General features: G+C 63.4%; 46 protein-coding genes and 1 pseudogene (1 of these 47 only partly in view). 30 read left to right on the top strand and 17 right to left on the bottom strand.

Annotated elements, in window-relative coordinates; translation table 11 throughout:
- The 5 genes from ACFHWW_RS29790 to ACFHWW_RS29810 form a co-directional block, all read left to right on the top strand.
- Positions 1-728 carry the 3' portion of an ABC transporter permease gene (locus ACFHWW_RS29790; RefSeq protein ID WP_102761533.1) on the top strand. It extends 259 nt beyond the left edge of the window, so 728 of the gene's 987 nt are visible here — the last part of the coding sequence; the start codon falls outside the window, past its left edge; the stop codon is at positions 726-728.
- Complete coding sequence (locus tag ACFHWW_RS29795; RefSeq protein WP_379942821.1) at positions 728-1,513, top strand: ATP-binding cassette domain-containing protein; 786 nt, start codon at positions 728-730, stop codon at positions 1,511-1,513. The genes ACFHWW_RS29790 and ACFHWW_RS29795 overlap by 1 nt, the downstream gene beginning before the upstream one ends.
- 29 nt (positions 1,514-1,542) lie before the next feature.
- Positions 1,543-2,574: a hypothetical protein gene (locus ACFHWW_RS29800; RefSeq protein ID WP_275599545.1), complete on the top strand. Its 1,032-nt coding sequence runs from the start codon at positions 1,543-1,545 to the stop codon at positions 2,572-2,574.
- A complete protein-coding gene (locus ACFHWW_RS29805) occupies positions 2,571-3,590 on the top strand; it encodes a carbohydrate kinase family protein (protein ID WP_379942823.1) in 1,020 nt (339 codons plus the stop codon). The genes ACFHWW_RS29800 and ACFHWW_RS29805 overlap by 4 nt, the downstream gene beginning before the upstream one ends.
- A 140-nt stretch (positions 3,591-3,730) precedes the next feature.
- Positions 3,731-6,274 (top strand): NAD-dependent epimerase/dehydratase family protein, encoded by a 2,544-nt coding sequence (locus ACFHWW_RS29810; RefSeq protein WP_379942825.1) that lies wholly within the window; start codon positions 3,731-3,733, stop codon positions 6,272-6,274.
- Positions 6,275-6,293: 19 nt separating this feature from the next.
- Here the strand turns inward: ACFHWW_RS29810 and ACFHWW_RS29815 are convergent, their stop codons facing one another.
- The 5 genes from ACFHWW_RS29815 to ACFHWW_RS29835 form a co-directional block, all read right to left on the bottom strand.
- The gene (locus ACFHWW_RS29815) at positions 6,294-7,073 is read right to left on the bottom strand and encodes a ZIP family metal transporter (RefSeq protein ID WP_379942827.1); all 780 of its coding nucleotides are present in this window, start codon (positions 7,071-7,073) and stop codon (positions 6,294-6,296) included.
- A gap of 21 nt (positions 7,074-7,094) precedes the next feature.
- Positions 7,095-8,174 (bottom strand): ATP-dependent DNA ligase, encoded by a 1,080-nt coding sequence (locus ACFHWW_RS29820; protein WP_324764439.1) that lies wholly within the window; start codon positions 8,172-8,174, stop codon positions 7,095-7,097.
- Between the two features lie 25 nt (positions 8,175-8,199).
- On the bottom strand, positions 8,200-10,317 hold the full coding sequence (locus tag ACFHWW_RS29825) for a catalase (protein WP_324764440.1): 2,118 nt from the start codon (positions 10,315-10,317) through the stop codon (positions 8,200-8,202).
- Positions 10,318-10,472: 155 nt separating this feature from the next.
- Entirely contained in the window at positions 10,473-11,429 is a 957-nt protein-coding gene (locus tag ACFHWW_RS29830; RefSeq protein WP_379942830.1) for a pyridoxamine 5'-phosphate oxidase family protein, read from the bottom strand.
- A 243-nt stretch (positions 11,430-11,672) separates the two neighbouring features.
- On the bottom strand, positions 11,673-12,284 hold the full coding sequence (locus tag ACFHWW_RS29835) for a glutathione S-transferase family protein (protein WP_379942832.1): 612 nt from the start codon (positions 12,282-12,284) through the stop codon (positions 11,673-11,675).
- Between the two features lie 114 nt (positions 12,285-12,398).
- On the opposite strand from ACFHWW_RS29835, the gene ACFHWW_RS29840 reads away from it, so the two are divergent.
- Positions 12,399-13,304 (top strand): LysR family transcriptional regulator, encoded by a 906-nt coding sequence (locus ACFHWW_RS29840; protein WP_379942834.1) that lies wholly within the window; start codon positions 12,399-12,401, stop codon positions 13,302-13,304.
- Positions 13,305-13,310: 6 nt separating this feature from the next.
- Here ACFHWW_RS29840 and ACFHWW_RS29845 read toward each other — a convergent pair whose 3' ends face one another.
- The 8 genes from ACFHWW_RS29845 to ACFHWW_RS29880 all read right to left on the bottom strand — a co-directional run bounded on the left by ACFHWW_RS29845 (position 13,311) and on the right by ACFHWW_RS29880 (position 22,900).
- A complete protein-coding gene (locus ACFHWW_RS29845) occupies positions 13,311-14,087 on the bottom strand; it encodes a pyrroline-5-carboxylate reductase (protein WP_379942836.1) in 777 nt (258 codons plus the stop codon).
- Between the two features lie 60 nt (positions 14,088-14,147).
- Positions 14,148-15,218: an ABC transporter ATP-binding protein gene (locus ACFHWW_RS29850; RefSeq protein ID WP_379942838.1), complete on the bottom strand. Its 1,071-nt coding sequence runs from the start codon at positions 15,216-15,218 to the stop codon at positions 14,148-14,150.
- Entirely contained in the window at positions 15,215-17,479 is a 2,265-nt protein-coding gene (locus ACFHWW_RS29855) for a glycoside hydrolase family 2 protein (protein ID WP_379942840.1), read from the bottom strand. Before ACFHWW_RS29855 ends, ACFHWW_RS29850 begins: the two co-directional genes overlap by 4 nt.
- A gap of 8 nt (positions 17,480-17,487) precedes the next feature.
- On the bottom strand, positions 17,488-18,306 hold the full coding sequence (locus ACFHWW_RS29860) for a carbohydrate ABC transporter permease (protein WP_018096058.1): 819 nt from the start codon (positions 18,304-18,306) through the stop codon (positions 17,488-17,490).
- Positions 18,303-19,199, bottom strand: coding sequence for a carbohydrate ABC transporter permease (locus tag ACFHWW_RS29865; RefSeq protein WP_018096059.1), 897 nt, complete (start codon positions 19,197-19,199; stop codon positions 18,303-18,305). The genes ACFHWW_RS29860 and ACFHWW_RS29865 overlap by 4 nt, the downstream gene beginning before the upstream one ends.
- A 94-nt stretch (positions 19,200-19,293) precedes the next feature.
- Positions 19,294-20,568, bottom strand: a complete 1,275-nt coding sequence (locus tag ACFHWW_RS29870) for an ABC transporter substrate-binding protein (protein ID WP_379942843.1) — start codon at positions 20,566-20,568, stop codon at positions 19,294-19,296.
- A gap of 261 nt (positions 20,569-20,829) precedes the next feature.
- The gene (locus ACFHWW_RS29875) at positions 20,830-21,888 is read right to left on the bottom strand and encodes a LacI family DNA-binding transcriptional regulator (RefSeq protein WP_379942845.1); all 1,059 of its coding nucleotides are present in this window, start codon (positions 21,886-21,888) and stop codon (positions 20,830-20,832) included.
- A 70-nt stretch (positions 21,889-21,958) separates the two neighbouring features.
- Positions 21,959-22,900, bottom strand: coding sequence for an AraC family ligand binding domain-containing protein (locus ACFHWW_RS29880; protein ID WP_379942847.1), 942 nt, complete (start codon positions 22,898-22,900; stop codon positions 21,959-21,961).
- A gap of 195 nt (positions 22,901-23,095) precedes the next feature.
- On the opposite strand from ACFHWW_RS29880, the gene ACFHWW_RS29885 reads away from it, so the two are divergent.
- The 15 genes from ACFHWW_RS29885 to ACFHWW_RS29955 all read left to right on the top strand — a co-directional run bounded on the left by ACFHWW_RS29885 (position 23,096) and on the right by ACFHWW_RS29955 (position 40,746).
- A complete protein-coding gene (locus tag ACFHWW_RS29885) occupies positions 23,096-24,568 on the top strand; it encodes an alpha-glucosidase/alpha-galactosidase (protein ID WP_379942849.1) in 1,473 nt (490 codons plus the stop codon).
- Positions 24,569-24,857: 289 nt separating this feature from the next.
- Positions 24,858-26,939, top strand: a complete 2,082-nt coding sequence (locus ACFHWW_RS29890; protein ID WP_100671077.1) for an ABC transporter substrate-binding protein — start codon at positions 24,858-24,860, stop codon at positions 26,937-26,939.
- 117 nt (positions 26,940-27,056) lie between these two features.
- Positions 27,057-28,070 (top strand): ABC transporter permease, encoded by a 1,014-nt coding sequence (locus tag ACFHWW_RS29895; RefSeq protein ID WP_379942851.1) that lies wholly within the window; start codon positions 27,057-27,059, stop codon positions 28,068-28,070.
- The gene (locus ACFHWW_RS29900; RefSeq protein ID WP_379942853.1) at positions 28,067-29,194 is read left to right on the top strand and encodes an ABC transporter permease; all 1,128 of its coding nucleotides are present in this window, start codon (positions 28,067-28,069) and stop codon (positions 29,192-29,194) included. The genes ACFHWW_RS29895 and ACFHWW_RS29900 overlap by 4 nt, the downstream gene beginning before the upstream one ends.
- Positions 29,195-29,205: 11 nt before the next feature.
- Positions 29,206-30,876, top strand: coding sequence for an ABC transporter ATP-binding protein (locus tag ACFHWW_RS29905; RefSeq protein ID WP_379942855.1), 1,671 nt, complete (start codon positions 29,206-29,208; stop codon positions 30,874-30,876).
- Between the two features lie 19 nt (positions 30,877-30,895).
- Positions 30,896-32,269 (top strand): alpha-glucosidase/alpha-galactosidase, encoded by a 1,374-nt coding sequence (locus tag ACFHWW_RS29910; RefSeq protein WP_018096068.1) that lies wholly within the window; start codon positions 30,896-30,898, stop codon positions 32,267-32,269.
- Between the two features lie 201 nt (positions 32,270-32,470).
- The gene (locus ACFHWW_RS29915) at positions 32,471-33,091 is read left to right on the top strand and encodes a DUF992 domain-containing protein (RefSeq protein WP_379942857.1); all 621 of its coding nucleotides are present in this window, start codon (positions 32,471-32,473) and stop codon (positions 33,089-33,091) included.
- Positions 33,092-33,282: 191 nt separating this feature from the next.
- Positions 33,283-34,203 carry a phenylacetic acid degradation operon negative regulatory protein PaaX gene (gene paaX / locus ACFHWW_RS29920; protein WP_379942859.1) on the top strand — a complete coding sequence of 307 codons (921 nt, stop codon included), beginning with the start codon at positions 33,283-33,285 and terminating at the stop codon, positions 34,201-34,203.
- A gap of 203 nt (positions 34,204-34,406) precedes the next feature.
- Entirely contained in the window at positions 34,407-35,405 is a 999-nt protein-coding gene (gene paaA, locus ACFHWW_RS29925) for a 1,2-phenylacetyl-CoA epoxidase subunit PaaA (RefSeq protein ID WP_379942861.1), read from the top strand.
- 19 nt (positions 35,406-35,424) lie between these two features.
- Positions 35,425-35,709 carry a 1,2-phenylacetyl-CoA epoxidase subunit PaaB gene (gene paaB, locus ACFHWW_RS29930; protein ID WP_379942863.1) on the top strand — a complete coding sequence of 95 codons (285 nt, stop codon included), beginning with the start codon at positions 35,425-35,427 and terminating at the stop codon, positions 35,707-35,709.
- A complete protein-coding gene (gene paaC / locus ACFHWW_RS29935; RefSeq protein WP_379942865.1) occupies positions 35,709-36,494 on the top strand; it encodes a 1,2-phenylacetyl-CoA epoxidase subunit PaaC in 786 nt (261 codons plus the stop codon). Before paaB ends, paaC begins: the two co-directional genes overlap by 1 nt.
- 9 nt (positions 36,495-36,503) lie before the next feature.
- Entirely contained in the window at positions 36,504-37,028 is a 525-nt protein-coding gene (paaD, locus tag ACFHWW_RS29940; RefSeq protein WP_379942867.1) for a 1,2-phenylacetyl-CoA epoxidase subunit PaaD, read from the top strand.
- A 24-nt stretch (positions 37,029-37,052) separates the two neighbouring features.
- Entirely contained in the window at positions 37,053-38,129 is a 1,077-nt protein-coding gene (gene paaE / locus ACFHWW_RS29945) for a 1,2-phenylacetyl-CoA epoxidase subunit PaaE (RefSeq protein ID WP_100671091.1), read from the top strand.
- A 50-nt stretch (positions 38,130-38,179) separates the two neighbouring features.
- Positions 38,180-40,246: a phenylacetic acid degradation bifunctional protein PaaZ gene (paaZ, locus tag ACFHWW_RS29950; RefSeq protein ID WP_379942870.1), complete on the top strand. Its 2,067-nt coding sequence runs from the start codon at positions 38,180-38,182 to the stop codon at positions 40,244-40,246.
- Positions 40,246-40,746: an acyl-CoA thioesterase gene (locus ACFHWW_RS29955; RefSeq protein ID WP_018096076.1), complete on the top strand. Its 501-nt coding sequence runs from the start codon at positions 40,246-40,248 to the stop codon at positions 40,744-40,746. The genes paaZ and ACFHWW_RS29955 overlap by 1 nt, the downstream gene beginning before the upstream one ends.
- An 89-nt stretch (positions 40,747-40,835) precedes the next feature.
- Here the strand turns inward: ACFHWW_RS29955 and paaG are convergent, their stop codons facing one another.
- The gene (gene paaG, locus ACFHWW_RS29960) at positions 40,836-41,627 is read right to left on the bottom strand and encodes a 2-(1,2-epoxy-1,2-dihydrophenyl)acetyl-CoA isomerase PaaG (RefSeq protein ID WP_102763743.1); all 792 of its coding nucleotides are present in this window, start codon (positions 41,625-41,627) and stop codon (positions 40,836-40,838) included.
- Positions 41,628-41,717: 90 nt separating this feature from the next.
- On the opposite strand from paaG, the gene ACFHWW_RS29965 reads away from it, so the two are divergent.
- From ACFHWW_RS29965 to ACFHWW_RS29975, 3 genes are all read left to right on the top strand, one after another.
- On the top strand, positions 41,718-43,034 hold the full coding sequence (locus ACFHWW_RS29965; RefSeq protein ID WP_379942873.1) for a 3-hydroxyacyl-CoA dehydrogenase family protein: 1,317 nt from the start codon (positions 41,718-41,720) through the stop codon (positions 43,032-43,034).
- 121 nt (positions 43,035-43,155) lie between these two features.
- Entirely contained in the window at positions 43,156-44,253 is a 1,098-nt protein-coding gene (gene nspC / locus ACFHWW_RS29970) for a carboxynorspermidine decarboxylase (RefSeq protein WP_379942875.1), read from the top strand.
- A gap of 43 nt (positions 44,254-44,296) precedes the next feature.
- Complete coding sequence (locus ACFHWW_RS29975; RefSeq protein ID WP_379942877.1) at positions 44,297-45,538, top strand: saccharopine dehydrogenase family protein; 1,242 nt, start codon at positions 44,297-44,299, stop codon at positions 45,536-45,538.
- Positions 45,539-45,619: 81 nt separating this feature from the next.
- Here ACFHWW_RS29975 and ACFHWW_RS29980 read toward each other — a convergent pair whose 3' ends face one another.
- Both ACFHWW_RS29980 and ACFHWW_RS29985 read right to left on the bottom strand, forming a co-directional pair.
- Positions 45,620-46,447 (bottom strand): alpha/beta fold hydrolase, encoded by an 828-nt coding sequence (locus ACFHWW_RS29980; protein WP_379942879.1) that lies wholly within the window; start codon positions 46,445-46,447, stop codon positions 45,620-45,622.
- Between the two features lie 81 nt (positions 46,448-46,528).
- Positions 46,529-47,620: a helix-turn-helix transcriptional regulator gene (locus ACFHWW_RS29985; protein WP_379942881.1), complete on the bottom strand. Its 1,092-nt coding sequence runs from the start codon at positions 47,618-47,620 to the stop codon at positions 46,529-46,531.
- Between the two features lie 393 nt (positions 47,621-48,013).
- Here ACFHWW_RS29985 and ACFHWW_RS29990 point away from each other — a divergent pair, with 393 nt between their 5' ends.
- The 6 genes from ACFHWW_RS29990 to ACFHWW_RS30015 all read left to right on the top strand — a co-directional run bounded on the left by ACFHWW_RS29990 (position 48,014) and on the right by ACFHWW_RS30015 (position 55,168).
- Complete coding sequence (locus tag ACFHWW_RS29990) at positions 48,014-48,973, top strand: LacI family DNA-binding transcriptional regulator (protein ID WP_379942883.1); 960 nt, start codon at positions 48,014-48,016, stop codon at positions 48,971-48,973.
- Positions 48,974-49,024: 51 nt separating this feature from the next.
- Complete coding sequence (locus ACFHWW_RS29995; RefSeq protein WP_379942885.1) at positions 49,025-50,260, top strand: ABC transporter substrate-binding protein; 1,236 nt, start codon at positions 49,025-49,027, stop codon at positions 50,258-50,260.
- A 90-nt stretch (positions 50,261-50,350) separates the two neighbouring features.
- The gene (locus tag ACFHWW_RS30000) at positions 50,351-51,268 is read left to right on the top strand and encodes a carbohydrate ABC transporter permease (protein ID WP_379942887.1); all 918 of its coding nucleotides are present in this window, start codon (positions 50,351-50,353) and stop codon (positions 51,266-51,268) included.
- A complete protein-coding gene (locus ACFHWW_RS30005; protein ID WP_379942889.1) occupies positions 51,265-52,128 on the top strand; it encodes a carbohydrate ABC transporter permease in 864 nt (287 codons plus the stop codon). Before ACFHWW_RS30000 ends, ACFHWW_RS30005 begins: the two co-directional genes overlap by 4 nt.
- 19 nt (positions 52,129-52,147) lie before the next feature.
- Entirely contained in the window at positions 52,148-54,070 is a 1,923-nt protein-coding gene (locus tag ACFHWW_RS30010; RefSeq protein WP_379942891.1) for a glycoside hydrolase family 127 protein, read from the top strand.
- Between the two features lie 12 nt (positions 54,071-54,082).
- On the top strand, positions 54,083-55,168 hold the full coding sequence (locus ACFHWW_RS30015; protein ID WP_379942893.1) for an ABC transporter ATP-binding protein: 1,086 nt from the start codon (positions 54,083-54,085) through the stop codon (positions 55,166-55,168).
- Positions 55,169-55,436: 268 nt separating this feature from the next.
- On the opposite strand, the pseudogene ACFHWW_RS30020 reads toward ACFHWW_RS30015, so the two are convergent.
- A pseudogene (locus tag ACFHWW_RS30020) lies at positions 55,437-55,832 on the bottom strand (DUF1062 domain-containing protein); the annotation flags it as partial.
- Positions 55,833-55,967: the final 135 nt, after the last annotated feature.

The raw sequence follows: 55,967 nt of genomic DNA on the forward strand, positions 1-55,967 counted from the left end.
TGGGAACGATCGTCGCGGGAAAGCTTGCCAATCTTGGCTATGATCCGGTTCTCTCCATGGGCATTGCCGTGCTCATATGCACGGCCGCCGGCCTTGCCGCAGGGGGCCTCGTCAGCGGCCTCAGGCTCCCGCCCTTCATCGTCACACTTGGCATTCTCGGCATCCTGACCGCGGCGCTGCGACTCATTTCCGAGGGTGGCGCCTTCCCGGTACGCGATCCCTTCCTGGCCTGGACGGGCAATACGATGAAGATAGGCGGCTTCGTGCTCACCTATGGCGTGCTGATCATGTTCATGCTCTATGCGAGCGTCTGGTATTTGTTGAACCAGACGAAATGGGGCCGGCACGTCTATGCGATCGGCAACAATGCCGAGGCCGCCCGGCTGGTCGGCATCCCAGTACGGCGCCACCTGCTCTCGGTTTATGTGTTGGCCGGCCTCATCTACGGCATTGCCGCCTGGCTCGCGCTGGGGCGTATCCCAAACGCGGACCCGAATGCCATGCAGAGCGCCAATCTCGATTCGATCACCGCGGTGGTGATCGGTGGCACGAGTCTTTTCGGCGGCCGAGGCGGGCTCGTAGGGACATTGATCGGCGCGCTCATCGTCGGCGTTCTGCGCAACGGCCTGACGCTCGCCGGCATCGACCCGCTCTGGCAGGACCTCATAACGGGCATCCTCGTCATCATCGCCGTCGCGCTCGACCAGCTCTCCCGGAGGAAGCGTTGATGCCAGCCGGTTCCCCCATCGAAGAGCCTTCCGCGCGCCTGGTTCTCGAAGCGCGCAACGTGGTGAAGACCTACGGCCACGTCACTGCGCTCGACGGCGTCGACTTCGAACTCAGGGCCGGCGAGATCCTTGCCGTCGTCGGCGACAACGGCGCCGGCAAGTCGACGCTCATCAAGACCCTGACCGGCGCCGTGCGCCCGACCAGCGGTGAAATTCTGCTCGACGGAGTGCCGATCCACTTCAAGGGACCTCTCGATGCGCGCCATGCCGGAATCGAGACGGTCTATCAGGACCTCGCCGTGGCGCCTGCGCTCGATATCGCCGCCAATCTCTTTCTCGGCCGGGAGCTGCGCGTACCAGGCCTTCTCGGAAGCCTATTTCGCCGCCTCGACAAAAAAGGCATGCGCGAGGAAGCCCGCCGGGCCATGGGAGAACTCAAATTTCGCCTGCCGGCGATCGACAATCCGGTGGAATCGCTCTCGGGGGGCCAGAGGCAGGGCGTGGCCGTGGCCCGTGCCGCGCTTTTCGCCCGCAGACTGGTGATCATGGACGAGCCGACGGCGGCACTCGGGGTGCGTGAAACCGGGCAGGTGTTGCAACTCATCCGCTCGATACGGGATCGCGGCCTGCCCGTCGTTCTGATCAGCCACAACATGCCGAACGTCTTCGACATCGCCGACCGCATCCACATCATGCGCCTCGGCCGGCGCGCCGCCGTGGTTACCCCGAAGACCCATTCCATGAACGACGTCGTTGCCATTATGACCGGCGCAGCGACTGCCTGAACCTCTTGTCCCGAAATAGGAGTGAGACCATGTATCGCCTCGACCGGAAGCTCGCGCGCATCCGCGCTGGCCAATATACCCGCAGCGACTTCATCATCGCCGACGCCAAGGACGGCGACATGGGTCCCTCGATAACCTCGTGCGGTCCCAAGCGGGAGAAGGACGGCAGCTGGTCACGCCACTATACCCGCCCCGAATTTCTCGAAAATATCCGCGCCGTCGTGGAGCAGGATATCGTAGACATCATGCTCACCTCCGCCTCCAATATGGAGGCGCTGACCGAGATGGGCGTCTATCGCGACAGTGCCGTCAAGCCGGCAATCCGCGCCAACGATACGACGGACATCTGGGTCGGCCGCGGTGCGACCTATGTGAAAGCAGCCTCGCGCCCCTTCCGCACCGCCTCCCTCTCGCGCGTTACGACCGGGTCCGTCGATCCCGCGCCTGGCGCGCCGATCACCGGCACCGATCTTGGTCTCTATTCCATCACCTTCAACAACGATCTGGACCGCGACTATGAGGCGCTCGAAGCCTTCCGCGCCTTCCGCGAGGATGCGGCGCGCAACAGGTTCAAGTATTTCCTTGAAGTCTTCAATCCCAATGTCGCCTGCGGCATCGACCCTGAGGTACTGCCCCACTATGTCAACGACGTGATGATGCGCTGCCTTGCCGGCGTCACCCGGGAAGACCGGCCGCAGTTTCTGAAGATCCAGTTCAATGGAGCCAAGGCGATGGAGGAGCTAGCCTCCTACGATCCGAGCATCATCGTCGGCGTGCTCGGTGGCGGCGCCGGCACGACGCGCGATTGCTTCGAGCTGCTCCACCAGGCTGAACGTTTCGGCGCGCGAGTAGCGCTGTTCGGGCGCAAGATCAACCTTGCCGAGGACCCGCTGTCGATGGTGCGATTGCTGCGCGAAGTTGCCTCCGGTACGGTCTCGCCCTCAGAGGCAGTGAAAGCCTATCATGCGGGTCTTGCCACGGAAGGCATCACGCCGCTGCGCGATCTCGCCGCCGACAACGTCGTCACCGAAGCGGTGCTCAAACAGGAAGAGAGCAGATGAGCGGTGGCCGGCGGGGGATCGTCACGGGCGGAACGTGGTGCGCAGACTACAACCGCACCGTCAGCCACTGGCCGGGCGAGGACGGCCTTGCCGAACTTCTCGAGGAAGAACGCCACGGCGGGGGCTCGGGCTGCAACCTTGCGCTCGACATCAAGCATCTGGACCCCTCCGTCCCCGTCGAGACGATAGGTCTCGTCGGCGACGACGACGACGGCCGCTACCTGAGGGAGACGGCGGCTGCCGCCGGCATCGACATCAGTCAGATGATGGTGACTGAGGCGGCCGCCACCCAGTTCTGCGATGCTTATGTCTCGCTGCGTTCCCACCGGCGCACGCACATCTTTCACGCCGGAAGCGGAGCGCTGCTGACGCCGGATCATTTCGAATTCTCTTCAACGCGCATGCGCTATCTGCATCTCGGCCTGCCGGGCGTGCATCGCATTCTCGATGCTCCCTGGCAAAACGAGCCGAATGGCTGGGTGGCGGTGCTCAAGAAGGCGCGCGCTGCGGGCCTCGAAACCAACCTGGAGCTGGCGAGCATCGACCGCGCTTTGATGGCGCGGCTTGTCGGGCCCTGCCTGCCCCATCTCGATTTCCTCATCGTCAACGACCTGGAAATCGGGGCAATCGCCAGCGTTGAAACAATTCTGGGCGACGGACCCGACCAGGCGGCGTGCATGCGCGCAGCGCGTGCCGTGCTGGAGCGCGGCGCGCTGAAACTTGTCGCCGTGCATTGCCCCGCCTTTGCCATCGCCGTCACCCGCGAGGGGGAAGGCGTGGTGCTGCCGTCCGTCGCCATCCCCGAGGAGGAGATCAAGGGCGCGAACGGGGCCGGCGATGCCTTCGCTGCCGGGATGCTCTACGGCATCCATGAAGGCTGGAGCGTGAAGCAGGCTCTCCGGCTGGCGCATGCAACAGCGGCCGCGTCCTTGCGCAGCATCTCGACTACCGGCGCGGTCTTGCCTTGGAAGGATTGCCTGGCACTCGCGGACAAATGGGGCCCCCGAGACCACTGATGGGTGCGCCGAGCCGGCTTGGTGGTGTCTGCGGGCGCGACTGCGCAATGGATCCGAAACTCTGCCCCTGAACTCGACGAAGTGCTGACCTATGACGCCGCGACCGGGAACCTTCCTGCCGGAGCGCGGTTTGCTTCGGCATGCCGAAAGATGCAAATCAGCCGACCGTTCTCATTACCGGCTCGAGCGGCTTCCTGGGCCAGGCGATCGCGCATCGCCTGAGGGACCGGTATCGCGTCATCGGGCTCGATCTGTCCCCTCCGAAAGGCAAGTCCGAGACCGAAGAGACGATCAAATTCGACATCACCTCCGACGCAAGCGTGAGAGAGGCGATCGAGACGGCGGGTAAGCGCAGCGGCGGGCGCCTTGCTTCCGTGATTCATCTCGCCGCCTATTACGACACCTCCGGCAAGGACAATCCCAAATACGATGCCGTCAATGTCGAGGGCACGCGCCGGCTATTGGAGGCGCTGCAGGGGCTTCCCACCGAACAGTTCATCTATGCAAGCACGCTGCTGGTGCAGGCGCCCAGTCCGGCCAGGGGTGCGCGGATCAACGAGGATGATCCGCTGGACCCTGCCTGGGCCTATCCCAAATCGAAGGCCGAGACCGAGGCGGTGATCGCCAGACATCGCGGCGCGATCAGGACCGTGACCCTCCGTCTCGCCGGCGTCTATGACGAGGACTGCAGAGCCGCTTTCATCGCCCAGCAGATCGCCCGCATCTTCGAGCGGCTCCCGACCGCCTATCTGTTCAGCGGCGATCTGGACGCAGGCCAGCCCTATCTGCACAAGGACGATCTGGTCGAGGCTTTCGCGCGCACGGTCGACCGTCGCAACGACTTGCCCGATGATTGCGCGTTGCTGATCGGCGAGGAGGAAACCCTCTCCTATGGCGACTTGCAGAAGCGCATCGGCCGGCTGATCCACGGCGAGGACTGGCGCACGCTCGCTCTGCCCAAGAGCCTTGCAAAGCCGGGGGCTTGGATGCAGACCGAGGTGCTCGACCAGGACTCGGAGATCAAGCCGTGGATGATCGAGAACTCGGACGATCATTACGAGATCGACATCTCCCGTGCCCGCAACAAACTCGGCTGGGAGCCGAGGCACAGTCTAGCTGCCACATTGCCGGAAATGATCCGGCGGCTCAAGCAAGACCCGACCGACTGGTACGCGAAGAACAAGCTGGAGCCCTCTGTGGTCGCCGCCTCGGATCCCGAGATCGAGCAGGCGGAGAAAAGGCTGGCGGAGCCGCTGGAACGCAGTGACGCCGAAGTCGAAGCTGCCGTGGAAGCGCACCGGTTGCGCACGCTATGGGCGCCGCTGGCAAATGTCGCTCTCGGCCTGTGGCTCGTCTCCTCGCCGGCGACGCTCGGCCTTTTCGACCCCGTCAGCGTGCCGCTGCCGCCGGCGCTCGGCCACGAGATCGACGAACCCGCCATACGCAATGCCCGTCTCGGGACAAGCGAGATCCTGTCCGGACTGCTCGTTGCCGCATTCGCGCTTTTCGGCATGTACCGGCGCTGGTCTCATGCGCAATGGATCACGGCCGCGCTCGGCGTCTGGATCATGCTGGCCCCGCTTGTCTTCTGGACGACGAGTGCCGCGGCCTACGCCATCGATACGCTTGCCGGCATGCTGATCGTGGCCTTTGCGGTGATGATTCCGCCGACGCCCGGAATAAGGCTGCGGGCGCTCGCGGCCGACGACGACCGGCCCCTCGGCTGGAGCTATTCGCCGTCCTCCTTCACGCAGCGCATGCCGATCGTCGCGCTCGCCTTTGTCGGCCTCTTCGTCTCGCGCTATCTCGCCGCCTATCAGATGGGCCATGTCGACGGGCTGTGGGACCCGTTCTTCGGGCCGGGCGAGGCACCCGTCCGCAACGGCAGCGAGGCGGTCGTGACGTCCTGGGTGTCCAAGGGCTTTCCGATCGCCGATGCCGGCCTCGGCGCCTTCGCCTATTCGCTGGACATTCTGGCCGGCGCGATCGGAGACAGCCGGCGCTGGCGCACCATGCCCTGGATGGTGCTCCTCTTCGGCCTGCTGATCGTGCCCCTCGGCGTCGTCAGCGTCTCCTTCATCATCATCCAGCCGCCGCTTATCGGGGCGCTCTGTACGCTCTGCATCATCCAGGCGGGCGTCACCGTCGTGCTCATCCCCTATTCGATAGACGAGGTGCTCGCCACCATCCAGTACCTCTGGCGCGTAAGGAAGGCGGGCGAGCCGTTCTGGCGGACGTTCTGGATGGGCGGCCCGGCCATTTCGGAGGACCAGACGCCGGCGCCCGACCTCAACCGTCCGGCGACCGAGCTGTTGAAGGAATTCATCGTCGGCGGCGTCAACTTTCCCTGGACGCTGGTCGCCAGCGCATTGCTCGGCGCGGTCCTGATGACGACGCCCTTGATTTTCGGCAGCCTCCCGCCGCTCTATCACAGCGACCACGTTCTCGGCTGCCTCGTGATCCTGGTTGCCGTCACCGCCATGGCGGAGGTCGTCCGGCCGGTGCGCTTCCTGAATGTGCTGCTCGGCGCCTGGGTGGCGGCCTCGCCCTTCCTGTTTGCCGGCGGCAGCACGGTCGCGACCCTTGCCGACGTCGCGATCGGCTTGGCACTGATCGCGCTCAGCCTTCCGCGCGGGAGGCGCAGCGAAGAACATTATGGCGGCTGGGACCGGGCGATCGTCTGACGGACGCGCCTCAAGACAGTCAGCTCATCTGCGCAAGCACCATGACGAGCAGGAAGCCGGCGGCGTTGGCGATCGCCGAAGACTGCTGAAATTGATGCGACTCCGCTTCCGGCACGAGGTCGGTAATCGTCAGGTAGAACATCCCGCCCGCTCCCGTCGCGAAGAGAAAACCGGTGACCGGCTGGACCAGGCCTTTCAGCAGGAACCACCCTGCAACGGCGGACACGAAAAGGGAGAGGCCGATGAGGGAGGTCCATCCGAGTATCCGGCGCTTCGCGTTCTTCCGCTCCTCGTCGAGCGTCAATTCGCCGATGCTCATTCCTTCGCTGAAATTATCGATGCAGATCGCGAGACCCACGATAAGCGCCACTTTCGGCTCGAAGGTGGCGCCGACGCCGATCGTCATGCCTTCGATCAGCTCTTCCGCACTCGTGCCGCCGGCGAGCACCGCGACATTGCTCCCGCGCGGCTTGCGCCTTCGGTGCAACCGATCGACCTCGGCCCTTTGATCCGCCTCCGGCCCGGCCATTTTCCAGCGGTTGACGTAGAGGTCGAGAATATAGACGAGTCCTAGGCCGAGCAGAAATCCGGCAACGGCAAGCGGAAGACCTGCAAGTTCCATGGAGGTGGGCATCATCTCGAAAGCGAAGGTGCCCATGAGGACGCCGGCCGCGAAGCCGACCGCGATCGAGAGCACGAGGCTCGACGGCCTGAGCGAGATCGCCGCCAGGCCGCCCAGGGGCGATGCGACGGCCGCCGCTGCCGCGATTCCCAGGATGATCAGGAGATCATTGCTCATCGCTGCCCGGATCCTCGGTTTTCAAGGCGAGCCTTCAGGACGTACGATCTGCTCATAGGTACATTGGCGCGGGTCCTTGTCCGGCCGCCAGCGCATGAGTTTCGTACCGTGGCGGAAGCGCCGGTTGCTGACATGGTCGAACCGGACTTCGACGACCAGTTCCGGCCGAACCGGCTGCCATTCGCCGCTGCGTTCGCTGCTCCAGCGGCTGGGCCCGCCCGGGGCCTTGCCGGTGAAGCCCGGCGGCTCCTGCAAAGCTTCGAGCTGGCGCGTCAGGGCAGGCCGCTCCTTGTCCGAGATCGTCGCGGTAAAGCCCACATGGTTCAGCAGTCCCTCGGTGTCGTAAAGGCCGAGCAGAAGCGAGCCGACCAAAGAGCTGTCGCTCTCGTAGCGGAAGCCGCCGACGACGCAGTCGGCCGTCTTCAGCCGCTTGACCTTCACCATTGCCCTTTCGCCGCATTCATACGCGCCGTCGCGCCGCTTTGCGACGACCCCGTCGGTGGCACCCGCCTGCCATGAGGTGAGCCACCTCTCGGCCTCCTTAACGTCGAGCGTGAAGGGCGAAAGCTCGAGCATCTCCGCAACCGCGTTCTCTTTGGCGAATGTTTCGAGCCGGGCGCGCCGTGCTGTCAGGGACTGGTCGGTCAGGACCGTTCCGTCGGTGCCGGCCAGCATGTCGAACAGGATGAGTTTGGCCGGCGTCTCCTGCGAGAGCTTCTGTACGCGGCTTGCCGCCGGATGCAGGCGCATCTGAAGGGCGTCGAAGGAAAGGCGCCCGTCGACCTCGATCACCAGTTCGCCGTCGAGGACGAACATGTCCGGCTCCAGTCGGCGCAGCAGGGCGAGGATCTCGGGGAAGAAGCGCCCGAGCGGCTTGCCGGATTTCGCCCTTATGTCGACGTCCTCGCCGGACTTGAACGCAAGGCAGCGAAAGCCGTCCCACTTCGGCTCGTACTGCCATGCGTCGCCGCCCGGAAGCCCGGTCGCGGAACGGGCTTCCATCGGCGCCGTGCTGACGGGCAGGGGAAAGCTCCCCGCCTTCTTCGCCGCGCTTGACGGAGCGGCCTTCTTCGTCGGCTTTCCATGTGCGGGCGACGCCATCGTCCACTCCGTCTAAACCGTCGGCCTATTTCAGCTTGACCGAGGGCTCTCTTCCCCAGACGCGCAGCTTGCCGAGCTCCTTGAGGAAGGCGGCCGCACTCGCAGCGTCGGTGAGTTCGATCGTTCCCTCATCGAGCAGCTCCGCAATGCCGGCCCTCTCGAGAAGGGGAACGGCGGCGCCGGCATAGCCTATATATTTGCAATGGGCGAAGGCGTCGGCCACGAAATCGCGCGCGGTGGCGACGTCGATCAGATCCGCGACGGCCTCTGCGGAAGGAAGCAGGACCACCGCGTCGTAGAGTACCGACGGGCCGCCGTCGAGCATCTGGTGAGCGGCGATGCGTTTTCCGTCGGAGGCGGTAAAGCCGCCGACCTTCGGCGCGATCAGCTCGAAGACCGCCTTCTCCTTCTCGACAGCCGCTATCAGGGCGTCGAGAAGCGCGGCGTCCGCGCCGTCCGTCGCCAATATTCCGAGCTTGCGGCCCTCGAAACGCTTCGGCCCACGCTGGATGATGCTGAGGGCCGGCGAGGGGTCGAGGTCCTGGCGGGTGGCAACGGCCGCATCCGCCGGTTTCGGCATCGTCTCCAGGCCGAGGGCGTGGCCGACCTTTTTCCCCAACGTTTCATCGATATTGAGAAGATGCGCGACCATCCGTTCGCGGATCACCTGCGTCTCCACCTTGCTCAATTCGAAGGTCAGGGCATCGGCGATGTGGCGCTGCTCGGGCGGCGTCTGGCTGATGAAGAACTGACGGGCCTGGCTGTAATGGTCGGCAAAGCTCTCGGCGCGGATGCGCAGCTTCGGGCCCTGCTCCTCGGAAGGAAAATGGCGGAAGCCTTTCATGGGCGACTCGCGCGGACCCTCGCCCCAGGAATTGGGCTGGTAGTTCACGCGTCCGACCGGGTTGCGCATGGCCATGTGGCCGTCCTGCTGAAAGTGCTGGAAGGGACATTTCGGCGCGTTGATCGGAAGATGGGTGAAGTTCGGGCTGCCGAGCCGCTTCAGCTGCGTGTCGAGATAGGAGAAGTTGCGCCCCTGCAGCAACGGATCGTCGCTGAAGTCGATGCCGGGCGGCACGTTCTGCGTCATGAAGGCGACCTGCTCGGTTTCGGCGAAGAAATTCTCCGGCATGCGATCGAGTACCAGCCGGCCGACAGGCTTCGTCGGCAGCACTTCCTCCGGGATGATCTTGGTCGGATCGAGAATGTCGAAATCGAACTTGTCGGCGAAGTCCTGATCGAAAAGCTGCACATGCAGTTCCCATTCCGGGAAGTTGCCGGACTGGATGGCTTGCCACATATCGCGCCGGTGGAAATCAGGATCGGCTCCATTGATCTTCACGGCCTCGTTCCAGACGACCGACTGGAGCCCGAGCTTGGGCTTCCAATGGAATTTGACAAAGGTGGACTCGTCCTTGGCATTGACGAAACGGAAGGTGTGGACGCCGAAGCCTTCCATGAACCGGAAGGAGCGCGGGATCGCCCGGTCCGACATGACCCACATGACCATGTGCATGCTTTCCGGCGTCAGGCTGATGAAGTCCCAGAAATTGTCATGCGCGGACTGCGCCTGGGGAAACTCCCGGTCCGGTTCGGGCTTTACCGAGTGTATGACGTCGGGGAACTTGATCGCGTCCTGGATGAAGAACACCGGGATGTTGTTGCCGACGAGGTCCCAATTGCCCTCGTTTGTGTAGATTTTGACCGCGAAACCGCGAACGTCGCGGGCGAGGTCGAACGAGCCCTTGCTTCCGGCCACCGTCGAGAACCGCACGAAGGCAGGGGTTCGTTCGCCCGGTCGCTGGAACAGATCCGCCCGGGTGTAGGCTGCAAGCGACTCGTAGGTTTCGAAGAAGCCGTGCACGCCGTAGCCGCGGGCATGCACGACGCGCTCGGGAATGCGTTCGTGATCGAAGTGGAAGATCTTCTCGCGGAAGTGGAAATCCTCGATGAGCGTCGGGCCGCGTTCGCCGGCGCGCAGACTGTTCTGGTCGTCGGCGACGGGGCCGCCCTGAGCCGTCGTCAGGACGGGCGTGTCGCCTTCGGCGATCTGGTGAAGTTCTCCACCGTTGCCGCGTGTCGCTTTCTGGTCATGAATGGTGGCCGGTTTCGTATTGTTCGGCGCAGAGGGTTTCTTGGCCATGGCAGCACTCCTTGGTCGGGGGCGGATGGGCACGAAACCTTGGCGAGGGAGGTTGGTTCCCCTGCACGCAAAAATTACCCGGACATCCGGCCTGCTGCTGCCGCCGATTCCAAGAGGTGGAGCGGGATGCGATCGGAAAACCGCACGCACTTTCCTCATCCCGCTCCGGCAAGGTCGTAGCGAACAGGTATTGCGTCGGCCCGCCATACGCTGCGGCGCGGACGGAAACGCCAGTAGCGCTCGGCGCCGTCGAGAGGCACGCCGTCCGGAGCTTCGGACAGGAGCTCGGCCTCGCCGGTCATCTGCAGGAGGCCGCCCGTGGAGAAGTCCGGGAAAGTGAGCCCGGCGCGCGGATTGAGCGCGATGTTGCCGAGCGTGTTGAAGAAGCGGTTGCCGACGAAATCCGGGATCACCAGCCAGCCGTCTTCGCCGACATGCACGAATCCGGCGTGGCCGCCGCGATGGGAGACGTCGATCTGCCGGCCGCCGGCGAGATCGGCATAGGTTGCGACGAAGAACGTGTCCGCCTGCGCCACCAGAGCACGCGCGGCGGCGTTGAGCCCGAAGCTGGAAACGGGCGGTACGGAAGGCGGCACGGAAGGGTCGCGCACGAAACGGACCTGGCGGAGCTGGATGTATTTCGGACAGTTGCCGAAGCTCTGGTCGACGCCGAGATCGAAACCGCGGGCATGCCGCTTAAGCGTGCCGTTCAGCCGGTTGCGCCGGCGGGTGCCGAGGTCGATTCCGAGCAGGGCGAGGGGAGCGCCGTCCTCCATGCCCGCCTCGGCGGGGTCCGTCGGCTCCCGCGGGAGCTCGACGGTAAGCCTTTTTTCGTCCGGCGCGTGGAGGAAGCCGGGCTCACCCGCCCTGAGCGTCGCCCAGGCGTCGCCGTCGCGATCGACCGAGCCCAGCACGACCATCGGCAGAAGGGGATAAAATTCCCGGTGCTGGTCGATCAGGTGGTCGCGCATGACGCGGCGTCCGATCTCGTCCATGCGCGTTTCCACACCCAGCCTCTTCTGCAGGGCGATTTCGCCCTCATGCCAGGGCGAATGTGCGAGGATGGGAGCCTCCATGACGATTGTTTCCTTGGTTGCGTGAATGTTGGGCATCTGTGGGCTTGTTCGCGGCGATAACATCCGCCCCTTGCCCAAGCTCCCTCATTCCTGTGCTCGTCACAGGAATCCAGCCAGGCCTAGTCATTGGGCCTGAAGGACTCCTCGCACCGCAGACGCGGCGCTGCTCTCATCCCTGTGACAAGCACAGGGAAGAGGGTGGTTGCAGTCCTTCGATACGCTTAAAAGCACGTGCCGTGCGAGATGGCTTCCCGCAAGCGGACGTCGTCATAACGCTCGCTAAGCCGCCAACCCCACCGGCGTCTTTGCGAACTCGACGAAGCCCGGCAATGCCTCGATGCGGGCGAGCCAGGCGCGGATCTCCGGATAGGGCTGGAGATCGACGTCGCCTTCGGGGGCGCGCGCCACGTAGCTGTAGAGCGCGACATCGGCGATCGTCGGCCGGTCGGCGGCAATCCAGACTCTGCCTTTGAGCTCCTGCTCGATCAGCGCCAGGATCGCATGCGAACGGGGGATTACCTCTTCCGGCCGGTAGGGCGCCTTGAACACGTTGATGAGCCGCGCCTGGGCCGGGCCATGGGCGATCTGGCCGGCAGCCACCGAAAGCCAGCGCTGAACGGCAGCCGCCCCGGCGGCGTCTTCCGGCAGCCAGTCCGTGCGGCCGGTCTTCTTTGCCAGATAGACGAGAATGGCGCTTGAGTCCGAGACGATCGTGCCGCCGTCGTCGAGCACCGGGACCTGACCGAAGGAATTGAGCTTCAGGAAATCCGCTTGCTTGTGCTCTCCCCTGGCGAAATCGACGACCACCAGCTCATGCTCGATATCGAGCAGCGAGAGGAACAAGCGGGCGCGGTGCGCGTGGCCGGAGAGGGGATGATGATAGAGTTTCATGTCGGCCTCGTTGAATGATGGAACGACACCAAGATGATTGTTATCCGCGGAGTTGATAAGCTCCGATAGGCGCACTAAACAGTTTCACTTGATGAAATAATCGAGGAGCATTCGATGGATCGCTGGCAGGCGATGCGGATCTTCGTGCAGGTGGTGGAAAGCGGCGGCTTCGCGGCGGCCGCCAAGGTGCTGCATATGAGCCCGCCATCGGTCACCCGGGCGGTGGCGAAGCTGGAGGACCTGATCGGGACACGGCTTCTGGTGCGCACCACGCGCTCGCTGAAACTGACTGCGGCGGGCGAAGGTTACGTGGCCGATTGCCGGCGTATCCTCGGGGAGATCGCAGAGGCGGAAGCCAATGCGGCGGGCAGCTTCACCGCCCCTGCGGGGTTGCTCACGGTAACGGCGCCCGCGCTCTTCGGGCGCATCCACGTGCTCCCCGTCATCCTCGACTTTCTCGATCACTATCCGGCAATGCAGGTCAAGACCGTCTTCGTCGACCGCGTGACCAATCTGGTCGACGAGGGCCTGGATGTGGCGATCCGCATTGCCTCGCTCCCGCCCTCCGGGCTCGTTGCGCGCCGGATCGGCTCGGTCCGGCAGGTGCTTTGCGGCTCGCCGGATTATTTCGCCCGCTTCGGCGAGCCGGGCAGCCCGCAGGAGCTTGCCCGTCATCGCATCATCGGGCGAGAGGGCCTTTTCGGCCACTCGGAATGGCTCTTCGGACGCGACAACGGCATCCGCGTTCCGATCAGCCCTCGTCTCATCTGCAACACCAATGACGCGGTCCTTGCCGCGGCTGTGGCGGGCTGGGGATTGTCGCGGTTTCAGTCCTACCAAGTGGCACCCGACGTGAGAGCCGGCAGGCTCAAGGTCGTCCTTGCCGACCAGGAGCGCGAGCCGGTGCCGATCCACATCGTGCATGCGGAAGGCCGCATGGTTTCGGCAAGGGTGCGCGCCTTCGTGGACTTCGCCGCCGGGCGTTTTCGTCGCCACGCGGGTCTTGGCACCGAGCTTTGAAGACCTCTACCGGTCGTCGCCGCGCACCCGCAGCAGCACGTGTTCGAGCGCATCCCTCAGCGCCCGGTGGCCGCCGCCGCGGTCGAAGTCCGTCAAAACCTGCTCGTTCAATCCGCCGGCGGTCGAAAATTCGCGGGCGAGTTCTTCGAGCGGCGTCCCCTCGTCCCTGACCGCCCTCTGGGAGAGACTGGCGAAGAGCGGGGCGATATAGGCGCGTGCCTTATCGCGGTCGAGACCCTTTTCGGCGAACCAGCCGGTCGTCCGGTCGAGAATGCCGAGATAGGTCGCCATCAGAGCGCTTCCGACGGCAAGCAGGTCATATTCCTCCTTGGTTTTGCATTCGACCGCCGTTCCGAGTGCCGCAAAGATCGCGGCAACGGCGCGGTTCGGTGGATAGATCGCCGTCACGCCCTCGCGCTCGGCGACGAAGGGCAGGGGGATTGCCTGGGTGAGCTCCACCTCCTCGCTGATCCAGCCGAGAAGCGTGGAACGATCGGTAGCGGCAATGACGCTAACGACCTTCTGACCCTTGCGGAATTTGAGCTTGGGGATCACGTCCTCGGCGATTTGAGGACGAACGGCGAGGAACAGCACGTCGGCCGCGTCCACCGCTTCCTGATTGTCCTTGGCGATCCGCACGAGCGGGAAGCGGCCGGCAAGCCGGGCAGCAATCTCCCGGTTGCGCGGGGAGACGAGGATCCCGGCGACGTCCAGCCCGGAACCGACGATGCCCGCCACCATCGCTTCGGTGATGGCGCCCGTGCCGATGAAGCCAATACGCATCGCTGTTCACTCCCTTGATTCGTACCGGCGACATTAGAACAATTCCGGGAAACTGCGTCACTAACGCAGCCGTTTTCCCTCTCCGTCGAACACCAGAACCGAAACCGGATCGAAGCGGGCCGTCAGGCGGTCACCGGCCTTGAGTCCGCGGCCGTTCTTCGTTTCGACCACGATGAGCTCGCCGTTGCCGTGGCGGGCATAGGCGAAGGTCTCTCCGCCGAGATGTTCCAGCATGTCGATCGTCAGGGCTAGCCCTGCAGGACCGTCTTCATTGAAATGCTCGGGCCGGATGCCGATCGTCACCGCAGTTCCCGCCGCCGCCTGCAGGGTGACGGGGATCTTCGCGTCTCCATGATCCGGCAGGCGCGCATAGGCCCGGTCCTGGTCGATTTCGATCACGCCCTTCAGGAAATTCATCTTCGGCGACCCGATGAAGCCGGCGACGAAGAGGTTGGCCGGGTCGTCATAGAGGTCGAGAGGCGAGCCCACCTGTTCGACCACGCCGGCGCGCATGACGACGATCTTGTCGGCGAGCGTCATGGCCTCGACCTGATCATGCGTCACGTAAACGATGGTGGTGGCGAGCTGCTTGTGCAGCCGTGCGATCTCGATGCGCATATGCACGCGCAGCTCCGCATCGAGGTTGGAAAGCGGCTCGTCGAAGAGGAAGATCTTCGGATGGCGGACGATCGCCCGGCCGATCGCCACGCGCTGGCGCTGGCCGCCCGAAAGCTGCTTCGGTTTGCGGTCGAGCAGCGCGCCGAGTTCCAGGATATGGGCGGCCTCGTTCACCCTCTTCTCGATCTCGGCCCTGGGGATACCCGCGAAGCGGAGCGCAAAGCCCATATTCTCGCGCACCGTCATATGCGGATAGAGCGCATAGGACTGGAACACCATGGCGATCCCGCGCTTGGACGGATCGACATCGTTCATTCGGCTATCGTCGATCGTCAGGTCGCCGGAGGTGATCTCCTCAAGCCCGGCGATCATCCGGAGCAGCGTGGACTTGCCGCAGCCGGAAGGACCGACGAAAACGACGAACTCTCCGGATTTTATGTCGAGATCGACGCCCTTGATGACCTCGAGGCCACCATAGGATTTACGAACATCGCTGAGTTGGAGTTGGCTCATGCGCTCGCCGCTCCTTCCGCCAGGGCGACGAGCTCGAGCTTCGCCGCGCCGAGCCGCGTCGAAGCGACCGAGATGACGACGGCGCCGGCGGGGCCCGTGGACTCCAGCCAGAAACCGGCGGAACCGCCCTGAAGGACGAGGCGGGCCGGTCCGACCAGCCGCGCCGGACCATGAACCTCGACGTCGACTGCATCGTTCAGGAAGGGCAGCACGTTGCCGGCCTGGTCGAGCGCGCGCAGGATGACGCGAATGCTGTCGCGGCCTTCCGCACGCAGCGTCTTGCTATCCGCCTCGACGTGAAGCGTCGTAGGCACGGGATCGGCGGCCATGCGGAGATCGGCGACCGGCTTGCCGGCGACGAAGCCGGTAAATTCCGCGCTTTCCCACTTCATGCCCCAGACTCCGAGCTCGTCCTTGGTGAAGTGGCGGTGGTCGATGACGACCGGCGGATGCGGCAGGTGCGGGAAATTCTCGCGATCCGGACCGACGCGCTTGGAAAGCGAGCCGTATTTCAATTCGACCTCGTCGCAATTCGTCAGCACGATCAAGGGCAGCACGCCGCCGATATTGCGCTCGCCGCGCGCCCAGAAGGTCACCGGCTTCATCACGACTTCCTCGGAGGGATCGCACTGGCTGGCATAGACATAGGCCGCGAATTTCGGCTCGCGGAACATGTCCATGACGCCGTGATAGCAGATCCGGTCCCCGGAGCCGAAATCCTTGTGGGTGTTGTAGTCGAACATGCACCAGCCGATCGCACCGGAAATGCCGGGATTGCCATAGGCCGCATTCAGCACTTCCAGATGCCGGCGAACATGTTCGGCCTGGCGCTGCTCCTGGTCATAGATCTTCGTCGGATACATGTGCCCGCCGAATTCGGTGATGAGATAGGGCACCTTGCGGGCAAGCCCGGTGCATTCCTGCTGCGGGCGAAGCGCCGTGCGCGGCCGGTTCGAGCCGGGCAGCTCCTCGTTGCCGAGGATGAAGTCGTTCATCGTGTAGACGTCTTCCAGAAATTCGCTGTCGGTAATGTATCGCACGCCGCCCGTCTGCCGTGTCGGGTCGAGCTCGCGGGCGAGGCGATTGGTCTCGAGATAGAAGTCGTGCGAATCCTGCGACTCGTTGATGCGCACACCCCAGATGACGATCGACGGGTGGTTCCAGTCGCGCTCGATCATGCGGCGGACATTGCGGATCGCCTCCTGTTTCCATTCCTCCCCGCCGATGTGCTGCCAGCCGGGAATCTCCTCGAAGACGAGGAGCCCGATGCGGTCGCAATGGTCGAGGAACCATTTCGACTGCGGGTAATGCGAGGTGCGCACGAGATTGCAGTGAAGCCTGTGCTTCATGATCTCCGCGTCGCGCTCCTGGGCGGTGCGCCCCATGGCGTAGCCGACATAGGGGAAGGCCTGATGACGGTTCAGCCCGCGGATCTTCAGCGGGCGGCCGTTGAGCCGGAAGCCTGCGGTCGTGAACTCCGCCGTACGGAAACCGAAATGCGAGGCCAGGCGGTCGGAGCCCTGACGGGTCCGGAGCTCGGCTTCGATCTCGTACAGCACCGGATCGTCGATGTCCCAGAGCGAGAGGCCCTTCAGGCCTTCCATCTCAAGGGTGAGGCTCTCGCCGGCCGTTTCGCCGGCGACCTCGGCCAGCACTTCGCCGGCCGCATTCTTGAGGAGAGCCGAGACCATACCTGAGAAGGGCAACCCTTGCGGATTGGAAAGGTCGCACCGGACGGAAACGGCCTTGTTGTCGGAGAGCACGTCGCGGGTTTCGATCTTGATATTGGCGATCGAAACCGGATCGGTGACCTTCAGCCAGACGTCGCGATAGATGCCGGCATAGGTCAGATAGTCGATCCGGCCGCCGAAAGGCGGGATCTCCGGATTCTCGCTGCCGTCGATCTTCACCGTGATGAGATTGTCGCCTTCCAGGAGCCTGTCCGTCAGGCGTGCCTCGAAAGGCGTGTAGCCGTCCTTATGCGCCAAGATCTCTTCGCCGTTGAGATAGACGACCGCATCGGCCATTGCCGCGTCGAAGACGAGCGAGACCTCCCGGCCGGAGAAGTCCGGGCGCCAGGCAAGCACCTTCTGGTAGGTGAAGGCGCGCTGGTAGCATGTCTCGTCGAAATAGTTGAACGGCAGTTCGACGGCGTTGTGCGGCAGGCTGATCGGCTGACCCGCCCGGAGCGTTCCGGCGTCGGCGGCGTCGAAGCCTTCGGAGAAGACCCACGAATTATTGAAGGAAGTAACAGAGCGCATCATCGTTCCTATTTGACTGAGCCCAGCATGCCCTGGACGAACTGGCGTTGCATGAAGAAGAAAACGGCTAGGGTCGGCAATGTCGCGAGAATCGTCCCGACCATGACCACGCCGTAATCGGGGTAGTAGGCGGAGGCGAGCGACGAGATGACCAGCGTGATCGTCTTGGTTTCGTTGGTCTGGAGCACGATCAGCGGCCAGAGATAGTTGTTCCACGCGGTCATGAAGACGATGACGAAGGCGGCCGCATAGGTCGAACGCATGACCGGTACGTAGATGAAGAGGAAGATCTGCCATTCCTTGAGCCCGTCGACCTTGGCCGCGTCGCGGAGCTCGGAGGGGAAGGCCTTGGTGCTCTGCCGGAAGTAGAAGATGACGAAGGCCGAGCCGATCGTCGGCAGGACGACGGCGAGATGCGTGTTGATGAGACCCGCCTTGCCCATGATGACGAAGAGCGGGATCATCAGCGCGGCGAAGGGGATCATAAGGGTGAGCAGCATCGCCCGGTAGACGCGCTCGCGTCTTCGCGAGCGGAACATCTCGAAGCCGTAACCGGCGAGCGAGGAGACCGCGAGCGTGAGCACGGTCGCAAGGATCGCGATCTTCGCCGAGTTCCAGAAGACGAGCGGCACGTTTACCAGCGTGAAGAAGTTGCCGACATTGGTGGCAAAGGCTGCGCCCGGCAGGAGCTTGCCCTTGATGATGTCTATCGATGAATTGGTTGCGCCGAGCACCATCCAGATGAACGGAAAGACGGAGAGGAAGGCCATCAGGCCGAGGAAGCCATAGGTGGCCGCCATTGCCGCGAAACGTCCAAATCCGTTCATCGGTCACGCTCCCTTGCTGCGAAGAACTGCACGAAGGCGAGGAGCGCGACGAGGACGACGATGACATAGGAGACCGTCGCCGCATAACCGAGATTCGGCATGAAGCGGAAGGTCAGGTTGTAGATGTAGAGCGACAAGGTGAGCGTGGCATTGGACGGGCCGCCCTTGCCCTCGGTCAGGTTGTAGACCTCGTCGAAAAGCTGCAGCGTGCCGATCGTCGAAATGACTGTCGTGAAGAGGATGACGGGCTTCAGCAGAGGGATGGTGAGGTGGGTGAAGCGCGCCCAGGCCGGAACGCCGTCGATGCGCGCCACCTCGTAGATCGACCTGTCGATGTTCTGAAGCGCCGCAAGATAGAAGATCATGTTGTAGCCGGTCCAGCGCCAGGTGATGGCAAGAATGACGAGAACCTTCGCCCAGAAGGGATGCGTCAGCCACGGAATGGGCGAGGCGACGAGACCGATCGCCTGGAGCGTCGAATTGACGATCCCGTCGGTTGCGAACATGCCCTTGAAGAGCACCGAATAGGCGACCAGCGAACTGACGCAGGGCAGGAAGATCGCCGTGCGGAAAACCCCTCGGCCCACGAGCCGCGGGTTGTTGAGGAGCGACGCCAGGATCAGCGCGAGCAGGATCATGATCGGCACCTGCACGACGAAATAGGTCATCGTGTTGGTGAGGGCCTTGATGAAGACCGGATCGTTCCAGAGCCGAACGATGTTCGCGAAGCCCGCGAACTTCATGGTCATGCCGCGGCCGGACTGGAACGACATCCAGAGGGACCACGCGATGGGATAGACCATGAACAGGGCGATCAGCCCGAGGGCCGGCGCGACGAACAGCCAGCCATTGACGTCGTAATATCGGCCGATACCGCGGCGCGCTCGAACCATGTTCCCCTCCTGGAAGGCCGGACAGCCGGAAATTTGGCCGCGGCAAGAGCCGCGGCCGGAAACAGCGGGCGCATGCCCGCCGCCATCCACCGCATCACTGGATCTGTGCGCTGACCTCGGCCTCGATCGCCTGCAGCACCTCGTCGACCGGTGTGCCCTGCGTCACGGCCGGGAGTTGCGCAGTGACGGCGAGGTCCGCCTCGTTGGTGAAGATGCCGTAATTGACCGAGGGGACCTTCGCCAGCCAGTCGGAGAAGTTCTGCCAGACCTTCTCGCCGCCGAAGAAGGGGTCTGCCGCCTCATAGGCCGCGCCGCCGCGGGCGGCGAGCAGCGAGCCGACCGCACCGCGGTCCTGGAGGATCTTCTGATAGAAATCGATGTCCTTGGCGTAGATCTCGTTCAGGAAGTCGATGGCCTCCGCCTTCTCCTCGGAGCTTTCGAGCACGTACCAGCTGGAGCCGCCGAGATTGGAGGCATGCGTCGCGCCTTCGATCGAGAGCGCCGGAATGGGGGCGACGCCCCAGTTGCCGGACTGGTCCGGCTGCGCTTTGACGGTGCCGGTGATCCAGACGCCCGTGACGACGGTCGCGACGTCGCCGGAGGTGAAGGTGCCCACCCAGTCGGACCAGCCGTTGGCAGGCTTGTAGATATTCGCCTGCATGATCTTGCCGATGGTTTCGAGCGCCGCCTTCAATGCCCCATTGCCGGTGATGTTCGGCTTGCCTTCCTTGTCGAAATACCATTGCCCGGCCGACTGCATGATGATGCGCACGAGACCGGCGTCGTTCGGGTCGAGGCCCATCATCTTCTTGCCGGTCTTCTCTTCGACCTGCTTTCCGATCTCGATGAAGCGGTCCCAGGTGAGATCCTGCATGTCCTGCGGCTTGAAGCCGGCGGCTTCCAGATAATCCTTGCGGTAATAAAGACCCGTGACGCCGGAATCGAAGGGCATTCCGTAGACTTGCCCGTCGAGCGTCATGAGCTCGACCTTGTAGGGGGCGAAACCGGAATAATCGACGGTGCCGGACAAAGGCGCGAAGGCGCCCGGGAAGGATTGAAGGTATTTCTGAGCGCCGTAATCCTCGATGAGCACGATGTCGGGGAGCGCGTCGGCAGTGCCGGACGAAAGCCCGGTCTGCAGCTTCTGCTCGACGTCGAGCTTGGCGAAATCGACGATGTTGAAGGTGATGTCCGGATGCGTTTTCGTATAGCGGGCGCCCGCCTCCTTCATGATCGCGACATTGAAATTCGGGTCCCAGCACCAGATGGTGATTTCCTTGGCCTGCGCCGCGGTAACCCCCAGGAAGCTTGCGCCCGCGAGAGCCAGAGCGGCGATACGCGGCAGATAGGCACGCGCCTGAATGTCCATTGTTTCCTCCCGAAATCGTGTTCCCCGAGACAGTCCTCTCTGTCCCGGCGGCGAGTATTTCTCAAAACTCGAGTGGGCGCAATTATTTTCAGTAAATTTTTACTTGGCACTTGCGACGCGTGCTTTGAAAGCACGTGAGCCGTCACGCTCGCGCCTGGCGGCGCCCGATGCGCTATTGCCAGCGTGAATGGCGGCGATGGGCTACACGCGACTTTGCGGGTATCGCCACGACGGGGTCGCGTTGATTTCGCCCCGGGATTTTTAGAACCGGCCCGCCATGTCATCTTCCTTGTTCGCTGTCTCGGCCGGTGCCGGCGTGCTGCCGCGCCAGACGATTTCCGTGCCGAAAACCACCTTCTTGGCGACCTCTCGGCCCGAAAGGCGCTCCAGCAGCAGGTCGACGGCGGTTTCGCCGATGAGCTCCGCCGGAATCTTCACCGTGGAAAGCGGCGGCCCGAGAAACTGCGCGACCGGAATGTCGTTGAAGCTCGCGACCGCGATATCTTCGGGAATTCTGAGCCCCATCTCGTGGATGGCCCTGTAGGCGCCCAGCGCCATATTGTCGTTGCAGGTGATGAGGATCTTCGGTGGATTGGGCTTCGATAGCATCGCCCTGGCAAGCTTGTAGCCGCTGTCGGGCGTCATCGGCTCGACCATGCACAATTCCGGATCATAAAGCCCGGCCTTGGTCATCCAGTCGATATAGGTGCGGCAACGGCGCTCCGAATGGATGTTGTCGGGCCCGTAGAAAGCGTCGATCCAGCCGATGAAGCCGATGCGCCGGTAGCCCATGGCATGCACCGCCTCCAGGAGCCGGGTCATCGCCAGCGACACGTCGCTGAGCACGGTGTCCTCCATGTCTCCGGCCGGTGCGTAATCGGCAAAGACGAGGTGGCGGCTGTGGCGGCGCAGCCATTCGAGCTCGTCGCCGTAATAGTGGCCGACGGCCACGACCCCGGAGGCGCCCTCCAGGATCGTCGCTTCCGGAGGGTTGCCGGTGAGGAAGACCTTGACGACTTCGCTCTTCAGCGCCTGGCAGCGGCTTTCGATGCCGAGGCGGACGCCGACATAGTAGGGATCGGCGAGTTCCTGGGCGGGGTCGAGAAAATGCACGAGCGCGATCTTCAGCCCGACGCCGACGCCATGCGCTCCGGCGCGGCTGCGATTGCGCGGCGTCGCATAGTTGAGCGCCTCCGCCGTTTCGATGATCGCCTGGCGTTTCCTGTTCGAGATCGACAGCGTCGGGTCATAGTTGAGGACGCGTGAGACGGTTGCCGACGATACGCCGACGGCCGACGCGATTTCCTTGATTGTGACCATTCGGTTCCGCCTGTCCTTCTGCCGTGCCGCGCTCGAGTATCCTGTTTAGTAAATTTTTATCGCGGCTTTTTCAATCGCTAGCCGCAGCCAAGGTGGTCACGGATTCGTTGGTCCTCGCATTGCGGCCTGTGGTAGATACGCTCGCATACATGCCTGTGGTGCGGAACTCGGTCGGGCTCGCGCCGAAGACGCGGCGGAATACCTTGGCGAAGTAGTTGGGGTCCTCGAAGCCGGACAGGATGGCGACTTCCTTGACCGGCAGGTCCGCGGTCTTGGTCAGCAGCTTTACCGCCCTTTGCAGGCGCTTCTGCAGCACGAATTCCGCCGGCGGCATGCCTTCGCTGGCGGCGAAGACTCGGGAGAAATGGGCGCGGCTCAGGCCCGAAATGCGCGCGAGCTCCTCGACCGGAAGGGGCTTGTCGAGATTGCCCAGAACATGATCGATCACGTGCTGCATCTTCCGGTATTCCTCACTGAGGACCGGATGCGATCCGAACACGTCGTCATAAAGCGCCATTGCCGCCTCATAGGCGATCGCCGAGGCGCTGCCCGGGGTGTCGCCGCCGGCCATGAGGCGCAGGCTGCAGTCGGCAAGATGTTCGACGGTTTCCGGCTGCAACCTTATGATGGGACCGGTGACGGCGAGAATGGCGCGGTGGATCCTCAGCGCCTCCTCGCCGTTCATGGAGATCCAGAAGAACTCCCAGCGCCCGCCTTCCTCAAGCCAATAGCGATGATTGTGGGGCACGAGCAGGAGCAGCGTCTCGCCCGGACGCACGCGGTGACTGCGGTTTTCATATCGCAGGTTGCCGGCCCCGCCGATCGTGTACTGCAGCACGGTGAACGGGGTTTGGCCGCGCTTGCGACCGTCCCAATCGTAGCTTGCATCGGTCCTGATCTCGTAGCCGGTGCTCGTCGGCATGGTGTGCAGGTTCTGGCGTCCCCGCGGCAGCGAGACCGTCCGCATCGCGGGTCCCCGGGCGATCAGTTGCTGCAGCATAGAATTACCCATGAAAGCACAATACCTCTCTAGTCGTGCATCCGATTATACACATAATGCCCCCAGATCGCGCAAGACATGCGGTTGCCACGGCGTTTGACGAGGGTTTGCCGAGGAGGGCACCGCTTCGCCGATCCCGGCCAGTTCAATGAATTGATTTTACCCTTTTAGCGCGAAGGTCGCAGTCTGAGGAGGAATAGCACGGCCATGGCCAGCTTTAAGATCGCCATCATCGGCGCCGGCAGCATCGGCTTCACCAAGAAGCTCTTCACCGACATCGTTTCCGTGCCGGAGCTCCGGGACGTCGAGTTCGCGTTGACGGATCTGAGCGAGCACAACCTCGCCATGATCAAGTCCATCCTCGACCGGATCGTCGAGGCGAACAAACTGCCCACGCGGGTAACCGCGACGATCGACCGCCGCAAGGCGCTGGAGGGCGCGCGCTACATCATCAGCTGCGTGCGCGTCGGCGGCCTCGAGGCCTATGCCGACGATATCCGCATACCGCTGAAATACGGCGTCGACCAATGCGTCGGCGACACGATCTGCGCCGGCGGCATTCTCTACGGTCAGCGCAACATTCCGGTGATCCTCGATTTCTGCAAGGACATCCGCGAAGTGGCCGAGCCCGGCGCCAAGTTCCTCAACTATGCCAACCCGATGGCGATGAACACCTGGGCGGCGATCGAATACGGCAAGGTCGACACGGTCGGTCTCTGCCACGGCGTCCAGCACGGGGCCGAGCAGATCGCCGAGATTCTCGGCGCCAGGGAAGGCGAGCTCGACTACATCTGCTCCGGCATCAACCACCAGACATGGTTCGTCGATATCCGCCTCAACGGCCGCAAGGTCGGCAAGGACGAACTCGTCGCCGCCTTCGAGGCGCATCCCGTCTTTTCAAAGCAGGAGAAGCTTCGGATCGACGTGTTGAAGCGCTTCGGCGTCTATTCGACCGAAAGCAACGGACACCTGTCCGAATACCTGCCCTGGTATCGCAAGCGTCCGGACGAGATCTCCAGATGGATCGACATGTCGGACTGGATCCATGGGGAGACCGGCGGGTATCTCCGCTATTCGACCGAGACCCGCAACTGGTTCGAGACCGAATATCCGCGCTTCCTCGAAGAGGCGGGCCGGCCGCTGGAAACGATCAGGCGCTCGAACGAACATGCGAGCCGCATCCTCGAAGCGCTGGAGACGGGTCGGGTCTATCGCGGCCACTTCAACGTCAAGAACGACGGCGTGATCACCAACCTTCCGGCGGATGCGATCATCGAATCGCCCGGCTTCGTCGATCGTTTCGGCATCAACATGGTGGCAGGCATCACATTGCCTGAGGCCTGTGCGGCCACCTGCATCTCGTCGGTCAACGTCCAGCGCATGTCCGTTCATGCGGCGATCACCGGCGACATCGATCTTCTGAAGCTCGCCGTGCTGCACGACCCGCTGGTCGGCGCCATCTGCACGCCGGAGGAAGTCTGGCAGATGGTCGACGAAATGGTCGTCGCGCAGGCCAAATGGCTGCCGCAATATGCCCATGCGATCGACGCTGCCAAGGAAAGGCTCGCCCGCGCTACGGTCGCCACCCGGGAGTGGAAGGGCGCCGCTCGGCGCGAAGTGCGCTCGATCGAGGAGATCCGCGCGGAGAAGGAAGCGGCGAAGCTGCGCGTGGCTGGGTAGAAGAGTGGCTACCTCTGCCCGGAATTGCCCCTCACCCTAACCCTCTCCCCGCAGGCGGGGAGAGGGGACTTCGGCGAGCGCTGCTAGTCCCCTTCTCTCCACTCGCGGGGAGAAGGTGGCCGGCAGGCCGAATGAGAGGCAATCCCCCGGTCGGGGCGGATAGCAGGGCAAAGCGCCCGCAAATTGAGGTAATGCGCGAGGTCACCTGCGTGAGGAGACGCGAGTGCCACGAAGGAAGAGGAGCGCCGGCCGCGCCGGCCCGGCGAAGACAGGAGGGAGAACCTGGGACATGAAAACGCATCGACTGAATATGACCGCGAGCCTGCTGATCGGCATATCCGCCTTTGCCGTGCAGGCCTTCGCATCCGAGCCGACCGTGGTGCCGGAGCAGCCGCCCTTTCCCGCGCAGGGCAAGGTCACCTATGTATCGCGCGATTCCATTCTCGAGTTCAAGGCGCTGCCCGAATACAGGGAGCCCGAATGGGTCACCGAGAAATTCGTCAAGGCCGGCAAGCTGCCGCCGGTGGCCGAGCGGCTTCCGAAGGAACCGATGGTCTACAAGACCGGCAACATGCCCGACGGCATGGGCGTCTATGGCGATGTCATGCGCCACGTGATCGGCGGCCGGCCGGAAGGCTGGAATTACAGCGCAGGCCAGACTCAAGGGTGGGGCGGCATCGACATCGGCATGTTCGAGTGCCTGACGCGCACCGCGCCGCTCTTCCAGGTCGAGGCGGACGATATGGAGCCGCTGCCGAATCTCGCGAAAAGCTGGGATTGGTCGGAGGACGGACGCAAGCTGACCATGCATCTGATCGAAGGCGCGAAATGGTCGGACGGCGATCCCTTCGATGCCGATGACGTCATGTTCTACTGGGAGGACAATGTCCTTGACTCGAGCGTTTCACCCTTGAACGGGGCGACGCCCGAAACCTTCGGCGAGGGCACGACGCTCAAGAAGATAGACCAGTATACGGTCGAATGGGCTTTCAAGGAGGCCTTCCCGCGCCAGCATCTTTTCGCGATGGCCTACGGTACCTTCTGCCCCGGCCCGTCGCATATCCTCAAGACCAAGCATCCGAAATATGCCGGCACGACCTACAACGAATACAAGAACGGCTTCCCCGCCGAATATATGAACCTTCCGGTGATGGGTGCATGGGTGCCGGTCGCCTATCGTCCTGACGACATCATCGTGCTGCGCCGCAATCCCTATTACTGGAAGGTCGACGAGGCCGGCAATCAGCTCCCCTATCTGAACGAAGTCCATTACAAGCTGTCGACCTGGGCCGACCGCGACGTGCAGGCGATCGCGGGTTCGGGCGACATTTCGAACCTCGAACAGCCGGAAAACTTCGTGGAATCGCTGAAGCGCGCCGCCAATGAGAGCGCCCCGGCGCGGCTTGCCTTCGGTCCGCGCGTCATCGGCTATAACATGCACATGAACTTCTCCGGCAATGGCTGGGGAGACCCGGACGAACGCGCTAAGGCGGTGCGAGAGCTCAACCGCAACCTGGACTTCCGCAAGGCCGTCACCATGGCGGTCGACCGCAAGAAGCTTGGCGAAGCCCTGGTGAAGGGTCCCTTCACGGCGATCTATCCGGGCGGGCTTTCCTCCGGCACGAGCTTCTACGACCGGAACTCCACCATCTACTACCCCCACGATCTCGAAGGCGCCAAGGCGCTTCTCGAAAAGGTGGGGCTCAAGGACACGGACGGCAACGGCTTCGTCAATTTCCCGGCCGACAAGCTTGGCGGCCGCGACGTCGAAATTGTTCTGCTCGTCAATTCCGACTACAGCACCGACCGTAATCTTGCCGAAGGGATGGTGGGGCAGATGGAGAAGCTCGGGCTCCGGGTCGTCCTCAATGCACTCGACGGCAAGCAGCGGGACGCCGCCAATTATGCCGGCCGCTTCGATTGGATGATTCATCGCAACACGGCCGAATTTGCTTCCGTGGTGCAGAACACGCCTCAGCTCGCCCCGACCGGCCCGCGCACGAGCTGGCATCACCGCGCTCCGGAAGGCGGCGAAGTCGATGTCATGCCCCACGAGCAGGAGCTCGTCGACATCGTCAACAAGTTCATCGCCAGCAACGACAATGACGAGCGAACGGAGCTGATGAAGCAATACCAGAAGGTAGCCACCACCAATGTCGATACCGTCGGCCTGACGGAGTATCCGGGCGCGCTGATCATCAACAAGCGCTTCTCGAACATTCCTCCGGGCGCGCCGATCTTCATGTTCAACTGGGCGGAAGACACGATCATCCGCGAACGGGTCTTCGTTGCCGCCGACAAGCAGGGCGACTACGAACTCTATCCCGAGCAGCTTCCCGGCAAGCCGGGCGAAAGCGGCCCGATCAACTGAAGCTGAACCGCCTCCGCCGGCTCCGAGGAAAGGAGCCGGCGAGGGTGCAAGCCCTTCACGCCGCCGAGAGCCGATGCAGGCATGGCTCTCGCGGAACTCGAGACAGAAGGAAACGGCATGTTCAGATTTCTGCTTGTCCGAATCGCCTCTGCCATTCCGGTGCTGCTCGTCCTGAGCGTGGTGACCTTCGGCATCATCCAGGCGCCGCCGGGAGATTACAGCGACTACATCCGTTCGCAGCTCATCAATCAGGGCGGCGCTTCTTTCGAGGAGGCGGATGCTCAGGCGCAGGCCTACCGCAAGGAGCACGGCCTCGATAAGCCGCTGCCGATCCAGTACGTCGACTGGATAACGGGCATCGTGACGCGAGGCGATTTCGGCCACAGCCTCTACTACAACAAGCCCGTGGCCGACGTGGTCGGCGAGCGCCTGCCGCGAACGCTGGCGCTGGCGCTCGTCTGCCACATCCTGGCGTCGGTGATCGGCATCGCCTTCGGCATCATCGCGGCGACGCGGCAATATTCCTGGATAGACAGTCTGCTTTCGACCGTATCGTTTCTCGGCATGACGGTGCCGCGCTTTCTCATGGCGCTGATCATCGTCTATATCCTCGTCTTTCATTTCAATGTGAGCGAGATCAACAGCTTCCATTCCGCCCGCTATGGCGGGGCGCCCTGGTCCTGGGACAAGTTCGTCGACCTGGTCAAACATGTCTGGCCGGTCGTGGCGATCGCCACCTTCGGCGGGCTCGCCTACAATATGCGGGTGATGCGGGGCAATCTCCTTGATACGCTGAACGCGCAATATGTCGAAACGGCACGCGCCAAGGGCCTGAGCGAGGGTGCGGTCGTCATGCGCCATGCGGTGCCGAACGCTTTGCACCCGCTGATCATGTACCAGGGCGTCGTGCTTCCCTACATGCTGACCGGCGAGATCGAGACGGCGATCATCTTCGCGCTGCCGACCGTCGGGCCGGCGATCGTCGGTTCCATGTGGGTGGGCGACGTCTATGTGACGGCGACATTCATGCTGGTCCTCTCCGCAACGCTGATCGTCGGCAACATCATCGCCGACATGATACTCGCCGCGCTCGATCCGCGCGTGCGCATGGGAGGGGGGGTATACGCATGACCGTCGAAGCCGAAGGAACTCTTCCGGTGGCGATCGAGCCCGGGGAAAAACACCACCACGAGAGCTACTCCGCCCTCGTCTGGCGGCGGCTGAAGCGTTCGTGGACCGGCCTGCTTGGCCTTGTCCTCGTCTGCCTCCTGATCCTGATGGCGGTCTTTGCCGAGTTCCTGTCGCCCGTCGATCCGAAGGGGACGGATGTGGCCTTCGCGCAGCCGCAGACGATCAGCTTCCGGGACAAGGAGGGCAATTTCGTCTTTCCGCCGAGGAGCTATCCGGTGCGGGAGACGGAGGAGCTCGATCCGGTCACCTTCCAGCCGATCATCGGACCGGATTACGACAACCCGCAGGTTCTCGGCTTCTTCGTCAAGGGCGCACCCTACAGGCTCTTCGGGCTGATCCCCGCCGAGCGGCATCTGTTCGGCGCCGTCGACGGTACGCCGGTGCATCTGCTCGGCACCGACAAATTCGGCCGCGACGTGCTGTCCCGCATCCTCTACGGCTCGCGCATCTCGCTGATGATTGCTCTCACCGTCGTCTTCATCGTCACCGTGGTCGGGACGACCGTCGGCATGGTGTCCGGCTATTTCGGCGGGCGCTTCGATGCCTGGGTGCAGCGTTTCGTCGAGCTGGTGCTCGCCTTTCCGCAGTTGCCGCTCTATCTGGCGCTCGCCTCGCTGATCCCGGTCACCGCACCGACCAACGTCTTCCTCGCCTTCGTCATCATCGTGATGTCCGCGCTCGGCTGGGCGCAGATGTCGCGCGAGGTGCGCGGCAAGACCCTGGCGCTTGCCCGGATCGAATATGTGCGGGCGGCGATCGCCATCGGCGCCACGGACCGGCGCATCATATTCCAGCACATCTTCCCGAACGTGATGAGCCACGTCATCGTCGCGGTGACGCTCGCCATCCCCCATGTGGTGCTGCTCGAATCGTTCCTCGGTTTCCTCGGCTTTGCGGTCAAGCCGCCGCTGATCTCCTGGGGGCTGATGCTGCAGGACACGGCGAATTATTCCGCGATCGGTTCCTATCCCTGGATCCTCTCGCCCGTCGCCTTCGTGCTCGTCACCGTTTTCGCCTTCAATGCGCTGGGCGACGGCCTGCGCGACGCAATCGACCCCTATTGAGGAGCATGCCGATGGTAACGATCGAAAGTGTTGTCCCGGCACCCGAGGAACGGCGCGACCGCGATACGAAAGATGCGAGGCCGGTGATCGATGCCCGAAAGGTGGCTGTATCCTTCAAGGTCGAGAACGGCACGGTCGAGGCGGTGAAGGACGTCTCCTTTCAGCTTTACCGCGGCGAGACGGTGGCGATCGTCGGCGAATCCGGCTCCGGCAAGTCGGTGACGGCGCGCACCGTCATGGGGCTCTTGTCGAAGCGCGCTACGATCGCGCCGCAGGCGCGCATCGAATATGACGGCAGGGACGTGTTGAAACTCTCGAAGAGAGAGCGCCGGGCGCTGCGCGGCGATCGTATCTCGATGATCTTCCAGGAGCCGATGAGCTCGCTGAACCCGGTCTACACGATCGGCAGCCAGATCATCGAAGCGATCCGGGCGCATCGCCGCGTCAGCCGGCGCGCCGCCGCCGAGCGGGCGCTGGAGCTCTTGCGTCATGTCCAGATCCCCGACCCGGAAGCACGGCTCAACCAGTATCCGCATCAGCTTTCCGGCGGTCAGCGCCAGCGCGTGATGATCGCCATGGCGCTTGCCAACGATCCGGACGTGCTGATTGCCGACGAGCCGACCACGGCGCTCGACGTGACGGTGCAGGCGCAAATTCTCAACCTCATCCGCAAGCTGCAGCAGGAGCTCGGCATGGCGGTGATCCTGATCACCCATGACCTGACGGTGGTCCGCCAATTCTCCGATTACGTCTATGTCATGCAGCTCGGCGAGGTGAAGGAACACAATACGACGGAGGCGCTGTTTGCCGATCCGCAGCACGCCTATACGCGGCGGCTGCTTTCCTCCGAACCCTCAGGTTCTGCCAATCCGTTGCCGGACGACGCGCCGATCCTGCTCGACGGCCGCAATGTCCGTGTCTCCTTCACCCTGAAGAAGGGCGGGTTCTTCAGGCCGGAATTCAAGGAGCTCGTCGCGGTCGACGGGCTCAGCCTCAATCTTCGCCGGCACGAAACGCTCGGCCTGGTGGGCGAGTCCGGTTCCGGCAAGACCACTTTCGGTCAGGCGCTGATCCGGCTTCTCAACACCGATGGCGGCGAGATCTATTTCGAAGGCGAGCCGATCCACGACAAGGACCGCAAGGGCATGCGGCCGCTTCGCTCGAAGATCCAGATCGTCTTTCAGGATCCCTTCTCCTCGCTCAACCCGCGAATGTCGGTCGGCCAGATCATAGAGGAGGGTCTGATCGTCAACGGCATCGGCGAAAACCGCAAGGACAGGCTGAAGCGCGTCGAGGACGCGCTCGTCAGCGCCGGCATGCCCTCGAACATCCTTTCGCGCTTCCCGCACGAATTCTCCGGCGGCCAGCGCCAGCGCATCGCGATCGCCCGCGCCGTCGCGCTGGAACCGGAATTCATCCTGCTGGACGAGCCGACTTCGGCGCTCGACCTCTCGGTGCAGGCGCAGATCATCGAACTCCTGCGCCGGCTGCAGGACGAGCGCGGCCTGAGCTATCTCTTCATCTCCCACGACCTGAAGGTCGTGCGCGCTCTCTGCCACCGCGTGGTCGTCATGCAGGAAGGCAAGATCGTCGAAGAGGGGCCGGTGAGCGAAATCCTCAACAATTCCAAGACTGCCTACACGAAGCGGCTGGTTAAGGCCGCCTTCGAAGTGGCCGCGTGAATCAAACAGAGGCTATCCCATGACGAGACGACCCAGGATTACTTTCATCGGCGCCGGTTCCACCGTTTTCATGAAGAACATCATCGGCGACATTTTGCAGCGGCCGGCGCTTTCGGCCGCGACCATCGCCTTGATGGACGTCAACCCCGAGCGGCTCGCCGAAAGCGAGATCGTCGCCGGCAAACTGGCGCGCACTCTGGGCGCCGATGCCAGGATCGAAACCCATTCGAACCAGCGCAAGGCTCTGGAAGGAGCGGACTTCGTCGTCGTCGCCTTCCAGATCGGCGGCTACGAACCCTGCACCGTCACCGATTTCGAAGTGCCCAAGAAATACGGGCTGCGTCAGACGATCGCCGACACGCTGGGCGTCGGCGGCATCATGCGCGGGCTCCGCACCGTGCCGCATCTGTGGAAGATCTGCGAGGACATGCTCGAGGTCTGCCCCGAGGCGATCCTTCTGCAATATGTGAATCCGATGGCGATAAACACCTGGGCGATCGCCGAGAAATATCCGGCGATCAAACAGGTGGGCCTCTGCCATTCGGTGCAGGGCACGGCCTTCGAGCTTGCCCGGGACCTCGACATTCCAGTCGAAGAAATCCGCTACCGCGCCGCCGGCATCAATCACATGGCGTTTTATCTGAAGTTCGAGCACCGTCAGAAGGACGGCAGCTATCGCGATCTCTATCCGGACCTGATCCGCGGTTACCGCGAGGGCCGCTTCCCGAAGCCCAGCCACTGGAATCCGCGGTGCCCGAACAAGGTGCGCTACGAAATGCTGACGCGGCTCGGCTACTTCGTCACCGAGAGCTCGGAGCATTTCGCCGAGTACACGCCCTACTTCATCAAGGACGGGCGCCCCGATCTGATCGAGAAATTCGGCATTCCGCTCGATGAATATCCAAAGCGCTGCGTCGAGCAGATCGAGCGCTGGAAGGGACAGGCGGCCGCCTTCAAGGAAGCCGAGACGATCGAAGTCGCGGAGAGCCGTGAATATGCCTCCTCGATCATGAATTCGGTCTGGACCGGCGAACCTTCGGTCATCTACGGCAACCTCAGGAACAATGGCTGCATCACCTCGCTGCCGGAAAACTGTGCGGCGGAAGTGCCCTGTCTCGTCGATTCCTCCGGTATCCAGCCGACCTATATCGGCGCCTTGCCGCCGCAGCTCACGGCCCTGATCCGCACCAACATCAACGTCCAGGAGTTGACTGTACAGGCGCTCGTCACCGAGAACCGCGAGCACCTCTATCACGCGGCGATGATGGATCCGCATACCGCCGCCGAGCTCGATCTCGACCAGATCTGGTCGCTCGTTGACGATCTGCTGGCGGCGCACCGCGACTGGATTCCGGAATGGGCGCGTGTGACGAAGAAGGTAGCGGCCGCCTGATTTCTTCTCCCGGTCAGGCGACCAGACGGCCCCGGAACCGATCGGTTCCGGGGCCGCATCGTTATGCGGACTGGCGCAACCGCGCACTCGAGATTTCTGGGTTTTCAGGGTGAAGACCTAAGACCGGGCGCAAGCCCGTAGTCCAATAGACGTGGTCTGGGAGATGTGGGACAGCGGCTATACGGAGCGCACGCAGGCAAGATGTTTTGCGACAGGCAGCGCTTTCCGAAACTGGTCTTAGCGGCTTCAAGCCTGCTTTCGACAATGCCTGACTCAAAGGCCGTAACCCACAGTAAGGAAGCTTTAATGATTGAACGATTCCGTAACGTCCTGATCCGCGCGACAGTTGGCGGCCTCGCTTTCAGCGCTATCGCAGTGTCCGGCGCGACGGCCGAGGAGGCCAAGGGGCAGGCTCAGGCCGAGTTCGTAAAACGCGGCACACTCTCCTGCGACATTGCGGCAGGTATCGGCCTGGTCGTGGGTTCGTCGAAAGCCCTGACGTGCGTTTTCGAAGCAGACGGACAAAAGTCGCCTTACAAATATAGCGGCACGATCGACAAGCTGGGCCTCGATATCGGCGTAACGGCGGAGAGCCGCGTCGTGTGGTCGGTCTACGCGAAGCCGAAAACCAAGCTCAAGGGCGCTCTTGCCGGCAACTATTCCGGCCTTTCTGCCGAATTCGCGGCCGGGCTCGGGCTGGGCGCGAAATCCCTGGTCGGCTCGAAAAAGGAAATCGCGCTGCAGCCGGTGAAGATTGACGGCCAGACCCGACTGAATGTCGCTGTTGGAATTGCCAGCGTGAAGTTGACCCTGGTGAAATAAACGGCGCGAGGCCACCCGCCGCATTGGCCCCGCCGGTTGCGAACACCGCAACAGGCTGGCACCGTTCACGCCAGCGCCGCGCATCTGATCAGACGCGCGGCGCTGGCTTGCTTTGATCTGCTGCATGTTTTTGTTCTTTAATCGGCTACGGTTTAAAAACACGCAGCGGGTGGGGCTCGGAAGGCGGTCGGATGCAGGCGAATGGCGAAAGTTCGGCAGAGCAGGGCTCTAGGATCATCCGGGCAATTCTGGATGAAACGCCGCTCAGGGCCGCAAGCTTCATCGTTACCATCTATGGCGACGTGGTGGAGCCGCGCGGCGGCGCGATCTGGATCGGCAACCTGATCGAGATCTGCGCCGGCGTCGGCATCAGCGAGACGCTTGTGAGAACCGCCGTATCCCGTCTTGTCGCCGCCGGCCAGCTCGCCGGAGAACGGGAGGGACGGCGCAGCTTCTATCGGCTGACGGATGCCGCACGCGCGGAATTCGCCGCGGCGGCGCAGGTGATCTTCGGACCTCCGGAGGAAGCGAGCTGGCACTTCGTGCAGCTGATGGGTTCGTCGGCCGAGGAGCGGATGCAGGTGCTCGAGCGCTCAGGTCATGCGCGCCTTGGCCCCCGGCTCGCGGTCGGCGTGCGGCCGTTCCCGAGTGCGATCATGCCCGCCGTGGTCTTCCGCGCGGAGCCTGCCCAGGGCGCGAGCGAGTTGAAGGCGTTTGCCTCGAGCTGTTGGGACCTCGCACCTCACGCGCAGGCCTACCGGCGGTTCCTTGCCTGCTTCGGCAGGCTCGCCGATCTTCCGGATACCGCAAGGGCGATTGCTCCCGCTGAGTGCCTTTCTGCACGCCTACTCATGGTACACCAGTTCCGCTTCGTGACGCTCCGCGAGCCGCGCCTGCCAGCCGAAATTCTGCCCGCCGATTGGCCGGGCGACGAGGCCCGCCGCCTGTTCGCCCGGCTATACCGCTGCCTGTCTCTCCAGGCGGACCTGCATGTCGGGCGGAACTGCGTCACGCTCACCGGTCCGCTGCCGAAGGCGACCGGCGCGACGGAGCATCGGCTTCAAATGCTGAGCGGCGAAACTGCGCCTGGGAAAGCCGACGGCCCCGGTTAACCTGCCGCGCTCCTTCGTTCCTCATTCTGCGACGCGTACGAAGACGGGCGAAAATACCCGCGCCATCTCATTCATTAAATGTCACAGAAAAATGTATAAATGACGTTGAAGTGTGACATGTCCTGCGCTAAATTCTAACCGATCGGTCAAAAGGAACTGCATCGACATCACTCCCGAACGCCTCCGGCGGAGGAGAGAGCAGCATGTATGCTCAAATGGTGAAGACGGATGCCCCTCGGGTCAAAAGCCGCAACGATATGGACCCGCAAGAGCGCGCTTTCCAGGAGCGGATCGACGCGGGTCAGAAGATCGAGCCGAAGGAATGGATGCCCGAAGGCTATCGCAAGACGCTCATCCGCCAGATCAGCCAGCACGCCCATTCCGAGATCGTCGGCCAGCTTCCCGAAGGCAACTGGATCACCCGTGCGCCGACGCTGGAGCGCAAGGCGATCCTGCTCGCCAAGGTTCAGGACGAGGCGGGGCATGGTCTCTACCTCTACTGCGCCGCCGAGACGCTGGGGGTGAGCCGCGACGCGCTTTACGAGCAGCTCCATTCCGGCAAGGCCAAGTATTCGTCGATCTTCAATTATCCGACGCTCAGCTGGGCGGATATCGGTGCCATCGGTTGGCTCGTCGACGGCGCGGCCATCATGAATCAGGTCCCGCTGCAGCGCTGTTCCTACGGCCCCTATTCGCGCGCGATGATCCGCATCTGCAAGGAAGAGAGCTTCCATCAGCGGCAGGGCTACGACATCCTGATCAAGATGATGAAGGGCACGCCTGCCCAGAAGGCCATGGTGCAGGACGCGCTGAACCGCTGGTGGTGGCCGTCGCTGATGATGTTCGGCCCGTCGGACGACGCCTCGGTCCACTCGGCCCAGTCGATGGCCTGGAAGATCAAGCAGAACTCCAACGACGAACTCAGACGGAAATTCGTCGACCAGACGGTACCACAAGCCGAATATCTCGGACTGACCATCCCCGATCCGGATCTGAAGTGGAACGAGGAAAAAGGCGGCTACGATTTCGGCGAGCCGGACTGGAACGAATTCTTCGAGGTGATCGTCGGCAATGGCCCCTGTAATGCCGAGCGCCTCGGCGCGCGCAGGACGGCCTGGGAGGACGGCGCCTGGTTCCGGGACGGCCTGACGGCACATGCCGAAAAGGCCGCTCGTCGCGCGCAGCCGGTCGCCGCCGAATGAACATCGGGAGCGAAACGTTATGTCCAGCGAATGGCCCCTCTGGGAAGTCTTCATCCGCGGCCAGCACGGCCTGAGCCATCGCCATGTCGGCAGCCTGCACGCGCCGGATGCCGAAATGGCCATCAACAACGCCCGTGACGTCTACACCCGCCGCAACGAGGGCGTCAGCATCTGGGTGGTGCGTTCGTTCGACATAGCGGCAAGCGCGCCCTCGGAAAAGGGCCCTTTGTTCGAGCCTGCGAATGCGAAGGTCTACCGGCACCCGACTTTCTTCGATATTCCGGATGAGGCAGGGCATATGTGATGGTTCAGGCAACCGCGATGCAGGCGGCCGTCGACCGGGCCGCGCTTTTCGATTTCCTGCTCGGCATGGGCGACAATACGCTGATCCTCGGCCATCGCCTTTCGGAATGGTGCGGCCACGCCCCGGCTCTCGAAGAGGACATCGCGCTCGCCAACACGGCTCTCGACCTCATCGGCCAGACGCAGCTCTGGCTCGGCCTTGCAGGCGAGGTCGAGGGAAGGGGCCGCAGCGCGGACGATCTTGCCTATCTCCGCGACGTGCGAGACTTCCGCAACCTGCTGCTTACCGAGCGGCCAAACGGCGGTTACGGCGAGACGCTGATGCGCCAGTTCCTGTTCGATGCATGGCACTATCTCGCACTGAAAGGCCTTCGCAGCTCCCGCGAGCCGCGCATTGCCGGGATAGCCGAGAAGGCGTCGAAGGAGGTGGCCCATCATTTCGAACGGAGCCGCGATCTCGTGATCCGCCTCGGCGACGGAACGGCGGAAAGCCACGCCTGCATGCAGGAGGCGCTGGACGATCTCTGGCCCTATACCGGCGAGATGTTCGTGAGCGAGGCGCACGACCTCGCCCTTGCGGCTGCCGGCGTCGCGCTGGAACCGGAGAGCTTGAGGGCCGATTGGGAGGCGCTGGCCGCCGAGACACTTCGCGCGGCGACGCTCGAAAAACCGGAGGACCGCTATATGCACGGGGGCGGCAAGCGCGGCCTCCATACGGAGCATCTCGGTTATGTGCTCGCCGAGATGCAGTTCCTGCAGCGCGCCTATCCCGGCGCCAGCTGGTAGGAGGCTCGCATGGCAACGGCGATACGCCCCTCGATCGCGGATGTGTGGCACTGGCTCTCGCAAGTGCCGGACCCGGAAATTCCGGTCATCTCCGTGACCGACCTCGGCATCGTCCGCAACGTCGGCTGGGATGGTGAAACGCTGGTGGTGACGGTGACGCCGACCTATTCGGGCTGTCCCGCCACGGCGGTCATCAATCTCGATATCGAGCGGCAGCTCAAGGAGAACGGCATCGAGAGTGTCAGGCTCGAACGCCAGCTCTCGCCCGCCTGGACCACCGACTGGATCAGCGCCGAGGGCCGCGAAAAGCTTGAAAGCTACGGCATTGCGGCTCCCGTCGACGGCACCGGAGCCGAGGGCAGGCTGTTGAAACAGATCGAAGGCCTCTCGGGCGGCGCGGCGCAGACGGTCTCCTGTCCGCGTTGCGGCTCCGCCCGGACCGAAAAGGTCAGCCAGTTCGGATCGACGCCCTGCAAGGCGAGCTATCGCTGCCGGGACTGTCTGGAGCCCTTCGATTATTTCAAATGCATCTGAATGCGAGGCGGGAAGAACGCTCACATGGCACGCTTTTATCCTCTTCAGGTCATCGAGGTCCGGCGCGATACGCGCGATGCCGTGGTCGTGACGCTCGAGCCGCGCGAGGAGGACCGCGCTGCCTTCGATTTCAAGCAGGGGCAATATCTGACGTTCCGCCGCCTCTTCGGCGGCGAGGAACTGCGCCGTTCGTATTCGATCTGCGCCGGTCTCGACGAAGGCGCCCTGAAGGTGGGCATCAAGCGCGTCGATGACGGCTGCTTCTCCAGCTGGGCGAATGAGGAGCTCGAGCCCGGCGACACGCTGGAAGCCATGCCGCCGATGGGGGCCTTCTTCACGCCTATCGAGCCGGAGGCCGCCAGACACTATCTCGGCTTTGCGGGTGGCAGCGGCATCACGCCGGTGCTCTCGCTCATCAAGACGGTGCTCGCGCGGGAGCCGCGGTCCGCATTCACGCTTGTCTATGCCAACCGCCACTTCAGCTCGATCATGTTCCGCGAGGAACTGGACGACCTCAAGAACCTCTATCTGGGGCGGCTTTCCGTCCTGCACGTCCTCGAGAACGAAGCCCAGGAGGTCGACCTGTTCAGTGGGCGGCTCGATCAGGAAAAATGCACTGCCCTCTTCCGCAGCTGGATCGATGTGAGGTCGGCCGATACCGCCTTCATCTGCGGGCCTGAGCCGATGATGCTCGCGGTTGCCGCAGCACTTCGCGCGCATGGCCTTGGCGACGATCGGATCAAGTTCGAGCTGTTCGCCGCCTCCCAGCCCGGCCGTGCCCGGCGCAAGGTCGAAAGCGCCGCCGGCGCCGATAGCCGGGCGCGCTGCGAGGCGACCGTCACACTCGACGGCGCCACGCGCAGCTTCACCTTTCCGAAAGAGGGGCTGAGCCTGCTCGAAGCGGCGCTCGAAAACAGAATGGACGCGCCGTTCGCCTGCAAGGCGGGGGTCTGCTCCTCATGCCGCGCCAAGGTGCTGGAAGGCGAGGTGGAGATGGAGAGCAACAACGCGCTCGAGGACTACGAGGTAGAGCAGGGCTATGTGCTGACCTGCCAATCCTATCCGCTCAGCGACCGGATCGTGGTCAGCTACGATCAGTGACCGCCGATGCCGAGCCGACGCTGAAGCTGAACTGACGGGAGGACCATCCGATGAACGCAGTGGCGGACCGGCCGCGCCGGCTCGAAAGCTATATCGCCGGCACCTGGATGCGCGGAGCGAAGGACGGCGTGACCCTTTGCGACGCCGCGACCGGCGCGCCGGTGGCGCTCGTCGATTCCGGCGGCATCGATTTCGCCGCCGCGCTTGCCTATGGACGCGAAAAGGGCGGGCCGGCGCTTCGCCGGATGTCGTTCCACGAGCGGGCGATGATGCTGAAGGCGCTTGCCCAGGTACTGATGGAGCGCAAGGAGGAATTCTATGCGCTCTCCACCGCCACCGGCGCCACGCGTGCGGACAGCTGGATCGACATCGAAGGCGGCATCGGGACACTTTTCTCCTATGCCTCGAAGGGCAGGCGGGAGCTACCGAACAGCCGCGTCCTCCTTGACGGCGGCGTCGAGGCGCTGTCACGCGACGATACGTTTTCCGCCCAACATATCCTGACGCCGTTTCAGGGCATCGCGGTGCACATCAATGCCTTCAACTTTCCCTGCTGGGGCATGCTCGAAAAGCTCGCGCCGACGCTGCTGGCGGGGATGCCTGCAATCGTCAAGCCTGCGAGCCAGACCGCCTATCTCGCCGAGCTGGTGGTGCGGCGGATCGTCGACGCCGGTTTGCTTCCGGAAGGCGCGCTCCAGCTCGTCTGCGGCTCCTCGGGCGATCTTCTGGATCATGTCGGCGACCAGGACGTGGTGACCTTCACCGGTTCGGCCACGACCGGGCGCAAGCTCAAGACCCATCCCGCGATCGTCGGCAATTCGGTGCGCTTCACCATGGAAGCCGATAGCCTCAATGCGGCTGTCCTCGGGCTCGATGCGGCCCCTGGAACGGAGGAATTCGATCTTTTCGTCCGCGAAGTCGCCCGCGAGATGACGTCCAAGGCCGGGCAGAAATGCACGGCCATTCGCCGGGTGATTGCGCCGCGGGCCCATTGCGACGCGCTGGTCGCTGTTCTCGGCGAGCGGCTTGCCAAGGTTCCGCTCGGCGACCCCGCCGACGAGAACGTGCGGATGGGGCCGCTCGCAAGCCTCGGCCAGCGCGAAGAGGTGAGGGCGCGCATCCGCGATCTCACAACGGATGCAGAGATTGTTGCGGGCGATCCGGCAAGGCCGCAGCTCGTCTCCGGCGATGCGGAGGCGGGGGCTTTCCTCAATCCCGTTCTTCTCTATTGCGATCGTCCCGGCGCAGCGCGGTCGGTTCACGACGTCGAGGCCTTCGGCCCCGTGAGCACGATCATGCCCTATGATACGGCGGAAGAGGCGGTTGAACTCGTCCGGCGCGGAAGGGGGAGTCTCGTCACCTCCGTCTTCACCAATGATCCCGATATTGCGCAGGAGCTGGTGATCGGCATGGCGCCGTTCCATGGCCGCGTGATGATCGGCAACCGCCTGAGCGCGAAATCTTCGACCGGGCACGGCTCGCCCTTGCCGGGCCTCGTCCATGGCGGCCCGGGCCGGGCGGGCGGCGGCGAGGAACTGGGCGGGATGCGGGGCGTCAGGCACTACATGCAGCGCACGGCCGTTCAGGGCGCGCCAGGCCTCGTCTCGGCGGTCACCGGCCGCTGGATGGAGGGTGCGCCGGCCCGAGCCGGGGGCGAGCACCCCTTCCGCAAGTCGCTGGCAGAGCTGCGGGTCGGCGACCAGATCGTCACGGCGACGCGCACCGTCAGGCTCGAGGACATCGAGCATTTCGCCGAGTTCACCGGCGATACGTTCTACGCGCATATGGACGAGGAGACCGCCCGCGCCAATCCGTTCTTCGACGGCCGCGTCGCGCATGGTTATCTCGTCGTTTCCCTGGCCGCCGGTCTCTTCGTCGATCCCGCCCCGGGGCCGGTGCTCGCAAATTACGGCGTCGACGGACTGCGCTTCCTGGCTCCCGTCTATCCCGGCGACACGCTTCGGGTTCGCCTCACCTGCAAGGAGATCAGTCCGCGAATGAATGCCGACTATGGGGAGGTGCGATGGGACTGCCGCGTCTCCAACCAGACTGGCGCAACCGTCGCGCAATATGATGTATTGACCATGGTGGCGAAGACCGGAAGCGGGGAAGAATGATGACGGAGCAGGAGACGCGGCATCTGGTGATGACCGTCCTGATGACGCCGGACATGGCGAATTTCAGCGGCAAGGTGCATGGCGGTGCGCTATTGAACCTGCTCGACCGAGTGGCCTTCTCCTGCGCGTCGCGCTTTTCCAAGCAATATGCGGTGACGCTCTCCGTCGACCAGGTGATCTTCAAGGAGCCGATCCATGTCGGCGAACTCGTCACCTTCCGCGCGGCGATCAACTATGCCGGCCGTACCTCGATGGAGGTCGGAATAAGGGTGGAGGCGGAAAACATCCGGGCGGGCACGCGGCGGCACACCAATTCCTGCTATTTCACCATGGTCGCCGTGGACGAAGCGGGCCGTCCCGTCACGGTCCCGGAGTACCATCCGGAGACGGCAACCGAAAAACGCCGCCACCAGGCGGCCGAGCTGCGCCGCACGCTTCGGCGGGAATTCGCCCATCGGCTGAAGACGGTCGCGGAAACGGGGCGGGATGTTGGGGAGTAGACGGACTCCGATCGGATGGCGTCGATACCCTCTCCGCCCTGCCGATCCAATTCAGAGGGGGTGCCCGGCGTCAAGGTCCGCCGCATCGGTCACCGACCGCTGAATTTCGGGTTGCGCTTCTCCAGGAAGGCTGCCACGCCCTCTGCATAGTCGGCGCTGCGGCCGGCTTCGCGCTGCAGGTCGCGTTCGAGGTCGAGTTGTTCGTCGAAGGAATGGGCGGCGGCGGCGTGGATCGCGCGCTTGGTCAGACCGAGCCCCCTGGTCGGCCCGGCAGCGAGCCGCACGGCAAGTGCGGAGGCCTCGTCCATCAGTGCCGCGTCGTCGACGGCGCGCCAGATCAGGCCCCAGCTCGCCGCCGTCTCTGCGTCCAGCGGTTCGGCCGTCATCGCCAGCGCCTTGGCTCGCGCCTCGCCGACGAGCCGCGGCAGGCTCCAGGTTCCGCCGGAATCGGGCACCAGTCCGATTTTCGCGAAGGCCTGGATGAAGCGGGCGGAGCGGGCGGCAAGCGTGATGTCGCAGGCGAAGGCGATGTTGGCCCCGGCCCCCGCGGCAACCCCGTTGACGGCGCAGACGACGGGCTTTTCCAGGCTTCGGATCAGCTTCAGGAGCGGATTGTAGAAGGTCTCGATCGTGTGACCGAGGTCCGGCGTGCCGCCCTTGCGGGGATCGCGGTCGCCGAGATCCTGGCCCGCGGAAAAGCCGCGCCCGGCTCCCGTCAGCATCACGGCACGCACATCGTCGTCCGATCCGGCGCGCTCGAAGCCGGCGCGCAGTGCGAGATGCATTTCCTCGTTGAAGGCATTGAGCTTGTCGGGTCGGTTGAGCGTCAGGCGCAGGACGCCGGCTTCAAGCGCCGACAGTACGGTGTCGGAATCGGACATGTTTCCTCCCTGCACCCTCTGGTTCCCGCCCATAAAAGCCTTGCATGGTCCGACCGGCCGGTCAATCATGACGCACGGAGGACGAGCATCGTGCCCCTCAGCATCGTGCATAGAGACGGGGTCGCCGTCGTCGCCGCGGGCAACCCCCTGCGCCACGTTTTTCATGCCGAGCGCGCCGCACGCCGTCCGCCGGCGTTAGCCGGCATCGAGCCGCACCCGATCCGTTCGGCGGCGGTGATCGGCGGCGGCACCATGGGAACCGGCATCGCCGCTGCCCTGCTCAACGCCGGACTTCCGCTCGTCCTGGTCGAGCGCGACGAGGCGGCGGTGGAACGGGCGCTTGCCAGGCTGCGCGCAATCTTCGACGGCGCGGTGAAGCGCGGGCGCATCTCCGTGAGGCTTGCGGCCGAGCGCCTGGCAACCGTTACCGGTACGACGCATTATACGGCGCTGGCGGAGGCGGACCTGATCATCGAGGCGGTCTTCGAGGATCTGGACGTGAAGCGCGATGTCTTTCGAAAGCTCGCCGCCGACTGTCGCGCTGACGCCATTCTCGCGACGAACACGTCCTATCTCGATCCCGAACGGATCGCCGCGGACATCGGGAGCCCGGAGCGGTTTCTCGGGCTGCATTTCTTCAGCCCCGCGCAGGTGATGAAGCTTCTCGAAATCGTGCCCACGCAAGCGACGGCGCCCGAGGTGCTGGCGACCGGTTTCGCGCTAGCGCGGATGCTGAACAAAATCCCCGTGCGCGCGGGTATCTCGGACGGTTTCATCGGCAACCGGATTCTCAAGGTGATGCGGGCCCAAGCCGAGCGGCTGCTGCTCGGCGGCGCGACACCCGCCGCCGTCGATGCCGCCATGCGCGCCTTCGGGCTGCCGATGGGACCGTTCGAGGCGCAGGACCTCGGCGGGCTCGATATCGCCGCCTTCCAGCGCCGTGCCGCCCGCGCCCGCGGCGAGAGGACTTTTGCGCCGGTCGCCGAACGCCTTTCGGAGATCGGGCGCTTCGGCCAGAAGAGCGGCGGCGGCTGGTACGACTACGCGCCCGGCGACCGCACGCCACGGCCCTCCGCGACGGTCGCCCGCCTCATCGCGGAGGAGGCTCGGGGCCGGCCCCGAAGAGCTTGGGACGAGGCCTCCATCGTCGACTGCATCCTCTGGCCGATGGTCAACGAGGCTACGCGGATTCTCGAAGACGGAACGGCTCTGAGGGCCTCCGATATCGATCTCGTGGAGATCCACGGCTACGCCTTTCCGCGCTGGCGGGGCGGGCTGATGCATCATGCCCAGGCGCACGGCCTTCACAAGGTCGCGGAGGCGCTGAGTGCGCTTGCGGAGGCGGGATTCGCCGATCCCCCTTGCGACCCGCTGCTCCAGGCTGCCGCGGGAGGCAGCTTCCTTTGACGGACGCGCCCCGCAAGGGCCACGGGGCGGGCATTTTGTCTCGGCCGGCCGAGCCGGGTTGCGCAAACGGCCACGTTTTCCTAGGAGGACCGTTTCGGATTTAAGAACAGCAGGTCCTGCCTTGATCGAGACCCCATACTACCTCATCGACAAAGCCAAGCTTACTCGCAACATGGAAAGGATCGCCCATGTGCGCGAGAAATCCGGCGCCAAGGCTTTGCTGGCGCTGAAGTGCTTCGCCACCTGGTCGGTTTTCGAGCTCATGCGCGACCACATGGACGGCACCACGTCTTCCTCGCTCTTCGAGGTGAGGCTCGGCCGCGAGCGGTTCGGCAAGGAAACCCATGCCTATAGTGTCGCCTATGGCGACAACGAGATCGACGAAGTGGTCTCTCACGCCGACAAGATCATCTTCAACTCGATCTCGCAATTGAAGCGTTTTGCCGACCAGGCGGCGGGCATCGCGCGCGGACTGCGGCTCAACCCTCAGGTCAGTTCCTCGAGCTTCGACCTCGCCGATCCGGCGCGTCCCTTCAGCCGGCTCGGCGAGTGGGACGTGGCGAAGGTCGAGCGCGTCATGGACCGGATCAACGGCTTCATGATCCACAACAATTGCGAGAACAAGGATTTCGGTCTCTTCGACCGGATGCTTGCGCGGATCGAGGAAAGGTTCGGCTCGCTCATCGCCCGCGTCGATTGGGTAAGCCTCGGCGGCGGCATTCACTTCACCGGGGACGACTATCCCGTCGAGGCCTTTTCGGCGCGCCTCAGGGCATTTTCCGACCGCTACGGCGTTCAGGTCTATCTGGAGCCGGGCGAAGCGTCGATTACCAAGAGCACGACGCTCGAAGTGACGGTGCTCGACACGCTCTATAACGGCAAGAATCTCGCCATCGTCGACAGTTCGATCGAGGCGCACATGCTTGACCTGCTGATCTATCGCGAGGCGGCCAAGGTTTCGCCGAACGAGGGGCCGCATAGCTACATGATCTGCGGCAAGTCCTGCCTCGCCGGCGACGTCTTCGGCGAGTTCCGCTTCGCCGAAGAGCTGAAGGTCGGCGATCGCATCTCGTTTCAGGACGCCGCCGGCTACACCATGGTCAAGAAGAACTGGTTCAACGGCGTGAAGATGCCGGCGATCGCCATCAGGGAACTTGACGGAAGCGTCAGGACCGTCCGCGAATTCACCTACGCGGACTACGAGCAGAGCCTCTCCTGAGGCTTCGCGCAAGCAAGACGGGTAGAAGGAGATATCCCCCGAAATGAAAAAGAACGTTCTCATCATCGGCGCCGGTGGCGTGGCACAGGTCGTGGCGCACAAATGCGCCCAGAACAGCGATGTATTGGGAGATATTCATGTTGCCTCACGCACGGTCGACAAGTGCCGCAAGATCATCGACTCCGTACGCGAAAAGAACAGCCTGAAGACCGAGGTGAAGCTCGAGGCGCATGCGCTCGACGCGCTCGACGTCGAGGCGACGAAGGCGCTCATTGTGAGCACCGGCTCTCAGATCGTGATCAATGTCGGCTCCGCCTTCGTCAACATGTCGGTGCTGCGCGCATGCATGGACACGGGTGTGGCCTATATGGACACGGCGATCCACGAAGAGCCGAACAAGATCTGCGAGACGCCGCCGTGGTACGGGAACTATGAATGGAAGCGCGCCGCCGAATGCAGGGAAAAGGGCATCACCGCCATTCTCGGCGTCGGCTTCGACCCGGGCGTGGTCAATGCCTATGCGCGCCTCGCCAAGGACGAATATTTCGACAAGATCACGGATGTGGACATCGTCGACATCAATGCCGGCAACCACGGCAAATATTTCGCCACCAATTTCGATCCGGAGATCAACTTCCGGGAATTTACCGGCGTCGTCTATTCCTGGCAAAAGGGCGCCTGGCAGACGAACCGGATGTTCGAGGTCGGCAAGGAGTTCGACCTGCCCGTCGTCGGCAAGCGCAAGGCCTATATGACCGGCCATGATGAGGTTCACTCGCTGTCGAAGAACATGGACGGGGCCGACGTGCGCTTCTGGATGGGCTTCGGCGACCATTACATCAACGTCTTCACGGTTCTGAAGAACCTGGGCCTCCTTTCAGAGCAGCCGGTCAAGACGGCCGAGGGCCTCGAAGTGGTGCCGCTGAAGGTGGTCAAGGCAGTCCTGCCGGACCCGGCGTCGCTCGCGCCCGGCTACGAGGGCAAGACCTGCATCGGCGATTTCGTGAAGGGCCTCAAGGACGGCAGGGAACACGAGGTGTTCATCTACAACGTCGCCGACCACAGGCAAGCCTATGAGGAAGTGGGCTCGCAGGGTATCTCCTATACGGCCGGCGTTCCGCCGGTGGCCGCCGCGATGCTGATCGCCAGCGGCGAGTGGGATGTGAAGCAGATGGCAAATGTCGAAGAACTGCCGCCCCGGCCCTTCCTCGACATCCTGAACCGCATCGGCCTGCCGACGCGCATCAGGGACGAGCAGGGCGACAGGGCACTCAGGTTTTCCTGAAAGACGCCGGGGCCCGGACGGGAGTCCGATTGCAGCCCGGCCGTCATATGACGGCCGGGCTGCAATCGCCGCGACGCCCCCTCATTCCCGGCCCAGGAAATGCAGGATGTGATCGGTAAATTGCTCCGGATCCTGAAGCAGCGAAAAATGGCTGACTTCCGGCTGGATCAATAAACCCGCTGCGGGAATGCTGTCCGCGATGAACAGCGTGTCTTCTCGCCTGACGACCTCCTCATGGTCACCATCCACGACCCAAACGGGAACGGCGATGCTGCCGAGAGCCTCTGCGGTGAGGTTCGGTTGCGATTCCCACATCCGGTCCATCTGCTCACGGAAGTCGCCGTAGGCGCCCGGTGTGGGAGACAGTTTCACATATTCTTCGCGCGCCCTGTCGAGATAGGCTTTGAACAACACGTTTTGGTCCAGTGGGTAGAGGCCTGACGGCTTGCTGTTCGCTGCGAAAGCGAACACCCTGCTTATGCGTTCCGCATGGTCTATCGCGAGCTTCAGTCCGATGATCGCACCGTCGCTCCAGCCGACGATGGCGGCTTTCTTCAGGCCGAGGAAATCCATCAGCGCCACCACATCGGTTGCCATGAGGTCATAGCTCAAAGGTCGTTCATCCCGGGTGCTGCGGCCATGGCCGCGGCTGTCCATGACGATGACCTGATAGGAGCCGGCGAGCGTGGAAATCTGGTTTCCCCAATAGTTCGAATTGCCGAGTCCGCCGTGGAGCATGATGACGGGCTCGCCGCTGCCGTAGACCGCATGCCAGATCTTGATGCCGTTCACTGGCGCCTCTCCCTCGCGCCCTGCTGCGGGAAGGTCCGGCGTTTCCGGCAGCATCTCCCATCTCGGCTCCGCCATCGCCGTGCCAAGCGAGGCAGCGCCCGCAATCAAAGAGTACATGATTTTCGTTCCCCAGCGCTTCCCACGACCCGACTGGGTCGGGCTCTCTATTGTCGCCATCGTTTCCCCCGCCAGCGATTGTCAGTTTTCCATTCGCAGCAGCCCGCTTATTCGAAGAAGCTCCATCTGGCTTCTGACGCCGAGCTTGCCGTAGAGGCTCTTCACCTGGGTCCTGACCGTCTCCCGCGAGATGCCGGCGGCATCGGCGATCCGCGCCGCGTTCTGCCCCGAGATCAGACCCTGCATTGCCCGCAACTCCGCGGCCGTCAGACCATTCGCGCTTGCAAATCCCCTGAGATCCAGGGGCGGCTCCTTTGCTTGGGATTCGATCAGCACGATCACGGAAGGGCCTTCGAAATAGGCAGACTCGCAGTCCTTGCACGTGCGAATGAGCGTGAGCTTCGTCGAACCGAGGACGAAGGTCGTGGCCGTCTCTCCGTCGAAGCCGCGGCGGAGCATCCCATGGAGCGCCGCGTCAACATCGCTGTCCCGGATATGCAGTTTTCCCCCAGGGGTCAGCCTCAGGACCCGTCCCGCTTCGACCATCGCCTGGCCCTGGGCGCCGAAATTGATCGCGCGAGCGCCTTCGTCGACGACGACAACGCCGAGCTCACTCTTCTGACATACGGAACGGCCAATTTCGGACGCGACGGCGCTCCGCCGGTTGGCGTACCGGAAGGCCCGCCGCAGATGCGGCGCCAACCGCGTCAGGAGATCGGCCACGTCCCGGTTCTTCTCGGGATCGGCTCTCGAGGTGGTAATCGACAGCAGCATCGACTGTCCGCGCTCTCTGGCGAGCGTCACGCCGACCGCGCTTTCCCCGACCATCGGTCGAAAGAAGTCGTTGTAGAAGGGTGTTTTCACGAATTGCTCGCGTGGCAGCATCTGCTCGGCGACGACACCGATCCCGATCTTCCGCCGAGAGGCTGCGGGCATCCACGGATTGAGCTTCGCATAGTGGCTGGCGTAGTCCGAGACGACGTCGGCCGGCAGACCCGATGTAAGCTCCCATGCCCCAGCCCCACTGTCGACGTCGTGATAGAACAAGGTCGATCGGCCGTCCGGAAGCGTAGCGGCCAAGCCGTCGAGAAAACTTTGCCACGTCGTCTCGTGAAGCAATGCGGAATAGATCCGGTCGGCAAGCCTGCTCTCGACTGCAGCTTCGATGCTCATGGCGGCCCCTCCTGCATAGTGGGCAGACCTGCTCCGGACTGCAGGTCCCCCGCCTGCAGCTCCTGAGCAGCCCAGGCTCTTACTATAGGCGATCAACCTCGAACTGGCATCACCCCGCGGGGTGAGCGTCTCGGCTGCTCGTCTGCGGAGCTCTCGGGGGGAGCGTATCGTCCCGCGAAGGCCGGCCTCGCTCGTGCCGCGGGATGAGCCAGCCGATCGCTAACGCGGAACGGGAAAAATCATACTTTTTTATGAGAAAACCTTTTCTCATCTTGACGGACTCGCTGAGAAAAGGTTTTCTCACGTCAGCTTATCTCAAAGGAGGCGAAGCTGAGTTCGCAGCGCAGCAAGGGGCATCGGGTCACGATTCACGATCTGGCAAGGGTTGCCGGCGTGAGCGTTTCGACCGTGTCCAAGGCTCTCAACGACAACGGCCGCATGGGCGCCGGAACGCGTGAGCGTATCAAGAATCTCGCGGCGGAAATCGGCTTTCGTCCGAACGCGCTGGCGCGCGGCCTGCTCAGCAACCGCAGCTTTACAGTCGGCCTTCTGACCAACGACACCTATGGCCGCTTCACCCTTCCGGTAATGGCCGGCATTTCCGAGGCGCTGGTGGATCATGGGGTTTCGGTCTTCCTCTGCGCAATCGAGGACGACCCGGCGCTCGGGAAAATCCATGTCGACGCCATGCTGGACAAGCAGGTGGACGGCATCATCGCGACAGGCAAGCGGGTCGACAGGTCTCTCCCGGTCGATCTCGCCGGCCTGCCGGTGCCGGTCGTCTATGCTTTCACCAAGGGCGAGCCCGGCAGCGTGACGCTGACCTCCGATGACGGTCATGGCGCAAGACTGGCGGCAGGACGGCTGAAGAAGATGGGCCGCAAGCGGCTGTTGCACATCACAGGCCCGCTGGAATTTACCTCCGCGGCCGAGCGCGCCGAGGCATTTCGGGCCGTCGCCGGCGATGGGGCGCCGGTCCTGCATGGGGTCTGGTCGGAGGCCTGGGGTCACGAGGCGATCGGCCGCATCTGGGATGCGGGCGGTGAGAGGCCCGATGGCGTCTTCTGCGGCAACGACCAAATCGCCCGCGGCGTGGTCGATGCGCTGCGCGAGCGCGGCGTCAAGGTGCCGGAGGATGTCTCCGTCATCGGCTTCGACAATTGGGAGATCATGGCGGCTCAGACGCGGCCGCCGCTGACCACCGTCGACATGAACCTGAAGGAGCTTGGGCGGGAGGCCGGGCTGATGGTGCTTGCACTTGCAGAGGGGCGGACGATCGAGCCCGGCCTGCGCAAGCTGCCCTGCCGGCTTGTCGTACGGGACTCCTGCGGAGGCGGGGGACGACAGAACTGATTGACGAGATGGGGTCACCCGGAGTGGCCCCGCATTTGGGAGGAATGCGAAATGTTCACGAAACTGATGGCAGCGACGGCCCTCATATCGGCCAGCATGATCTCGGTCGCATCGGCCGAGACGATCAGCATGTGGGTCCGCTCGGGTATCGGCGACTCGTTCAAGGAAGTCGTCAAGGCCTACAATGCAGGTCACGAGCACAAGGTGGAGCTCACCGAGGTGCCCTTTGCCGAGCTCGTGCAGAAATATGCCACTGCGATCGCCGGCGGCCAGGCGCCGGACGCGCTTTCGCTCGACCTGATCTACACGCCGGCATTCGCCGCCGCCGGTCAGCTGGAAGACCTCACCGACTGGGCGAAGGCGCTGCCCTATTTCAATTCGCTCTCGCCCTCGCATGTGAAGCTCGGCACCTATGAGGACAAGATCTACGGCCTGCCGCTCACGGTCGAGACCTCGATCTTCGCCTGGAACAAGGACCTCTACAAAAAGGCCGGCCTCGACCCCGAAAAGGCACCGGAGACCTGGGAGGAGATCACCGCCAATGCCGAGAAAATCCGCGCGCTCGGTGGCGACACCTACGGCTTCTATTTCTCCGGGGGCGGCTGCGGCGGCTGCATGATCTTCACCTTCACGCCGCTGACCTGGGGCGCGGGCGCCGATATCCTTTCAGCCGACGGCAAGACGGCGACGCTCGACACGCCGCAAATGCGCAAGGCCGTCGACATCTACCGCAACATGGTCGAGAAGGATCTCGTTCCCGCGGGCGCCGCGAGCGACAACGGCGTGAATTTCCTCAGCTTCACCAATGGCAAGATCGGCCAGCAGAGCCTCGGCGCCTTCGCCATAGGCACGCTGGTGACGCAGCATCCGGAGATCGATTTCGGCGTGACGCTGATCCCGGGCGTCGACGGCAAGCCGTCCTCCTTCGCCGGCGGCGACAACTTCGTCGTCACCAAGGGCACGCCGAAGCTCGAACAGGTGAAGGAATTCCTCGAATATACCTATTCGCCGGAAGGCCAGAAGATCATGGCGAAATTCGGCAGCCTGCCCACCCGCGGGGACATCGCCAATGAGGTGCTCGAAGGCCTCGACCCGCGCCTCAAGGTCGGCATGGAGGCGATCGCCGTCGCCCAGACGCCTTATACGCTGCAGTTCAACGACCTGATCAACAGCGCCAACGGACCGTGGGCGACCTTCACCAATGCTGCGATCTATGGCGACGACGTCGACGGGGCGTTCTCGAACGCACAAGACGAGATGCAGTCGATCATCGACGCCGGGCAGTAAGGCGGACACGAGGAAACTGCCGCTTCGCGGATGGCGGGTGGGGATAACCCCCTCCGCCACCAGTGCCCCGAAACTCTCGAAAGTGCATACATGACGACGTCAGCGCTCACATCCGCCAGGCACCGACGCCGCCCGAAGCGGCAACCCGGCTGGCGCGGGCTCATCTATATCGCGCCGGCGATGGCGCTCGTCACGCTCTTCTTCGTGCTGCCCGTGCTGTTCACCCTGTGGATGAGCCTGCACAAATGGCCGCTGCTCGGCGAGCCGGCCTGGATCGGCCTGCGCAACTATACGCGGATGTTCACCGATGCGCGGTTCTTCAACGCGCTCGGTTTCACCGCTCACTATACCCTGATCGTCACGATAGCGATTTTCGCGGTCGCCTTTCCGCTGGCGATTTTCGTGGAGAAACAAAGGCCGTTGGTCTCGCTCTACCGGACCATCGTCTTTCTGCCTGTCGTGGTGGGGCTCGCATCCGCCTCGCTGCTTTGGGTGTGGCTCGCCAATGTCGACAGCGGGCTTTTCGCGCCACTCTTCGATATTCTGGGCCTCACCTCCGGACGGATCAACCTGCTCGCCAAGTTCGATACCGCGTTTCTGACCATCATCGTCATGGTGGTCTGGAAGATCGCCGGCTTCACCATGATCATCCTGCTGACGGGGCTGCAGGCCATCCCGGCCGAACTGACCGAGGCCGCGCGCATCGACGGCGCCGGCCGCTGGCAACGCTTCCGCCACCTGACGCTGCCCCTGATGCGCCGGACCATGGCGCTGGCGCTCATCCTTTCGGTCACCGGCTCGATCCTCGCCTTCGACCAGTTCTACATCATGACCAGCGGCGGCCCGCAGAACAAGATGATCTCCGTCGTCTACTATATCTTCAACCAGTCCTTCGTGTCCTTCAATCTCGGCTACGGCGCGGCACTGTCGATCGCGCTCCTCCTGATCCTGGTGACGCTCAGCGTCGTCCAGCTCTGGCTGCTCAAGGTGGGGGACGAACGCCCATGAGGACGCGCCGCGAAATCCGCGCCCGCAAGGCGCTCCGGGACAGGATCGTCTATCACGGCATCGGCATCGGCGCGGCCTTCTTCTTCCTGGCGCCCTTTGCCGTTTCCTTTCTTGCCTCCTTCCGGCCGAACAGCGAGTCCGGCAGGCCGCCGCTGCCGCCATGGCCGATCTCGGGGCTGAGCTTCGACGCCTACCGGGCGCTCGACAGCTTCGGTGCCGGCATCTGGCAGCACATGTTCAATTCGCTCCTCGTGTCGATCGGAACGGTCGCTCTGACGGTCGCCGTCAGCGTGCTCGCCGGCTACGGCTTCTCCCGCTACCGCTTTCCCTTCAAGAACGCGCTTTTCGTGCTGATCATCGCGACGCTGATGATCCCGTTCCAGTCGATCCTGACGCCGCTCTTCATCATCCTGGCGCGGCTCGGGCTCAACAATTCGCTCATCGGGCTGATGCTCGTCTATGTGACGCTGCAGCTTCCCTTCTCCGTCTTCATGATGCGCAACGCCTTCGATGCCGTGCCGAAGGAGATCGAGGAGGCGGCACGCATCGACGGCGCCCGCGATCTGAAACTGCTCGTGCGGGTGTTGCTGCCGCTGGTCATGCCCGGAATTGCGACCGTGTCGATCTTCGCCTTCCTCAATGCCTGGAACGAATTCTTCGCCGCGCTCGTCCTTCTGTCCAGCAACGACAATTACACGCTTCCCGTTCTGATGACCGCCGTGCGCGCCGGCCGTCTCGGCGCGATCAACTGGGGCGCGGTGCAGGCCGGCGTCGCGGTGATGGTCGTTCCCTGCCTGTTCGTCTTCCTTCTTCTGCAACGCTATTACATGCGCGGGCTGATGGCCGGCGCGGTGAAATGATCCGAGAGAAAGAAACCTCATGACAAAGACCGTGAAAGACCGCCAGTTCCGCCCCGTTGCCGTTCCCGATGTCGAACTCGGCGGATTCTGGGGCAAATGGCAGGATGCCGTCTGCCAATCCACCGCCGAAACCCTGCTCGACCGCTGCGTCGAGGCTGGCATGATCAAGGCGATCGACGTCAGTGAGCCAAGCCCCGGTATCGTCATCCCCATCCAACCCTGGGGCGGTACCACCCAGATGTTCTGGGACTCCGACCTGGGCAAGTCGATCGAGACGATCGCCTATTCGCTCTACCGCCGCCCCAATCCGGAACTCGAGGCGCGTGCCGACCGGATCATCGACATGTACGAGAAGCTGCAGGACCGGGACGGATATCTCAATGCCTGGTTCCAGCGCGTGCAGCCCGACAGGCGCTGGACCAACCTGCGCGACCACCACGAGCTCTATTGCGCCGGCCATCTGATCGAGGCTGCCGTCGCCTATTACCAGGCGACCGGCAAGCGCAAGCTTCTCGACATCATGTGCCGCTTTGCGGACTATATGATTACGGTCTTCGGGCATGGCGAAGGGCAGATTCCGGGTTATTGCGGCCATGAGGAGATCGAGCTCGCGCTCGTCAAGCTTGCGCGCGTGACGGGCGAAAAGAAGTATCTCGACCTTTCGAAGTTCTTCATCGACGAGCGCGGCACGGAGCCGCATTTCTTCACCGAAGAGGCCAAAAGGGATGGCCGCGATCCGGAGAGTTTCATCCAGAAGACCTATGAATACGGTCAGGCGCATCAGCCGGTGCGCGAGCAGAAAAAGGTCGTCGGCCACGCCGTGCGCGCGATGTATCTCTATTCCGGTATGGCCGACATCGCGACCGAATACAGGGACGACAGCCTGACGGCGGCCTTGGAAACGTTGTGGGACGACCTCACCACGAAGCAGATGTACATTACCGGCGGCATCGGTCCGGCAGCCTCGAACGAGGGTTTCACCTGCTATTACGACCTGCCCAACGACACGGCCTATGCCGAGACCTGTGCCTCCGTCGGCCTTGTCTTCTGGGCGAGCCGCATGCTCGGCCGCGGCCCGAACCGCCGCTATGCCGACGTCATGGAGCAGGCGCTTTACAACGGCGCCTTGCCGGGTCTTTCGATCGACGGCAAGACCTTCTTCTACGACAACCCGCTCGAAAGCACTGGCGGGCACCACCGATGGAAGTGGCATCATTGCCCCTGCTGCCCGCCCAATATCGCGCGGCTCGTGACCTCGATCGGTTCCTTTATGTATGCGGTCGCGGAGGACGAGATCGCAGTCCATCTCTACGGAGAAAGTACGGCGCGGCTGAAACTCGCGAACGGCGCCGAGGTCGAGCTCAGGCAGGAGACCAGCTACCCCTGGGAGGGGGCGATCGCCTTCACGACGAAGCTCGCCAGGCCGGCGAAGTTCGCGCTGTCCTTGCGCATACCGGAATGGGCGGTCGGCGCGACGCTAAGCGTCAACGGTAGGATGCTCGATCTCTCGGCTCATTTGACCGGCGGCTATGCCCGCATCGAACGCGAATGGTCGGACGGCGACCGGGTGGCGCTTTATCTGCCGCTGGCGCTTCGGCCGCAATATGCCAATCCGAAGGTCCGGCAGGATGTCGGCCGCGTGGCGCTGATGCGCGGCCCGCTGGTCTATTGCGTCGAAGCCACGGACAATGGCGAGGATCTGAACGCAATTGTGCTTCCCCGCGAACTGCCGGCTGCCGAAACGGTCGTGCTCGATGATCTGAACGGTGCGGTTGCCATCGACATTTCCGTCGAGCGCGAGGAAACGGAGGACTGGGGAAAGGCGCTTTACCGACAGACGAGGCCTGAGCGCCGCCCGCACAAAGCGCGCTTCGTGCCCTATCATCTCTGGGACAACCGGGCGCCGGGAGAGATGCTCGTCTGGGTCCAGTCGGAAAAGTAGGCGACCTCCAGGATGGCGAACGGCATCAGCAACAAGAGCGTCGTGCTCAGCGACATACGCAAGAGTTATGGCGGCCTGGAGGTTATCCATGGCATCGACCTGACGATCGAGGAAGGCGATTTCGTCGTCTTCGTCGGCCCGTCGGGCTGCGGGAAATCGACCCTGCTGCGAATGATCGCAGGGCTCGAAGAAGTGACCGAGGGGGAGATCGCAATCAAGGGCAGGGACGTGACAGACCTCGACCCCTCCGAGCGCGGCATCGCCATGGTCTTCCAGTCCTACGCGCTCTACCCGCATATGAGCGTCAGCGACAATCTCGGCTTCGGGCTCAAGATGGCGCGAACGGATTCGGCCGAAATCGAGCGCCGCGTCGCACAGGTCTCGGCCATTCTCAAGATCGACCATCTGCTCGACCGAAGACCCGGCCAGCTTTCCGGAGGCCAGCGCCAGCGCGTGGCGATCGGCCGGGCGATCGTGCGCAAGCCCGACGTCTTCCTGTTCGATGAGCCGCTTTCCAACCTCGATGCGGAACTGCGCGTCTCGATGCGCATCGAGATTGCCCGCCTGCACCGCGAGCTCGGCAACACGATGGTCTATGTCACACACGATCAGACGGAAGCGATGACGCTGGCCGATCAGATCGTCGTGCTTCGGGACGGCCGGATCGAGCAGGCCGGCAGCCCCCGCGACGTTTACGAGGACCCGGCCAACATGTTCGTGGCAGGCTTCATCGGTTCGCCACGGATGAATTTTCTCGATGCGGAATGGCAGGGGGACGGGATGATCCGGGTCGGCGAGACCACACTCGAGGCAGCGATCGACGGCGGCAGCCTGAAGCACGGCGAGCGCCTGCTTTTCGGCATAAGGCCGGAACATATCGCCGTGGCGGAGCCGGGACCGGAACGGATCACTGCCCAGGTCGAGTTCTCGGAATATCTCGGCGGAACGCGCTACCTCTACTGCCAGCTCGAAGACGGCCAGAGCCTCGTCGTCGAACAGCGCGAGGGCCCGAACTGGCAGGCAGGGGAAAGACTTTCTTTCGCCGTACCCGAGGACCGAAGGCGGTTCTTCGCCGAAGACGGGCGGCGCTTGCGGTAGCGAGCCGCACCGCTCTCAACTGCTGCATGGCCGTGCTTGGTTATGCAGATGCAGGGGTCTACATTTAAAGAAGCGCTCCACATGGAGGGCCGGCGTGCCGATCAATGTCAACAACCCCGAAGCGGATGCCCTGAGACGCGAAAGGCGTACCGATCCTGGTCACCGACGACGAGTTTCGGCAGACCGCGCTGATTGAGTGCAGCCGGAGTGTCTTCCATCGGAAAGCACCGCAAGGGGGCCTGAAGTTCCCGCCCTTGGGGGGCTCCTTCTACGAAGTATTTTCAATAGCAGCCGGCTTCCACACCAGATCCCTGTCGGCCATGCCTGAAAGATCCAAGGTTACCCGAATACCGTTCCTGATTCGCCGTCGTAAGAGATCGGTGCGATCAGGTGTCGTCCGAAGCAAAGCGCTCCGATGGAGTGCGCTCAACTGAGAGCGCGAGATTCTTAGCTCCAAGGCAAGTAAGCGATCCAGGCGCGTACTGCTCGGGAATGGAACCGAAAGCTCGATCTCCAAGTGCTCCCAATCAGCAACCTCGTGCAGCAGCTCCTTTCGAACCTCGAATTCGGAAAACTCATCGATCCTTTGCGACTTCCGCCTGAGTGCTTCGAGATTGAATGTCTCCGCTTGAATCCAAGAGGGATCGTTGGACTGTAGTGCGTCGTCGAGGAGGTCGTGTCCCCTCAGGTGGTGTAGGTCCTGAGGGTTAGGTGGTCATCAGTGTTTTTCCGGCAGGGTCGGGTTGTTCAAGACCAACCTGATGGAAAGACCACCGATGACCGACGAGATGATGAACGT

This window comes from Sinorhizobium sp. P24N7, assembly GCF_042436655.1.
Lineage (GTDB): Bacteria > Pseudomonadota > Alphaproteobacteria > Rhizobiales > Rhizobiaceae > Sinorhizobium > Sinorhizobium meliloti_A.

Excerpts from the sequence above, each read along its gene's own strand:
- ACFHWW_RS29810 (WP_379942825.1), top strand. The coding sequence starts at position 3,731 with ATGCCGAAAGATGCAAATCAGCCGACCGTTCTCATTACCGGCTCGAGC.
- ACFHWW_RS29905 (WP_379942855.1), top strand. The coding sequence starts at position 29,206 with ATGGTAACGATCGAAAGTGTTGTCCCGGCACCCGAGGAACGGCGCGAC.
- ACFHWW_RS29870 (WP_379942843.1), bottom strand. The coding sequence starts at position 20,568 with ATGGACATTCAGGCGCGTGCCTATCTGCCGCGTATCGCCGCTCTGGCT.
- ACFHWW_RS29845 (WP_379942836.1), bottom strand. The coding sequence starts at position 14,087 with ATGCGTATTGGCTTCATCGGCACGGGCGCCATCACCGAAGCGATGGTG.
- ACFHWW_RS29955 (WP_018096076.1), top strand. The coding sequence starts at position 40,246 with ATGACGGAGCAGGAGACGCGGCATCTGGTGATGACCGTCCTGATGACG.
- ACFHWW_RS29805 (WP_379942823.1), top strand. The coding sequence starts at position 2,571 with ATGAGCGGTGGCCGGCGGGGGATCGTCACGGGCGGAACGTGGTGCGCA.
- paaC (WP_379942865.1), top strand. The coding sequence starts at position 35,709 with ATGGTTCAGGCAACCGCGATGCAGGCGGCCGTCGACCGGGCCGCGCTT.
- ACFHWW_RS30000 (WP_379942887.1), top strand. The coding sequence starts at position 50,351 with ATGACGACGTCAGCGCTCACATCCGCCAGGCACCGACGCCGCCCGAAG.
- ACFHWW_RS30015 (WP_379942893.1), top strand. The coding sequence starts at position 54,083 with ATGGCGAACGGCATCAGCAACAAGAGCGTCGTGCTCAGCGACATACGC.
- paaX (WP_379942859.1), top strand. The coding sequence starts at position 33,283 with ATGCAGGCGAATGGCGAAAGTTCGGCAGAGCAGGGCTCTAGGATCATC.
- ACFHWW_RS29910 (WP_018096068.1), top strand. The coding sequence starts at position 30,896 with ATGACGAGACGACCCAGGATTACTTTCATCGGCGCCGGTTCCACCGTT.
- ACFHWW_RS29980 (WP_379942879.1), bottom strand. The coding sequence starts at position 46,447 with ATGTACTCTTTGATTGCGGGCGCTGCCTCGCTTGGCACGGCGATGGCG.
- ACFHWW_RS29825 (WP_324764440.1), bottom strand. The coding sequence starts at position 10,317 with ATGGCCAAGAAACCCTCTGCGCCGAACAATACGAAACCGGCCACCATT.
- ACFHWW_RS29895 (WP_379942851.1), top strand. The coding sequence starts at position 27,057 with ATGTTCAGATTTCTGCTTGTCCGAATCGCCTCTGCCATTCCGGTGCTG.
- ACFHWW_RS29860 (WP_018096058.1), bottom strand. The coding sequence starts at position 18,306 with ATGAACGGATTTGGACGTTTCGCGGCAATGGCGGCCACCTATGGCTTC.
- ACFHWW_RS29820 (WP_324764439.1), bottom strand. The coding sequence starts at position 8,174 with ATGGCGTCGCCCGCACATGGAAAGCCGACGAAGAAGGCCGCTCCGTCA.
- ACFHWW_RS29835 (WP_379942832.1), bottom strand. The coding sequence starts at position 12,284 with ATGAAACTCTATCATCATCCCCTCTCCGGCCACGCGCACCGCGCCCGC.
- ACFHWW_RS30010 (WP_379942891.1), top strand. The coding sequence starts at position 52,148 with ATGACAAAGACCGTGAAAGACCGCCAGTTCCGCCCCGTTGCCGTTCCC.
- ACFHWW_RS29795 (WP_379942821.1), top strand. The coding sequence starts at position 728 with ATGCCAGCCGGTTCCCCCATCGAAGAGCCTTCCGCGCGCCTGGTTCTC.
- ACFHWW_RS29830 (WP_379942830.1), bottom strand. The coding sequence starts at position 11,429 with ATGCCCAACATTCACGCAACCAAGGAAACAATCGTCATGGAGGCTCCC.
- ACFHWW_RS29840 (WP_379942834.1), top strand. The coding sequence starts at position 12,399 with ATGGATCGCTGGCAGGCGATGCGGATCTTCGTGCAGGTGGTGGAAAGC.
- ACFHWW_RS29985 (WP_379942881.1), bottom strand. The coding sequence starts at position 47,620 with ATGAGCATCGAAGCTGCAGTCGAGAGCAGGCTTGCCGACCGGATCTAT.
- ACFHWW_RS29875 (WP_379942845.1), bottom strand. The coding sequence starts at position 21,888 with ATGGTCACAATCAAGGAAATCGCGTCGGCCGTCGGCGTATCGTCGGCA.
- ACFHWW_RS29880 (WP_379942847.1), bottom strand. The coding sequence starts at position 22,900 with ATGGGTAATTCTATGCTGCAGCAACTGATCGCCCGGGGACCCGCGATG.
- paaG (WP_102763743.1), bottom strand. The coding sequence starts at position 41,627 with ATGTCCGATTCCGACACCGTACTGTCGGCGCTTGAAGCCGGCGTCCTG.
- ACFHWW_RS29975 (WP_379942877.1), top strand. The coding sequence starts at position 44,297 with ATGAAAAAGAACGTTCTCATCATCGGCGCCGGTGGCGTGGCACAGGTC.
- paaZ (WP_379942870.1), top strand. The coding sequence starts at position 38,180 with ATGAACGCAGTGGCGGACCGGCCGCGCCGGCTCGAAAGCTATATCGCC.
- paaD (WP_379942867.1), top strand. The coding sequence starts at position 36,504 with ATGGCAACGGCGATACGCCCCTCGATCGCGGATGTGTGGCACTGGCTC.
- ACFHWW_RS29885 (WP_379942849.1), top strand. The coding sequence starts at position 23,096 with ATGGCCAGCTTTAAGATCGCCATCATCGGCGCCGGCAGCATCGGCTTC.
- ACFHWW_RS29855 (WP_379942840.1), bottom strand. The coding sequence starts at position 17,479 with ATGCGCTCTGTTACTTCCTTCAATAATTCGTGGGTCTTCTCCGAAGGC.
- paaE (WP_100671091.1), top strand. The coding sequence starts at position 37,053 with ATGGCACGCTTTTATCCTCTTCAGGTCATCGAGGTCCGGCGCGATACG.
- ACFHWW_RS29915 (WP_379942857.1), top strand. The coding sequence starts at position 32,471 with ATGTTTTGCGACAGGCAGCGCTTTCCGAAACTGGTCTTAGCGGCTTCA.
- ACFHWW_RS29865 (WP_018096059.1), bottom strand. The coding sequence starts at position 19,199 with ATGGTTCGAGCGCGCCGCGGTATCGGCCGATATTACGACGTCAATGGC.
- ACFHWW_RS30005 (WP_379942889.1), top strand. The coding sequence starts at position 51,265 with ATGAGGACGCGCCGCGAAATCCGCGCCCGCAAGGCGCTCCGGGACAGG.
- ACFHWW_RS29900 (WP_379942853.1), top strand. The coding sequence starts at position 28,067 with ATGACCGTCGAAGCCGAAGGAACTCTTCCGGTGGCGATCGAGCCCGGG.
- ACFHWW_RS29890 (WP_100671077.1), top strand. The coding sequence starts at position 24,858 with ATGAAAACGCATCGACTGAATATGACCGCGAGCCTGCTGATCGGCATA.
- ACFHWW_RS29800 (WP_275599545.1), top strand. The coding sequence starts at position 1,543 with ATGTATCGCCTCGACCGGAAGCTCGCGCGCATCCGCGCTGGCCAATAT.
- ACFHWW_RS29815 (WP_379942827.1), bottom strand. The coding sequence starts at position 7,073 with ATGAGCAATGATCTCCTGATCATCCTGGGAATCGCGGCAGCGGCGGCC.
- ACFHWW_RS29850 (WP_379942838.1), bottom strand. The coding sequence starts at position 15,218 with ATGAGCCAACTCCAACTCAGCGATGTTCGTAAATCCTATGGTGGCCTC.
- ACFHWW_RS29995 (WP_379942885.1), top strand. The coding sequence starts at position 49,025 with ATGTTCACGAAACTGATGGCAGCGACGGCCCTCATATCGGCCAGCATG.
- paaB (WP_379942863.1), top strand. The coding sequence starts at position 35,425 with ATGTCCAGCGAATGGCCCCTCTGGGAAGTCTTCATCCGCGGCCAGCAC.
- paaA (WP_379942861.1), top strand. The coding sequence starts at position 34,407 with ATGTATGCTCAAATGGTGAAGACGGATGCCCCTCGGGTCAAAAGCCGC.